Raw genomic sequence first — 57,671 nt, forward strand, 5'->3', positions numbered from 1 at the left:
CGGCTCTCGAACGCAAAGTGCGTGGCGCTGGCCGCCAGCTTGCCCCGCGCGAACACCGCCGGGTTCTCCCAGTCCGGACGCGACGCATCCACCTGCACCGGCTGGACGCGGGGCGTTTCCTCCGCCCGGGCGGCGAAGCCGATCGCCAGCCCCGCCATGCTCGCCAGCACCATGCTTCGCTTCATTCCAGTCTCTCCCTGACCCGCGACGTTGCTGGGTTCGATCTGTTTTTCTCACGCCAGCGCCAGCAGGGGCGGGCGCATATGCCGCTGGGACAGGGGTTCGGTCCAGTGGTCTTCTCGAACCCCGTCGTCGGCGCGCTCAACGCCTGGCTGAAGCGCTCTTCACCATCGGTTGTAGCGTTTCATTTTGGCCTGACCAGTGTGGGGATATGAAAAAAAAATTCTAGATATCGAACAAAAAATAATATATAAACCAAATCAGCTAAATGAAATAGATAAGCGATATCAACGTCATTATAGCTGACTGCAGGGTGCGACACGGGGGTGGGCGTTCCGAAAATATTGTCCTGACCAGTCAATAATTTCGGTGTCAATCGATGTCGCGAAAAGGTCGGGCCAATAAGCCGCCAAAGGCGATGGCCACAACGAGGAGGGAAACGAGTTGCAAGTGAAAATCAGCCCGAGGCGCGTCCTGAAGGTCGCGCTCCTGTCGGCCACCATCATCGGCGGATTGCCCGCCATCGCCGCGGCGCAGGAAGCCGCCGCGCCCCAGGCTGCGTCCCAAGGCGATACGCTCGACGCGGTCGTCGTGACCGGCTTCAAGCAGAGCTACGCCAACGCCGTTCGCGCCAAGAAGAACGCCATCGAAATCACCGACGGCATCTCGTCGGATGGCCTGGGCCGCTTCCCGGACCTGAACGTCGGTGAAGCCCTGCAGCGCATCCCGGGCGTCCAGATCAACCGCGAGGCCGAGGGCCGCGACGCCACCATCAACCTGCGCGGCATGCCGGGCGAATACGCCCGCACCACGCTGAACGGCCAGTCGTTCGCCTATCCGCCGCTGCTGCGCGACAACCAGGGCACGCCGCTGGGCGCGTTCAACTCCGACATCTTCTCGGCCTTCGTGATTCAGAAGTCGCCGATGGCCAACACGGTGTCCGGCGGCCTTTCGGGCAATGTCGACATGCAGATCGCGCCGGCCCTGTCGCGCAAGGACGGCGGCGTCGCCAAGCTGTCCTACGAACACAACACCCTGGGCGACCTGAACGCCCCGGCCGCGACCCTGGGCTACAACAAGCACCTGACGGACGACCTCGCGGTGTTCGGGACGATCGCCTACAAGAAGGAAAACTTCCGCCGCGATACGGTTCGTCTCAATAGCTACGACTATCTGACCTCGGCGATGACGGGCCTCTCGCCCACCCAGTTCAACGCCACCTATGGCCAGTACTTCTCCCCGACCGCCTGCCCCACCAGCGCGACCTCGTACTGCCGCTCGCTGGGCCAGGCCCTGGGTCTGTCGCAAGCGGCGGCCACGCCCTTCGTCACCAGCAACACCGGCTCCAAGGCCACGAACGGCGTCTGGGCCAACAGCCAGATCCGTCAGTACACCCGCATGAACGTCGGCAAGGTCTGGTCGGGTTCGGGCGGCATCGAGTGGAAGCCGAACGACAACACCAAGATCGGCCTGATCGGTTTCAAGACCGATCGCAACCTGCCCGACACCACCCAGTACTTCCTGATCAACACCGTCCTGCCGTCCTCCACGGCTGGCGCGGGCACCGTGATCACCCCGACCGGCACGCCGATCCAGACCAACGACGGCCGCTATCTGTACGAGAGCTACTCGTTCGCCAACATGAACGCGCTGTCGTCGACGCGCCTGTACTCACAGCGCCAGAAGTCGGACGGCCTCATCGGCAATATCGACTGGAGCAACGACGACTGGCGCCTCGCCGGCGTTCTGACCGCGTCGTCCGGCTACAACGCCTCGGTCGAGACCGAGGTCGACGTGGCCAACTACACCCGCGCGGGCGGCAACGGCATCACGGGCTCGCTGACCACGGGCCTCGATGACATCGGCGCCTTCAAGTACGCGACCGCACCGACGCCGCAGAACTCGCTCACGACCGGCCAGACCTGGACCTGGGGCGGACCCAGCGACCCGACCGCCTTCTACAACAATGGCACGAAGGCCAACTCGACCAACCAGCTCCAGATCCAGGGCACCGAGAGCTTCGCCAAAAGCGACGTGAAGACGGCCGCCTTCGACGTTGAGCGCTTCGTCAAGTTCGGGCCGATCAAGAGCCTCCAGGCCGGCGTGCGTCTCGAGCGCGAAAAGTTCGTGTCGACCGGCTACCGAGTCTATGCCTACGGCGCCCAGACGCAGAACATCACGTCCAGCATGATGGTCACGGCGCCGTTCGTCGACGACTTCATGGGCGGCTCGGCGGGCGACTACAATCGCAACTGGCAAGTCCTGAACGTCCACGACTTCCTGAACGCCGTCCGTCCGGTCACGCCCTATCAGAGCGGCGGCCTGTCGAGCCAGGGCTTCAACATCCAGTACGCCGACAGCAGCTATTACGACAAGAACTTCACCAACGAGAACGACGTCAATCAGTTCTACGTCCAGGCCAAGTACGACACCGAGATCTTCGGTCACGGCGTGCGCGGCAACTTCGGTGGCCGTTATGAAGACACCGACAACACCATCACGACGCTGGACCGGGTCACTCCGCCGACCGACTCGATCGGCTCGTCCACGGCGTTCAAGACCGACGAATACAAGAACAAGTATCACTACTTCCTGCCGTCGGCGATCTTCGTGGCCGACGTCACCGACGACCTGATCCTGCGCGGCGCCTATTACAAGACCTATGTGCGTCCGCACCCGCGCCAGTACTCGCCGTCGACCAAGGTCAGCCCGGCCCAGATCCTCAACAGCAGCCTGACCTCAGGGTCGGTCAACGTCTATGACGTCTCGGTGGCGATCGGCAACAACAAGCTTCGGCCCTATCTGGCCGAGTCCTTCGACCTGTCTCTGGAGTGGTACAACCGCCCCAACGGCCTGATCTCGCTGGCCTATTTCCACAAGAACATCACCAACCGCATCGCCACGACCACCGACCCGTCTATCCTCTGTCCGGCGGACGGCTCGACCTGGGGCTTCGGCGCCCTGTCGTGGGACGGCACCTATTGCAACGCCACCAGCCTCTCCAGCGCCAACAAGCAGGTGCACGTCAACGCCACTGGCGCCTACAACCTCGACAAGCCAACCACCGTCGAGGGCGTCGAGTTCAACATCCAGCAGAACCTCGACTTCCTGCCGGGCTTCCTGGCGAACTTCGGCGGCAGCTTCAACTACGCCTACACCACCTCCAAGAGCCCGGCGATCGCGCCGTTCCCGGGCATCTCCAAGCACAACGTCAACATGATCGGCTATTACGAGACGCCGAAGTACGGCGTGCGCGTGGTCTACAACTATCGCTCGGACTACCCGCTGAACGCCAACGGCACCTATACCGGCGCCGCCCGCTCGGTGAGGGCGCGCGGCCAGCTGGACCTGTCGGCCTCCTACAATGTGACCGACAACTTCACGCTGTCGCTGGACGCCTACAACCTGACCGACTCCAAGCGGTTCGAGTACGAGAACGACACCAAGGTCTCGCGCTGGGTCGACTATGACGGCCGCACCTACACCCTGACGGCGCGAGCCACCTTCTAATCTTCACTCTCCCCGTGTGAAGGCACTTGATAGCCGGTCCATTCGTGGACCGGCTATATTTTCGATTTCAGGAAGGCCGCCGACCGGACACGTGTTCGGCGGCCTTTCGTTCCGTAGCCGGAGGATCTGATGCCCGGACTTCGCGCGAGCCTGTCGCCCCTGTTCGTCCTTGCCCTCCTGACAGCGTCCTCGACGGCCTGGGCGCAGGCCGACCGGCCGCTCTACAAGCTCCCCGTGCTGACTGTCGGCCTCGGAAACGACAACCAAGGCGACACCATCCCCGGTCCGACGCGACCGAACGGCTCCATCCATCCATCGCCCGAAACCCCGAACCCCAGCAACGCCGGCTACAACGCGGCTGAACCGATCAGCGGCTTCGCGCAGCTGCATTCGCAAGGGTCGGGCGGCGTCACCACCTATGGCACGTTCCTGTTGTCGCCTCAGGTCGGGCCGGCCCAGTTCGACGAGGCCGCCCATCTGTCGCCCAAGGCCGACGAGGTCCTGGCCGCCGACGCCTATTCCGTCCGCCTCTCGCGCTACGACACCCGCGTCGAGGTCACGCCGGCCCACTATGCGGCGATCTACCGCCTGACCTACCCGAGCACGGACCAGGCCCAGGTGGTCTTCGACGTGACGCGCAAGGTGGGCGGACTGGTCGCCTCGGACCAGGCCGACGTGAAGCTGTTTCCCGCCGAGGGGAAGATCGTCGGCCACGTCAAGGCCAAGGGCTATTGGAACCCGGCCCTGATCGACATCTGGTTCGTCGCCAAGTTCGACCAGAAGCCCACCGCCTGGGGGGTGTTCGACAAGCAGGATCGCAAGGCCGGCGCCACGGAAGGCAAGACAGGCCCGGACGAGCGCCTGGGGGCCTGGCAGACCTTCAAGACCGCTCCCGACAAGCCGCTGCTGGTCAAGGTCGCGGTGTCGTTCACCAGCGCCGAGACCGCCGAGGCCCTGCTGGACCGCGAAATCCCGGACTGGAACTTCGACCGCCTACGCCAGGAGACCCAGGCCGCGTGGAACGATCGTCTGGGCGAGATCGAGGTCTCGGGGCTTTCCGAGGCCCAGGCCCGGCGGTTCTACACGGCGTTCTACCACGCCTCGACCCACCCGCGGGACCGGTCACTGGACCAACCCGCCAAGGAGTTGAGCCGCCCGAATTGGGACGATCACTACACCCTGTGGGACACCTACCGGACCCTGTTCCCGCTGATGTCGGTGCTGCGGCCCAGCGAGTATGCAGCGAACCTCAATTCGCTGATCCACACCTTCGACAAGTTCGGCGCCGCCGACACCGCCATCATCGGGGGGCAGAACTACCATGTCGGGCAGGGCGGGGACGAGGTCGACAACGTGCTGGGCGAGGCGGCGCTGCGCGGCGCCCAGGGCGTCAACTGGAACGACGCCTGGCGCGTGACCCATTTCAACGCCTTCGAGCGTCGTCGCCCGCGCTATCTGGAGAGCGGCTATTTCGGCGTCGGGGATCTCAGCCCCGAACCGAACAACCAGCGCGCCAAGTCGGGTTCGTCGACCCTGGGTTTCGCGCTGAACGACTATTTCGCAGCCCAGGTCGCGGCCAAGGCCGGCCATGCCGACGAGGCTGGGGCGCTGACCAAGCGCTCGCAGAATTGGCGCAAGATCTGGAATCCGGAGACGGAGAGCGACGGCTTCAGGGGCTTCCTGATGCCGCGCTATCCCGACGGCAAGTTCCAGGACATCGACCCGAAGCTCGGCTGGGACGGCAAGGTTCACGACAATGTCGGCTACTACGAAGGCACGGCCTGGATCTATTCCTACGGCGTGCTGCACGATCTTGACGGCCTGGTCGAGGCGATGGGCGGGCGGGTGCGCTTCAACGAGCGTCTCAACTACGCGCTGGACGCCGGCCTGATCGACATCACCAACGAGCCCTCGTTCGCCACGCCCTGGTTGTTCCATAACCTGGGTCGCGCCGACCTGTCGTCCTACTGGGCGGGGCAGGTGTTCAAGCACTTCACCGACACCGCCTATCCGGGCGACGAGGACGCCGGGGCGATGAGCTCCAACTACGTGTTCAACCGCCTGGGCCTGTTCCCAAAGCTGGGAAGCGACCTGTTCTATCTGCACGGGCCGCGCCACCCTCGCAGCCTGATCCACCTGGAAGGCGGCAAGACTCTTGAAATCGTCGCCGAAAACGCCGGCGCGGACCGTCCATACATCGCCGTCGCCCGCCTGAACGGAAAGCCGCTGCCGGGCCCCTTCGTCTCCCAGGCCCAACTGCTGGCCGGCGGCGTCCTCAGCTTCACGATGAGCGGTCAGCCTGGCCAATGGGCCTATGATGGCGCGGTGCTGGCGACGACAACCGATGTTCCCGCCCTGAGCGACGGCAAGACCTCGACGGTCTGGACCGCCTCGACCGGCCAGGCGGCGGTGTTCACCCGCCCGGCCGCAAGCTGCCTGAAGGCCTATACGGTCAGCGTGGGTCCGAATGAGGTCGATCCGACCGCCTGGCGGTTCAGCGGCTTCGACGGCAAGCGGTGGGTGAAGCTGGACGAGCGTCGCGGTGAGCGTTTCGATCATCGCCACGCCACCAGGACCTTCGCCCTGAAGGCCAAGGCCTTTGCGCGCTATCGGCTGGCGTTGACCGCCGGTAAGGACGTTCAGGTCGCCGAGGTCGAGCTGATCGCGGGAACTGGCTGCCACTGAGATCTGGAACCGCGCGATGACCCCGTTGCTTCGAGCCGCCCTAGCCGCCTTCGTTCTCCTGTCGGCGGGCTCCGCCCGGGCCGCCGCGCCGGGCGAGCGGCTCGAGAAGGTGGTGATCCTCAGCCGGCACGGGGTGCGGGCGGCGATGTCGAGTCCCGAGCGGCTGGAGGAGGCCTCGGCTCGGCCGTGGCCTCGGTTCTCGGTCCCGCCTGGCCACCTGACGGCCAGGGGCGAAGCCCTGGCGTCGCTGATGGGCGGCTATTTCCACGACCATTATGTCGCCGAAGGTCTGTTGGAACGGCGGGGCGACTGCGGCGCGGCCTCCTACTGGGCCAACGTCACCCAAAGGACGATCGCCACGGCCCAGGCGGTTGGGCGAACCCTGTCCCCGGGCTGCGCCGTCGCAGTCGGCACGGTGGGCGAGGGCCGCGTCGATCCGATGTTCGAACCGGTGAAGGCCGGCGTCGTCGTCGCCGACCCGGCTCTGGCGCGGGCCGCCGTCGCTGGCCGCGCCGGCGGCGACCTTGCCGCCTGGAGCGCCAGCCATCGTGACGCGATCGAGCGGCTCGACGCGCTCCTGATGCAGTGCCCGGCCGGTCCGTGCCCGCCGTCGCCTGGAAAACGGCGGATCTTCGACGCCAAGCCGGGCTTCGCCGAGGGTGAGGAGCTTGTGTCGCTGTCGGGGCCGGAGGCCTTCGCGTCGGGCGTCACCGAGAGCCTGCTGATGGCGTGGGCCGACGGTCAGGATTTTGCGGGACAGGGTTGGCGGGGTTTTGACGAGGACGCCCTGACCCGTGTTTTCGCCCTGCACCAGGCGGAGTTCGACCTGCGGCTTCGCACGCCCTACGTCGCCAAGACCCTCGGCGGTCCGCTGGCGCGACGGATCCTGGCCACGCTGGAGCCGGAGGGCTCCGATGGCATGATCGGTCCGGCGGGCGCCCGGATCGTCTTCGTGGCCGGCCATGACGGCACCCTGGCGGTGCTGGGCGGACTGCTGCGCCTAGAATGGGCCTTGCCGGGCTACCAGCCCAACCAGATCGGTCCCGGCGGCGCGCTGGTGTTCGAGCGCTGGCGTCGGGCCGACGGCGTGCGCGTGATCCGCGCCCGCTTCACCGGCCAGAGCCTTCGTCAACTGCGCGAAGCGGCGCCCTTGACCCAGGCGACGCCGCCGCTGTCGGCGCCTGTGTTCATCCCGGGCTGCAGCACGGCCACGCCGGCGTTCGATTGTCCGCTGGACCGGTTCGAGGCCGTCGTATCGCAAGCCTTGGCGTCGTGATCGCGCCTCGTCCAAACTAGAAGAATTGTCACGCGTAGGGAGGCCCGGGCCAATGAACAGATCGACGTCTATCTGGCGGGGCGCCCTGGCGCTGGTTCTTTGTCTCGCCGCCGCTCAGGCCGTGCAGGCGCAGGGCCGTCGCGAAACCGGGGCCCTCTTCACCGACAGCCTGGCGCGGGGCGGCTTCGTGCTGGTCGAGGCGGGGCGTGCGCCGACCATCATTGTCGATCCCGCCGACGCCGCGGTCGTCCGTCACGCCGCTGACGACCTGGCGGACGACATCAAGACCGTCACCGGTCAACAGGCGACGGTGGCGGCCGCGCCTGCCGGCAAGACGGCGATCCTGGTCGGCACGCTGGGTCACAGCCAGCTGATCGACCGGATCGTCGCCACGAGGAAGGTCGACGTCTCCCGCCTGTCCGGCGCCTGGGAGAGCTTCGTCATCGCCTCGGTCGACCGACCGCTGCCCGGCGTCGACAAGGCCCTGGTGGTGATCGGCAGCGACCGGCGAGGAACCGCCTTCGGTGTCTATGAGGTGGCGCAGGGAATGGGGGTGTCGCCTTGGGCCTGGTGGGCTGACGTGACGCCCAAGCATCGAGACACGCTGTTCGTCGCCCCGGGCGTCCACCGTTTCGGTCCGCCCTCGGTCCGCTACCGCGGCGTCTTCGTCAATGACGAGGACTGGGGTCTCTATCCCTGGGCGGTCAAGACCTTCGATCCCGAGCGAGGCGACATCGGACCCAAGACCTACCGCCGGATCTTCACCCTGCTGCTGCGCCTGAAGGCCAACACCTTGTGGCCGGCCATGCACCACACGACCGCGCCGTTCAATTCCGACCCGGCCAACGCCAAACTGGCCGAGGAATACAGCATCGTCATGGGCTCGTCCCACGCCGAAGCCATGCTGCGCAACAATGTCGGCGAGTGGAAGGCTGCGCCCGAGACGTTCAACTACGCGACCAATCCCGAAGGCGTGAAGGCCTATTGGGAAGAGCGCGCCAAGCTGAACGGGCAATACGAGAGCCTGTGGACCCTCGGCATGCGGGGCATCCACGACACCGGCATGGTCGGTCCCAAGACGATTCAGGACAAGGTCGCCCTGCTCGACAAGATCATCGCCGACCAGCGCGAGCTCCTGGCCAGGAACGTCTCGCCGGACGTCACCAAGGTCCCGCAGATCTTCGTGCCCTACAAGGAAGTGCTCGAGATCTACCGGGCGGGAGTGAAGGTCCCGGACGACGTCACCATTGTCTGGCCCGACGACAATTTCGGCTATATCCGCCAGTTCCCCAGCGCCGAGGAGGCGGGGCGCAAGGGCGGGGCAGGGGTCTACTATCATCTGTCCTACCTTGGATATCCGCTGGCCTACCTATGGCTCGGCACGACGCCGCCGGCCCTGGTGCAGGAGGAGATGATCCACGCCTGGGACAAGGGCGCGCGCAATGTCTGGATCGCCAATGTCGGCGACATCAAGCCGGCCGAGATCGGCGCCAGCCACTTCCTGGAGATGGCCTGGGACATCGACCGCTGGCGCGGCAAGACCCAGCACCAGTTCCTTGAGGACTGGAGCGGGCGCGCCTTTGGACCCGCCTTGGCCGGCAAGACCGCCGACCTGATGGACGCCTATTATCGCCTCAACTTCGAGCGGCGACCCGAGCACCTGGAGTGGCAGCCCCAAGCCGAGAACCGGCACCTGTCCAGCTATACGCCCGACGAGGTCAACGACCGGCTTCGGGCCTTCCGCAAGCTGGTGGCCGAAACCAAGGCGACCGCCGCCTCCGTGCCGCCGGAACAGGCCGACGCCTGGTTCGAGCTGGTCGAGTTCCCGATCCGCATCTCGGCCGCCGCCAACATGCGGTTCTTTGCGGCCGAGCGGTACAACGAACTGGTCGACAGCGACCAGACGATGGCGCGCTCGGCCGGCGGGGCGGCCGTGGAGGCCCAAGCCGAGATCACCGCCCTGACCGATCGCTTCAACAACCAGGTCGCCGGCGGCAAGTGGCGGTGGCTGATGCCGGAGGAGCCTGCCGACAGCCAATGGCGGATCTATCGCGCCCGTCCGATCCCGATGCCGGGGGCTGGTCTCACCGCTGATCCGGCAAGGTTCCTGGCCGTGGTCGACGGCAACGCGCCCGCCGCCTCGCCGGTGTTCGAGGCCGAGGCTTTCGCCGCCAATACCGGCTGGCGCCTGGTCGAAGGCGTCGGTCGTGGTCGCGGCGTGATGATGGCCGACGAGCCGGGCGCCGCCCTGACCCTGGCCGTCGATGTCGCCGGTTCCGACGGTCGCCGCGCGCAACTGGGCGTGCTGCCGATCTTCCCCGACGGCCAGGCCCAGGACATCGAGCTCGATGTCAGCATCGACGGCGGCGCCGTCGAGCACGTGCGTCTGCCGCGCAAGGTCGGCTCCCCGGCCTGGGCCGAGGGCGTGCTGGACAACCTGCTGAAGATCACGGTCGGCCCGTCGCTGTCGCCGGGGCGCCATAAGATCACGGTGACGTCGGGCGCCGGCCGCGTCGGCCTCGACCGCGTGAGGCTGGTCCTACCCGAGCAGGTGGCGGTGCACGAGAACCATTAAGTGGCTCGGTGCGTCCTTCGAGGCCCGCTGCGCGGGCACCTCAGGATGAGGAATTCAGAAGCGACCCACAGTCCTCATCCTGAGGTGTGAGCCGCAGGCGAGCCTCGAAGGACGTACGGCGGTTCAAAACCGCAGCGGCCGGTCGAACCTCGAAGCGAAAGCGTTACCGCCCGTCAGGCGGCGAAACGAAGGTCGTCGCCCAACCCGCCGGCGCCGGGCCCATGGTCAGGTCCAGCACGCCGCCCTGGGCCAGCTCGGCGTGGGTGATCCAGGCGCGGTCCAGCGGCTTGCCGTTCAGCTTGGCGGCCGTGACGTAGCAGTTGGTCTCCGAGGCCGCCAAGGCCTGGATCGTGAAGGTCTTGCCGCCCTCTAGCGCCAGCGTGCTGCGCGTGAACACCGGCGAGGCGATGTAATAGTAGGGCTGGCCGGCGTTGGGATAGAGGCCGATGGCGTTCCAGACGTACCAACTGGACATCGCGCCGGCGTCGTCGTTGCCCGGCAGGCCGGTACGGGCGAGACGATAGTGCTTGGCCATCAGCTGGCGCGCGATCTCGGCCGTCCGGTCGGGGCGGCCGGCATGGATATAGAGGTACGGCGCCAGGATGTCGGGCTCATTGCCCTGCGAGTAGTGGCCGTCGAACAAGCGGTCCAGCCAGGTCACGAAGCCCCCGCGCCCGCCGGTCTTGGCCATCAGTCCGGCGACATCCTGGGGCACGTAGGTCGAGTACTGCAGCGAGTTGCCCTCGTAGAACGGGGCGTCCCACCACGGGCCCGAACGGTCGGGATACTCGTAGGTGCAGCTGTAGTTCTCGACCCACTCGCCGTTGGGGTAGCGGGGGCGGATGCAGCCCAGCGCGTCGTCCCAGAGATGCTTCCAGTTCGCCGATCGCGCCAGGTAGCGCCTGGCGTCGTCGGATTTCCCCAACGCCTTGGCCACCACGCCGATCGCATAGTCGTCATAGGCGTATTCCAGCGTACGTGAAGCCGAGCGGGTCTCCGTGAACGGTACATAGCCCAGCTTCAGATAGTCCTTCAGGACGCGGCCCTGCAGGAAGGGCTGGTCGCTGTCGACCTCGCCGTTCTTGCGGATCGCCTCATAGGCCAGCGCCTGGTCGAAGCCGCCCAGCCGCTTGACCACCGCGTCGGCCACCAGGATGTCGCCGTTGGAGCCGCCCTGGGTCATGCCGTTGGCGCCGGCGATGCGCGAATCCGGCATCCAGCCGGTGTGCTTGTAGGTGTCGACCAGCGAGCGGAGCATGTCGCGCTGCCGCTGCGGCTGGATCACGGTCAGCAGCGGGTGCAGCGTCCGGAACGTGTCCCAGAGGGTGTAGAAGTCCTCGTAGTGAGGCTCGTCCGATTTCCACCAGACGTTCTCGCCGGACAGGTCGTGCGGCATGGTGTGGGCGCGGTACAGGGCGGAATAGAAGATCCGCTGCTGCTCGTCCGAGCCGCCCTCGACCCGGATCTTGGCCAGGGCGCCGTTCCATTGCGCCCGCGCGGCCTGGCGATAGCCGTCGAAGTCCCAGCCGGGCATCTCTTCGGCCAGGTTGGCGCGGGCCTTGTCGGCGCTGATGAACGACACGGCCAGCTTCATTCGCACCTGGCGGTCGGTGGTGGTGTCGAAGGTGAGGTAGGCGCCCAGGCGGTTGGAGAATTCGCGCTCGGTGTCATACTCGATCATCAGGCCCTCGCGGTTGGCCGGGCTCTTGACCTGCGCGCCGCCTTCCGTACGGCCGGGGCCGGGCGTGGTCTCGAACCAGCCCTGGCCCGCCTTCCAGGCCCCGAAGGCCTTGGCTGGCCGATCGACGACGGCGTGGAAGTAGAGCGTGTAGGGCGCGGGATTCCAGCCGCCCTCGACCGTGACCTCGCCAGTCAGGGTGTGATCGTCGACCAGCTCGACCTTGGCCAGCCTCACCCGCTGGCCGCGCCCGCGCATGGCCACCACCGAGCCGACGTCGAAGATCAGCTGGCTCTCGGCGACGGCGGGATAGGTCAGGCGCTGGAAGCCGACGCGGCGCGTGGCCGTCAGCTCGACCTTGATCCGCTCGGCGTCGCTGTTGCCCAGGCCGACGCTGTAATAGCCTGGCGAAGCCTGTTCATCGCTCTTGCCGAAGTGCAGGTGGTTGACCCGCAGAGGGCCGACCGCCGGCGTGACCCGGAAGTTGCCGTACTTGCCCGAGCCGCCGGTGCCGCTGACGTGGGTGTAGCTGAAGCCCATGATCGGGCTTTTGGAGTCGTAGCCATTGGTGTCGGCGTTGGTGGTGTCGGGGCTCAGCGACACGAAGCCGAACGGCACGCCCGCGCCGGGCACGGTGTTGCCGCCGGCGACCCCGCCGCCGTCGACGCCGACGAACGGATCGGCCTTTTGCGCCAGGTCGGGGGCGGTCTGATTTGGCGCAGGGGTCTGGGCCAGCGCCGCGAGCGGCAGCGCCGCCAGGGCGACGCCGAGGAAAAGGCCGCTCAGGGCGCGCATCGCGATCAGGCCTTGTGGGTGCGGGCGTAGTGATCGAACGCCACGGCCGCGACAATGATCAGGCCGATCACCACCTGCTGAAAGTAGGAGCTGACGTGCATGATCACCAGGCCGTTCGACAGCACGCCGATCAGCAGCGCGCCAAGGAGGGTGCCGCCCACGCCGCCGGACCCGCCGGTCAGGCTGGCCCCGCCGATCACCACCGAGGCGATGACCCGCAGTTCATAGCCCGTCCCGGCCACGGCCTCGGCCGAGCCCAGGCGGGCCGACAGCAGGAAGCCCGACAGGCCGGCCAAGGCGCCGATCACGGCGTAGACGCTGGTGACGATGAAGTCGACATTGACGCCCGACAGCCGGGCGGCCTCGGCGTTGCCGCCGACCGCATAGACCTGGCGGCCGTAGCGCGTGTAGCGCAGCACGACGTGGCCCAGGGCGGCGACCAGCACGAAGACGGCGATCGGGACCGGCACGAACAGGATGTCGCCGGTGCCCCACCAGCGGTAGGCGGCGTCGAAGCCGGAGATCGGGCCGCCGTCATTGAGGATCAGCGTCGCGCCGCGCCATACGGTCATGCCGCCCAGGGTGACGATGAAGGCCGGCACGTGCAGCCAGGTCACCGCCTTGCCATGGACGTAGCCGCCGGCCAGGCCGACCAGGGTGGAAATGCCCAGGGCGATCAGCCAGCTGACGGGGGAGGGGCCGACGAGCGTCGTCACCACATAGGCCGCGGCGAGCGAGGCGAAGGCCAGCAGCGAGCCCACCGCCACGTCGATGCCGCCGATCAGGATCACATAGGTCATGCCGACGGCGATGATCCCGTAGATCGACACCTCGCTGAGGATGTTCAGTGCGTTGCGGATCGTCAGGAAGCGCTCGTTGACCGCGCCGAACACCGCGACCAGCAGCAGCAGGAACAGGATCGTCCGGTGCTTGCGCGCGAAGGCCAGCGGATCGAACCGGCGGGGTGCGGACGTCGCCTGGTCGGCCGTCGGATCGGGGGAAAGCGTCGGGGTGGAGGTCATTGGGGACGGTGTTCCATTCCTGGCGGCGGAGCCCGGCCGACGCCGGTCGCCATGTAGGCCATCAGGCCCTCTTCGGTGGCGGTCTCGCCGTCGAGGTCGGCGACGACCACGCCCTCGCGGAACACGACGATGCGGTCGCTGACGGCCATGACCTCGGCCAGTTCCGAGGAGATGACGAGGATCGCGACGCCCTGGGCGGCCAGGTCGGACAGCACCTGGTGAACCTCGGCCTTGGCGCCGATGTCGATGCCGCGCGTGGGCTCATCGACGATCAGCACGCGCGGAGCCAGGGCCATCGAGCGGCCCAGAAGCACCTTCTGCTGGTTGCCGCCAGACAGCTTGCCGATCGGGGTCTCTTGGCTGGCCATCTTGACCCGCAGCTTTTGGCGATAGGTCTCGACCAGGTCGCGCTCGGCGCGCTCGTCGATCCACTGGCCCAGCCGGCTCAACGGCTTGAGGCTGGGCAGGCTCAGATTGCGGCGAATGGAATGGTCGAGGAAGCAGCCCTGCTGCTTGCGATCCTCGGGCACCATCATGACGCCGGCCCGGATCGCATCGCGGGGCGATTTCAACTTCAGCGGCTTGTCGTCCAGCCGGATCGATCCGGTGGCGATCGCGTCGGCGCCGAAGATGAGTCGGGCCAGGTCCGTGCGGCCGGCCCCGACCAGGCCCGCCAGGCCGACGATCTCGCCGGCGCGCACCTCCAGGCAGACATCCTTCAGATAGCCCGGCGCCGCCAGGCGCGGATGCTTGGGCGTCACGGTCTCGACCTTCAGGACGACGGGCCCAGGCGGACCCGAGCGCACCCGGCGGACGAACTCGACGGAGCGTCCCACCATCTGGCGGACCATGTCGTCGATCTCGACATCGGCGACGTCGCCGCTGGCGACATAGCGGCCGTCGCGCATCACCGTATAGCGGTCGCACATGGCCTTCACCTCGGCCAGGCGGTGCGAGACGTAGATGACGCTGACGCCGCGCGCCTTGAGGTCGGCGATGATCGCGTGCAGGCGCGCGACCTCGCGGCTGCTGAGGGCCGCGGTCGGCTCGTCCATGATGATCAGCCGGGCGTTCAGCGTCATCGCCTTGGCGATCTCGACCATCTGCTGTTCGGCCACGGTCAGGCGGCTGACCGTGGCGTCGGGATCCAGCGGCAGGCCCAGTTCGCCCAGCAGGACGGCCGCATCGGCGCGCAGGCTTCGCCAGTCGATCAGGCCCAGGCGCTTCGGCTCGCGGCCCAAATACATGTTCTCGGCGACGCTGAGCTCGGGGAACAGATTGAATTCCTGGTAGATCGTCGCGATGCCCAGTTGCTGGCGACGCAAAGGCGTGTCGCGCGGATCAAGGGGCTGGCCGTCGAACGTCACGACGCCTTCGTCGGCCGCATGGGCCGCCGACAGGATCTTGATCAGGGTCGACTTGCCCGCGCCGTTCTCGCCCAGCAGGGCGTGAACCTCGCCGCGCCCGACCTCGAGCCGAACCCGGTCGAGGGCGCGCACGCCGGGAAAGCTCTTGCTGACCTGGCTGACGTCCAGAAGCGTCATCACACCATCCGCCGCAGGGCTATTTCACTTCCGAGATGCGCGAGGCCTCGGCAAGGTTGGCGCTGGTGATCAGCACCGGAGTCAGGCTGACGCTCTTGGGCGCCGCGCCGGTCTTGATCTTGGCCACGGCTTCGCGAAGCGCCGTGCGGATCTGCTTGCCCGGGTTCTGCTCGACCGAGGCGACCATCTCGCCGGCCTTGATCCGGGCCAGGGCTTCGGGAATGGCGTCGAAGCCCAGGACCTTGATCTTGTCCGGGCTGAACCCGGCCGCGCGCACCGCCTCCAGGGCGCCCATGGCCATGTCGTCGTTCAGGCACAGGATTACGTCAGGCGGCGTATCGTGCATCGAGGTCAGCACGTTCTGGGTGACCGTCAGGGCCTGGTCGCGCTTGGAGTTGGCGGTCTGCTCGGCGACGATCTTGAAGTTCGCGCCACCGGCCGCGAGGCCTTCGTGCACGCCCTTGACGCGCTCGATCGAGCTGGAACTGCCGGGGTCGTTGGTGATCACCACCACGCGCGCGCCCGCCGGATAGGTCTTGACCACCCAGTCGGCCATGGCGCGGCCGCCGGCGACGTTGTCGGCCCCGACATGGGGCACGGGCGACTTGGCGCCGACGATGTTGCGGTCGACCGAGATCACCGCCACGCCTTGTTCGGCCAGTTCGTCGGCCGCCGTCGCCAGCGCCTTGGAGTCCGTCGGGGCGACGATCACCACCTTGGCCCCCTGCACGGCGGCGGCCTCCAGGTCGGCGATCTGCTTGGAGGAGTTGTTCTGGGCGTCCAGCACCTGGACCTTGACGCCCAGCTTGCCGGCCTCGTCCTCGAGTTCGCGGCGCATGGCCACGAAGAAAGGCTGGGAAAGATCGTTGAAGCTGACCACGACTTCGGAAGCGTCCTGGCCGCCGCGCGCGCAGCCGCCGAGCACTCCGCCGGCCGCCGCCGTCAGCCCCAGTCCGGACACCAGGCCAAGGAAGCGCCGGCGCGATGTCGGGGTGCGGTTCATGGCGTTTCTCGACTCTCTAATGGCATGTTTATCGAGCGTGGAGCATCGCCCGGTTTTTCTTTGACACAAGAATGGAATATAAATTCCATGTCAAGAATGTCTGGGAAGTTGTGTTTCATTTCGCTCTGAGGAGGCCGTCGCGCCATGCGTTCGGCCTCCCCGTCACGCCGCCCTAAGGCGCTTCTTCCCCCTGCCGAGGCTACAGCCTTACGACCTGGCCTGTCCTGGCCGACTGGCCGGCCGCCTCGGCCAGGGCCAGGGCTTCGACGCCGTCGACATAGCCCACCGACGGCAGGGCCTCGCCGCGGATGATCTGCGCGAAGTGAGCCATTTCGCGGCGGTAGGCCTCGGCGTAGCGATCGAGGAAGAAGTTCTGGAACGCGTCGGTGGCCGCGCCGGCCTCGCCCCAGACCGAAACGGTGCTCTCCATGACGTTGTCGGCCCGGACCAGGCCCTTGGAGCCGAACGCCTCGATGCGCTGGTCGTAGCCGTAGCCGCTGCGGCGGCTGTTGCTGATCACGCAGATCTTGCCCGAGGCGGTGCGCAGGATGATCTTGGCGGTGTCGACGTCACCAGCTTCCCCGATCGCCGGGTCGACCAGGCAACTGGCGGCGGCGTAGACCTCGGTCACCGGCTCGTCGAGCAGCCAGCGCGCCATGTCGAAGTCGTGGATGGCCATGTCCTTGAACAGGCCGCCCGACACCTTGACATAGGCGACCGGAGGCGGGGCCGGGTCGTGGCTGGTGATATGCACGGTTTCCAGGGCGCCGACGACGCCGGCCGACAGCCGCGCCTTCAGGCCCTGGAAGTTCGGGTCGAAGCGGCGATTGAAGCCCAGGAACAGCTTTACGCCCTGGCCGCCCAGCGCGCCGGCCGCCGAACGGGCGCGGGCCAGGTCCTGGTCGATCGGCTTCTCGCAGAACACCGCCTTGCCCGCCGCGATGGCCTTGAGGGCGTAGTCGAGGTGGGTGTCGGTCGAACTGGCGACGATCACGCCGGTCACCGACGCGTCGTTGAGGGCGGTGTCGAGGTCGGCGACGCTGGCGCCTGTTTCGGCGGCGAGGCTTTCGGCGGCCGCAGCGACCGGATCCACCACATATTTCAGCCGCAGGCCAGGCTGGCCGGCGACGTTCTTGGCGTGGATGCGGCCGATGCGGCCCGCCCCCAGGATCGCGATATCGTGCATGGGAACCTTCATGGTCTCAGGAAAGCAGGGCGGGAAGGGAACGTGGCGGCGGCGCCTCGTGGCCAGGCTGGCGCAAGCGCGGACGGAACGATCCGCTTCGGACTACCGTTCAAAAGCGCCTGGATCATACTGCTCCCTCATCCGGCTCTGACGTGGCCGGAATTTCGACCCCGTGTAACTTGGAATGGAAATTCCCTCTACAGCAAAAGTGGAATTTGCTCGGCGCGAGCAAGGCTCTGGCGTTTGTGTGCGGAACGGATATTCTAAAGTTGGACGAATTGTATCGGGGGTCGGATGACCGAAGAGATCATGGCCGCCAATGCGCCGGCCAGCGCCGATGAACTGAGGGCGGCGATCCTCGAACGCTACGACTCGCTCAGCAAGCGACTGCAGCAGATCGCGCGCTACGTTCTGGACGAGCCCAACGAGATGGCGCTGGAAACCCTGGCGGTGATCTCCGAGCGCTGCGGCGTGCAGCCCTCGGCGATCGTCCGGTTCGCCAAGAGCTTCGGCTATCCCGGCGCCAGCCAGATGCAGCGGCTGTTCCGCGACGGCCTGCTGTCGGGTCACGCGGGTCTTGGCTATGGCGAGCGCGTGCGCCACTTCAACGAGGCGGTCGCCAAGAAGCCCGAGGGCGGGGCCGACGTGCTGTCCGAGTTCGTCGAGGGCAACACCCTGGCCCTGCAGAACCTCAACCAGACGGTCAGCGAAGCGGACATGGCCCGGGCCGTGTCCCTGATCGACAAGGCCGAGACGGTCTATGTGGTCGGTTTCCGCCGTTCCTTTCCCGTGGCCTCGTACCTGGCCTATTCGCTGCAGCAGTTGAACAAGCGTACGCTCTTCATCGACGGCGTCGCCGGCCTGACCAAGCAGCAGGTTCAGACCATCGGTCCCAAGGACCTGCTGATCGCGGTCAGCTACCACCCTTATGCGGAAGAAACCGTGCACGCCGTCGAGATGGCCGGGCAGCGCGGGGCCAGGATCCTGTCGATCAGCGACAGCCTGGTCAGCCCGATCGCCAAGCCGGCCAGCCTGGTCCTGCACGTGCGCGAGTCGGAGGTGAGGACCTTCCGCTCGCTCGCCGCTTCGATTTGCCTGGCCCAGGCCCTGGTGATCGGTTTCGCCTTCACGGCCAGCAAGAAGAAGGCCAGGGCCGGCGCCGGTTGAACCGTCCGTTCCATTCCCAGTAAGAATGAAATGGATATTGCGAGTATTCTGATGTTGGAATATGCGTTTCATATCGCCGGTAGGGAGCCGGCCCGTGAGTGACGTGGAACCGCATGGCCCAGGACGGAAAGACCCTTGACCTGATCGCCGTGGGCCGATCCAGCGTCGACCTCTACGGACAGCAGGTGGGCGGGCGGTTGGAGGACATGGCGTCCTTCTCCAAGTATCTGGGCGGCAGCCCGACCAATACCGCCGCCGGCGGGGCGCGCCTGGGGTTGAAGACGGGCCTGCTGACCCGAGTCGGCGCCGACCACATGGGCCGTTTCATCCGCGAGCAGCTGCAGCGCGAGGGGGTCGACGTCGCCGGCGTGCTGTCCGACCCGGACCGCCTGACGGCCCTGGTGATCCTGGGCATCCGCGACCGGGTGAACTTTCCGCTGATCTTCTACCGCGAGAACTGCGCCGACATGGCGCTGCAGCCGTCGGACGTCGACGAGGCCTGGTTCGCCAGCGCCGGGGCGGTGCTGATCAACGGCACGCACCTGTCGCAGCCGAACGTCTACGAGGCCAGCCTGAAGGCCGTGCGCGCCGTCAAGGCCGCCGGCGGCCGGGTGGCTTTCGACATCGACTACCGCCCGGTGTTGTGGGGCCTGACCGGCAAGGACGCCGGCGAGAACCGGTTCGTCGAGAACCAGCAGGTCACCGCCAAGCTGCAGGAGGTCGTGGCGCTGTGCGACCTGATCGTCGGCACGGAAGAAGAGATCCACATCCTGGGCGGCTCGACCGACACCGTCGCGGCCCTGCGCGCGATCCGGAAAGGCGCTCCTGGCGCCTTGCTGGTCTGCAAGCGCGGTCCTGACGGCTGCGTGGCTTTCCCTGGCGCGATCCCCGAAAGTCTGGACGAGGGCGTCAGCGCCCGGGGCTTCAAGGTGGAGGTGTTCAACGTGCTGGGGGCGGGCGACGCCTTCATGGCCGGCTTCCTGCGCGGCTGGCTGCGTCGTGAGAGCGTCGAGACCTGCTGTGAGTGGGGCAACGCCTGCGGGGCCATCGTCGTCTCGCGACACGGCTGCACTCCGGCCATGCCGACCTGGGTCGAGCTACAGGCCTTCCTGAGCGATCGGCAGCGGCCGTTCCGGCTGCGCGAGGACATCGAGCTGGAGCATATCCACTGGGCCACGACCCGCGAGCGGGTTTACGACGAACTGACCGTCCTGGCCGTTGACCACCGCAGCCAGTTCCTGGACCTGATCGCCGAGACCGGCGGCGATCCGGGGCGTATTCCGCACTTCAAGACCCTGGCCCTGCGGGCGGTGCAGCAGGTGGCGGGCCGCGATGAGGCGCGATTCGGCATGCTGCTGGACGGCCGTTTCGGCTTCGACGCCCTGGCCAAGGCCGCCGACCACGACTACTGGATCGCCCGTCCCATCGAGCTGCCCAAGTCACGGCCGCTGGAGTTCGAGAGCTCGGCCGACGTTGCGACCGAACTGGTCGAATGGCCCGCGGGCCAGGTCGTCAAGTGCCTGGTCTTCTACCATCCCGACGATGAGATCGAACTGCGCGAACGCCAGGAGCGCCAGTTGCTTCGCCTGTTCGACGCGTGCCGCAAGACGCGCCACGAGTTGTTGGTCGAGCTGATCCTTCCCGGCGGCATGCCTAGCGACAGCCATACGGTGGCGCGCGGCGTCCGTCGGCTCTACGGCCTGGGCATCCGGCCTGACTGGTGGAAGCTGGAGCCGCTGACCGATCCCGCCGCCTGGCGCGAGATCGAGACCGCCATCGCCGAGAACGATCCCCTGTGCCGCGGTGTGGTGCTGCTGGGCCTGTCGGCGCCCGAGAACGAGCTTCTGGCGTCTTTCGAAGTCGTCGCCCCGATTCCGATCGTCAAAGGCTTCGCCGTCGGCCGGACCATCTTCTACGATATCGCCCGCGAGTGGTTGGCCAACCGGATCGACGACGAGGCGGCCGTGACGGCGCTGGTCGGCAAGTTCAAGGTGCTGGTCGACGCGTGGAGGCGCCTGCGCGGCGCCGCGGAGAAGGCGGCCTGAACATGGCTACAGTTCGTCTCACCGCCGCTCAGGCGACCGTTCGCTGGCTCTGCGCGCAGCATGTCGAGACCGGGCAGGGCGAGGTTCCTTATTTCGCGGGCGTCTGGGCGATCTTCGGCCACGGCAACGTCGCCGGCCTGGGCGAGGCGCTGCACGGCGTCCGCGACGTGCTGCCGACCTGGCGCGCCCACAACGAGCAGGGCATGGCCCATGCGGCCATCGCCTTCGCCAAGCAGTCCCGGCGCGAGCGGGCCATGGTCTGCACCACCTCGATCGGTCCCGGCGCGACCAACATGGTCACCGCCGCCGCGCTGGCGCACGTCAATCGCCTGCCGGTGCTGTTCCTGCCCGGCGACGTCTACGCCAGCCGCCGGCCCGATCCTGTGCTCCAGCAGATCGAGGACTTCGGCGACGGCACGGTCAGCGCCAACGACTGTTTCAAGCCGGTGTCGCGCTACTTCGACCGCATCACCCGGCCCGAACAGATCCTCGACGCCCTGCCGCGCGCCCTGGCCGTCATGCTGGACCCGGCGACCTGCGGCCCCGCGACCCTGGCCTTCTGCCAGGACGTTCAGGCCGAGGCGTTCGACTATCCGGAAGCCTTCTTCGCCAAGCGGGTCTGGCGCATCCGCGCGCCGCGACCCGATCCGCGCGAGTTGGCCGAGCTCGTATCGCTGATCAAGGCGGCCAAGCGGCCTCTGGTCGTGGCCGGGGGCGGGGTGCTCTACGCCCGGGCCGAGGCGGCCCTGGCCGATCTCGTTTCCCGCGCCGGACTGCCGGTCGCCGAGACGCAGGGCGGGAAAGGGAGCCTGGCCTGGGACCATCCGCTGAACCTGGGCGCCATCGGCGTCACCGGCACGACCGCGGCGGTGGCGGCGGCGGAGGAAGCGGACCTCGTCATCGGCGTCGGCACGCGCCTGCAGGACTTCACCACCGGCTCGCGCGCCCTGTTCGGCGCGGAGGGGCGCAAGTTGGTCCAGGTCAATGTGGCGCCGCACGACGTCCACAAGCACGGCGCGGCCGCCGTGGTCGGCGACGCCCTGGCGGTGGTCGAGGCCCTGTCCGAGGCGCTGGTGGGCTGGCGCGCGCCGGCCGCCTGGACCGAAAAGGCGACCGGCGGCGTGGGTGGCTGGAACGCCGTCTTCGACGACGCGACCAAGGCCGACGACCGGCCGCTGCCGACCGACGCCCAGGTGCTGGGCGCGGTGTGGCGGGCCTCGTCCGAAAACAGCGTTGTGGTCTGCGCCGCTGGCGGCCTTCCGGGCGAGCTGCACAAGCTGTGGCGGACCCGCGCGCCAGGCGGCTACCATGTCGAATACGGCTTCTCGTGCATGGGCTACGAGATCGCCGGCGCCGTCGGCGTGAAGATGGCCGCGCCGGACCGCGAGGTCCACGTGATGGTCGGCGACGGCAGCTATCTGATGCTCAATTCCGAACTGGCCACCTCGGTGATGCTGGGGACCAAGCTGATCGTCACCGTGCTCGACAATCGCGGCTTCGGCTGCATCAACCGCCTGCAGGCGGCGACCGGCGGCGCGCCGTTCAACAACCTGCTGGCCGATACGGTTCACCAGAGCCTGCCCGACATCGACTTCGCGGCCCATGCCAGGAGCCTGGGCGCGCGGTCGGAGAAGGTGGCCAGCCTGGCCGAACTCGAGGCCGCCCTGCAGCGGGCCAAGGCCAGCGACCGGACCTATGTCGTGGTCATCGACACCGACCCGATGCCGACCACGCAGGGCGGCGCCTGGTGGGACGTCGCGGTGCCCGAAGTCTCGGTGCGCCCGACCGTCAACGCCGCCCGGGTCGACTACGAAGACAAGATCAAGCAGCAGCGTACGGGAGACTAGACGCCCATGACCATCCGTTTCGGCGTGAGCCCCATCGCCTGGATCAACGACGACATGCCCGAGCTGGGCGGCGACACCCCGCTGGAGAGCGTGCTGGCCGACTGCCAGGCGATCGGCTTTACGGGCGTGGAGCTGGGCGGCGTCTTCCCGCGCGACCCGGCGGTGCTGAAGCCGCTGCTGGACCGCTATGGCCTGGAGCTGGTCGGCGGCTGGTATAGCGGTAACCTGCTGGTGCAGTCGGCCGAGGCCGAGATCGCGGCGCTGCAGCCGCACCTCGATCTGCTGAAGGCCATGGGCTGCACCGTCTTCGTCCATGCCGAGACCAGCAACGCCATCCATGGCGACAAGTCCAAGGCGCTGTCGGCGACCCCGCGCCTGGACGCCGAGGGCTGGAAGGAATTCGGGGCGCGCCTGACCCAGGTGGCCGACTACATCCAGGATCAGGGCCTGAAGTTCGCCTATCACCACCACCTGGGCACGGTTGTCGAACGGCCCGAGGACCTGGAAGCCTTCCTGGCCAACACCGGTCCGTCGGTCGGCCTGACCGTCGACACCGGCCACGCAGCCCTCGGCGGCCTGGATCCGGTGTCGGTGATCCGCGCGCACCCCGAGCGGGTCGCCCATGTGCATTGCAAGGACATCCGCGGCGAGGTCTTCCGCAAGGTCGTCGCGGACGGCGGCGGCAGCTTCCTGGAGGGCGTTCTGGCCGGCATGTTCACCGTGCCCGGCGACGGCTCGCTGGACTATGCCGCCGTGATGAAAGCCCTGGCCGAGATCGGCTATTCCGGCTGGATCATCGTCGAGGCCGAGCAGGATCCCGCGGTCGCCAATCCGCGCCAATACGGCGAGATTGGCTTGGCGACGCTGAAGAAGGAAGCGGCGGCGGCGGGACTGAGGGCGGCGTGATGAGCAAGCTTCTCGTCCGTCCCCACGCCCCCGACCCGTCGGGCTCCGTCCTTGAAATCACGCCGCAGAGCGCCGGCTGGACCCATGTCGGCTTCCGGGTGATCAAGCTGGCGGCCGGCGAGACCTTTGACGGCGCCGAGCCCGGGCGGGAAACCTGCGTCGTCGTGATGAGCGGGACCGCCGAGGTGACCGCCGGGGACTTGTCGTTCGGAGCCATCGGCGGCCGGACCAGCGTGTTCGAGGACAGGGCTCCGGGCGCCGTCTACGTGCCGGCCGCTACGACCTACGCCGTGACCGCCGCGAGCGCTGTCGAGCTGGCGCTCTGCACCGCGCCTGGCAAGCCGGGCGGGCGGGCGCGGCTGATCGCCGAGGTCGACATGCCGCGTGAAACACGAGGCAAGGGAACCAACACGCGCCTGGTCCGCAACATCCTGCCTGAAACCGCGCCGGCCGAGGGCCTGTTGGTCGTGGAGGTGATCACCCCCGGCGGCCACTGGTCCAGCTATCCGCCGCACAAGCACGACACCGCCGCCGAGGGCGAGGAGACGGCGCTGGAGGAGACCTACTACCACCGGCTGAACCCGCCGCAGGGCTTCGCCTTCCAGCGCGTCTACACCGACGACCGCAGCCTGGACGAGACGGTCTGCGTGCAGGACGGCGACGTGGTGATGGTGCCGCGCGGCTACCATCCCGTCGGCGCCCCGCACGGCTACGACCTCTACTATCTCAACGTCATGGCGGGCCCGCACCGGAAGTGGATCTTCCGCAACGACCCGGCCCACGACTGGATCATGCGGCAAGCGTGATCCCCGACCCATTCGAGAAGGAGCGCGGCATGCGCAGCATCCCCCACTTCGTCGGCGGCCGCGCCGTCGAGGGCACGTCCGGCCGCTTCGGCGACGTCTTCGATCCCAACACCGGCAAGGTGCAGGCCAGGGTCGCCCTGGCTTCGGCGTCGGAGCTGGACGCCGCCATCGCCAACGCCAAGGCCGCCCAGCCGGCCTGGGCCGCGACCAACCCGCAGCGCCGGGCGCGGGTGATGTTCGAGTTCAAGCGCCTGCTGGACGTTCATATGGACGAGCTGGCCGAGCTGCTGTCATCCGAGCACGGCAAGGTCATCGCCGACTCCAAAGGCGACATTCAACGAGGCCTGGAAGTCGTTGAGTTCGCTTGTGGAATTCCTCACCTCCTAAAGGGCGAATACACGCAAGGCGCCGGGCCCGGCATCGACGTCTACTCGATGCGTCAAGCCCTGGGCGTGGTGGCGGGGATCACGCCTTTCAACTTCCCGGCCATGATCCCGATGTGGATGTTCGGCCCAGCCATCGCCTGCGGCAACGCCTTCATCCTCAAGCCCTCCGAGCGCGATCCCTCCGTGCCGGTGCGCCTGGCCGAGCTGATGATGGAAGCCGGCCTCCCACCGGGGATCCTCAACGTGGTCCACGGCGACAAGGACTGCGTGGAAGCCATCCTCGACCATCCAGACATCAAGGCCGTCAGCTTCGTCGGCAGCTCGGACATCGCCCAGTCGGTGTTCCAGCGGGCCGGCGCCAACGGCAAGCGCGTCCAGGCCATGGGCGGGGCCAAGAACCACGGGATCGTCCTGCCCGACGCCGACCTCGACCAGGCGACCGCCGACATCATCGGCGCCGCCTACGGCTCGGCCGGCGAACGCTGCATGGCCCTGCCGGTGGTCGTGCCGGTGGGCGAGAAGACCGCCGTGGCCCTGCGCGAGAAGCTGGTCGCCGCGATCGGCGGCCTCCGAGTCGGCGTCAGCACCGACCAGGACGCCCACTACGGCCCTGTCGTCAGCGCCGCCCACAAGGCGCGGATCGAAAGCTACATCCAGATGGGCGTCGACGAGGGCGCGGAACTGGTGGTCGACGGCCGAGGGTTCGCCCTGCAGGGCCACGAGGACGGCTTCTTCGTCGGCCCGACCCTGTTCGACCACGTCAAGCCGACCAGCCGTTCGTACCAGGACGAGATCTTCGGCCCGGTGCTGCAGATGGTGCGGGCCGAGAGCCTGGCGGAAGGCATCGGCCTGGCCTCGCGTCATCAGTACGGCAACGGCGTGGCGATCTTCACCCGCAACGGCGACGCCGCCCGCGAGTTCGCCGACCAGGTCGAGGTGGGTATGGTCGGGATCAACGTGCCGATCCCGGTGCCGGTCGCCTATCACAGCTTCGGCGGCTGGAAACGTTCGGGCTTTGGCGATCTCAACCAGTATGGCATGGACGGCGTGCGCTTTTATACGCGGACCAAGACCGTGACCCAACGCTGGCCCAAGGGCGGGGTGGTGCTGGACCAGAGCTTTGTCATTCCCACCATGCGGTGACGGGGCGACGGGCGACCGTCGGATTTTCGTTCACTTGACGTCCTCACGAGCAGGTTCCGATGTCGCCCAGGCCTTCGCGTCGCCAAACTCTCAAGCAGGCCCTGGCCGCCGTGGCCCTGACGGCCGCGCCGTCCTTCGTCTCCGCGACCACGGGCGAGGTCGGCGGAACCGCCGCGGCGCGCGCCAGCCTCGATCGCCTGTTCGGCAGGCGCCTGGGCGGTGCGGCCCTTGATCTGGCGCCTCGTGGCGTTCACCCCTGGTACGCGGTGAGCGGCAAGGCCGGAAAGGTCTCGATCACCGGCGACAGCCCGGTCGCCCTGGTTCGCGGCGCCTATGCCTATCTTCGCCAGGCCGGCCTGGCTCATGTCAGCTGGGAGGGCGACCGCGTCGACCTGCCGGCGCGGCTGCCGGACGCCGACACCGGCCGGGTCACCAGCCCCTTCGGTCATCGCGCCTATCTCAACACCTGCACCTACGGCTACACGACCCCGTGGTGGGGCTGGGCGCGCTGGACGCGCGAGATCGACTGGATGGCGGCGCACGGCGTCGACATGCCGCTGGCCATGGAAGGCCAGGAGCATGTCTGGCGGGCGCTGTGGCGCGAGTTCGGCCTGACCGAAGCCGAGCTCGCCGCCTACTTCTCCGGCCCGGCCTTCACGCCCTGGCAGCGCATGGGCAATATCGAGGGCTATAGCGCACCGCTGCCGAGCCGCTGGATCGACAAGAAGAAGGACCTGCAGGTCCGCATCCTGGGCCGGATGCGGTCGTTGGGCATGACGCCGATCCTGCCGGCCTTCGGCGGCTACGTGCCCAAGGCCTTCGCCCAGAAGCATCCGAAGGCCCGCATCTATCGGATGCGGCCCTGGGAGGGCTTCCATGAGACCTATTGGCTTGATCCCGCCGACCCGTTGTTCGCCCGGATCGCCGGCCGCTTCCTGGCGCTCTACACCCAAACCTACGGGGCGGGGACCTACTACCTGGCCGACTCGTTCAACGAGATGCTGCCGCCGATCAACGCCGACGGCGCGGACGCGCGGGACGCGGCCTACGGCGACGGCGTCGCCAACGCCGCCGCGACCAAGGCCAAGGTCGAGATCGATCCGGCCCTGAAAGCCAAGCGCCTGGCCGCCTACGGCAAGGCGATCTACGACTCGATCCGCCAGGCTCGCCCCGACGCGGTGTGGGTGATGCAGGGCTGGCTGTTCGGCGCGGACAGCCACTTCTGGGACCCGTCGGCGATCTCGGCCTATCTGAGCCTCGTGCCCGACGACAAGCTGATGGTCCTGGACATCGGCAACGACCGCTATCCGGATGTCTGGAAGAACGCCAAGGCCTTCGGCGGCAAGCCCTGGATCTATGGCTACGTGCATAATTACGGCGGCAGCAACCCGGTCTATGGCGACCTCGGCTACTACCGCCGCGACATGACGGCGATCGCGAGCGATCCCGACACGGGCAAGCTGGCGGGGTTCGGCATGTTCCCCGAGGGGCTGCACAACAATTCGATCGTCTATGAAGCCGCCTATGACCTGGCCTGGAGCGCCGGCCAGGAGACGCAGGCGGCCTGGCTGTCGACCTACGCCCGTTCGCGCTACGGCCGCACCACGCCGGCGCTCGACGCGGCCATGGACCAGCTGGTCCAGGCCGCCTATTCGAGCCGCTACTGGTCGCCGCGCTGGTGGAAGAGCAAGGCCGGCGCCTATCTGTTCTTCAAGCGGCCGACGGCGACGATCGGCGAGTTCCCGGGCCATCCCGGCGATCGCGCCCAACTGGACGCCGCGGTCCGCGCCCTGGCCGCCCAGGCGCGCGCCGTCGCCGGTCAGCCCTTGTTCGTGCTGGATCTGGTCGACGCCGTCCGGCACCTGGCCAGCCTGGAGATCGACGATCAGCTGCAAGCCGCCGTGGCCGCCTACCGCCGGGGCGACGCCGCCGCGGGCGACCGGGCGCGCCGCGCCGTTGAAGCCCTGGCGCTCTCGATCGACGCCTTGCTGGGCGTCCAGCCCGAGACCCTGGCCACCTGGATCGACGACGCCCGCGCCTATGGCGACACGCCCGCCGACGCCGCGGCCTATGTCGCCAACGCCAAGGCCCAGGTCACGATCTGGGGCGGTGAAGGCAACCTCAACGACTATGCGTCCAAGGCCTGGCAGGGTCTCTATCGCGACTTCTACCTGCCGCGATGGTCGCGGTTCCTGGACGTCTTGAAAGCGGCGGGAACGGGCGCCTTCGACGAGGCCGTCGTCACCCGTGACGCCATCGCCTGGGAGCGGGCCTGGGTCGCCGCCGACACCGTCTACCGCCGTGAGCGGCCGGCTGATCCGGTCGGCGGCGTGCAGGCCCTGATCGCCCGCCTCGACGAAGCCAGAAAGAACCGGAACGGATGACCAAGCCCGCACGCTTCCTGTCCCTCGACGTCTTCCGGGGGCTGACGGTCTGCCTGATGATCGTCGTCAACACCGCGGGTCCTGGCGCCGATGCCTACACCCAGCTGGTCCATGCGCCCTGGTTCGGATTCACGGCGGCGGACGCGGTGTTCCCCTCGTTCCTGTTCGCGGTCGGCTGCTCGATGGCCTTCGCTTTTTCGCGGCCAATCCCCACGGCGGAGTTCATGGCCAAGGTGCTGCGGCGCGGAGCCCTGATCTTCCTGCTCGGTTTCCTGATGTACTGGTTCCCGTTCTTCCGGAACGTGGACGGGCATTGGACGCTGATCCCGTTTTCGGAAACGCGGGTGATGGGCGTCCTGCAGCGGATCGGGCTCTGCTACGTGCTGGCCGCCTTCGCCGTGCGCTGGCTGTCGCCGCGCCTGATCGTCGCGCTGTCGGTCGTGCTGCTGCTGGGGTACTGGGCGATCCTATTGACCCTCGGGGACCCGGCCGACCCGCTGTCGAAACTGGGCAACGCCGGCACCCACCTGGATCTCTGGCTCATTGGCCAGAACCACCTCTATCGCAAGGACGGCGGCTTCGATCCCGAAGGCCTGCTGGGAACCTTGCCGTCGACGGTCAATGTGCTGGCCGGCTATCTGGCGGCGCGGTTCCTGAAGGCGGCGACCGACGCTCGCCCCGCCGTGATCCGCATGGCCTTGGCCGGCGCGCTCCTGATCGCCGGCGGCCTGGCCTGGGGACTGGCCTTCCCGATCGCCAAGAAACTGTGGACCAGCAGCTTCGTCCTGCTGACTGTCGGCATCGACCTTGTGCTGCTGGCGGCCCTGACCGCCTTGCTGGAGGGGCGCAAGCCCAACGCCGCAACGCGGTTCTTCCAGGTGTTCGGTCTCAATCCGCTGGTGATCTACCTGTTCTCGGAACTGTTCATCGTCTCGCTGAACATGATCGAGGTCGCGCCGGGCGTGGGGCCATACGAGTGGGTCGGGATTCACGTGTTCCAGGCCGCGACGCCGGGCGCGCTGGGTTCGCTGCTGTGCGCGATCGCCTACATGCTGGTCTGCTGGCTGCTGGGCTACGTCATGGACCGCCGCGGGATCGTCGTGAAGCTTTAGGTCAGCGCCCCGCAGGCGGCGCAGAACGTCTCGAGATCCCGCTCGTCGTGATAGATCGAAAGGCCAATCCGCAGCACGTCGTCGCGCACGTCCACCACGACGCCCCGGGTCGCCAGCGCCTGCTTCCACGCCTGGGCTTCAGGATGGCGCAGGGCCAGGAAGCGGGCTTGCGGACCCTGGCCCGGCGGGTTCAGCACCACGGCCTGCTTCAGCGGCCCCGCAGCGCCGACGGCGATCCGGTCGACCAGGGTCCGTTGCAGGCCGCGCACGTGAGCGGCGATCGCCGAGGTGGTGAGACCTTCAGCGTCCAACATCCGGCCGGCCGCCACGAAACGGTAGAGGCCCGACGGGTCGAAGGTCGCCCCCATGAACCGCCCGGCGTCGCGGGCGTAGCCCACCCCGCCCGGCGGGCCTTCCAGGTCGCCGAACTCGGCGTACCAGCCGGTCAGGGCGGGCCGCGGGCCAAAGCCCGGCGGCGCGTGCAGGAACGCCGCGCCTTCGCCCGCCATGGCGTACTTGTAGCCGCCGGCCAGGTAGAAGATCCGATCAGCCACGGCCGAGAGATCGGTCGGAACGGCCCGGAAGCCGTGATAGCCGTCGACCACCACCCAGGGGCCTTCCGGCCGGGCCAGATCGGCCAGCTCCCAGATGCCGTCGAAGACGAGACCCGTCTTGAAGAAGACGTGACTGACGAAGATCAGGTCGAAATGACCCTCCCGCGCCGTCGCCAGGAACCGCTTGGCGAAATCGGGCGCGTCGCTCTCGACCAGGGTCAGCGCGATCTCGCCGGCTTCGGTCCAGCGCTGGGCTTGACGACGGAAAGTGTGGAACTCGCCGTCGGTCGACAGCACCCGGACGGGCCGGCCGTCGATCGCCGACTTCAGCACCGCCAGCAGGGTGTGGGTGTTGGGCGCGAAGACCACGCTGTCGGGCGAGGGCAGGGCCAGTTCGCGGGCGACCAGCGCCTGGGCGGCGGGATAGACTTGGCCCAGGGCCTTGTCCCATTTGTGGTCGGCCAGGACGGCGGCGTCCTCCCAGGCCTCGACCTGGGCCGCCAGGGTGGCGTCGGGCCACAGATGGTGGCTGTGGGCGGCCATATGCAGTCGCCCTGGCGCAGCCGCAAGGGCCCGCGAGAACAGGTCCTTGCGTGCAGCGCTCACAGCTTGGTCCTGAGCGACCACAGTTCGGGAAAGGCCCGCCGGCGCAGGGTCGAGGCCAGGTAGCCGACCCCGTCGGTGCCTCCGGTGCCCGGCCGGCCGCCGATGATCCGCTCGACGGTCAGCACGTGCTTGTGGCGCCAGGTGACCAGGGCGTCGTCCAGGTCGACCAGTTTCTCGGCCAGCTGGTACAGCTCCCAATAGCGCTGGGTGTCGCGATAGACCTCCAGCCAGGCGGCCTCCACCTCGGGCGAGGGCGTGTAGGTCTGGGCGAAGTCGCGGTTCAGCACAGCGTCCGGCACGGTCAGGCCCGCCTTGGGCAGTTGGGCGATGGCCACGTCGTAGAGGCTGGGGGCCTCCAGGGCCGCCTGCAGCTGCGCCAGGGCGTCCGAACCCTCGGCGTGGAACTTCAGGAAGCTCTGGTCCTTCAGGCCCAGCAAGTATTCCAGGGTGCGGAACTGGTGCGACTGGAAGCCCGAGCTGGAGCCCAGTTCGCCCCGGAAGCTGAGATAGTCGGCCGGCGTCATCGTCGCCAGAACGTCCCAGGACAGGGTCATCACCGTCTGGATCCGCGACACCCGGGCCAGGGCCTTGTAGGCCGGCTCGACATCGCCGTCCGCGATGAGCCGTTTGGCCAGGAGCACCTCGTGGATGATCTCCTTGAGCCACAGCTCCTTGGTCTGATGGATGACGATGAACAGGAGCTCGTCGTGGCGGTCGCTCAGCGGCTGCTGGGCCGCGAGCAACTGATCCAGGGCGAGGTACCGCGCGTAGGTCATGTCTTGCGTCATGAACCGACCCTAGGCGGTTCGCGGCGGCAGGTTTGTTCTCGTTTGTGCGGCGATCCTGTTCAGGCGCGGAACGATGTTTCGCCGCATCGACCTGGCGCGGAACGAACGCCCGTCCTGGAGGGGCGGAGACCGGCGACCTTACGAGGCCTGGCGGTACGACTCCCGGCCGGTATTCCAGCCCAGATCGCCGGTGCAGGTCATGACGCGATAGCGAACGCCTTCTTCCAGGAAGCGAACCCCCGCCTCGATTTCGCTCCGCCAGACGACGGCCGCGCGGTGACTGAGGCCCGTCCGTGGATCGACCAGTATGACATGGGGGGCAAGGTCCGCGCCTCGGCCGACGAAGATCCGCGCGCCGCCGCTGGATACGTCGACAAGCCGGCATCGTCGTGCAAGCGCCCCGTCACCGACATAGACCGGGCTGCGGTCGCTGTAGCGAGGGTGGCTGCGACGGTCGGCGCCGTCCGAACCGGAATCGTTGATCGACATCATGATCCAAACGCTAGGCGCGGATGGTTAATCGGAATTAGCGTCCTGGTTGCGGCGTGTTGTCCCACTCGCTCGTCGGGCCGGAGCGCAACGCTAGCCAGGTTTTCCTGGCGAAAGCTTAGAGTCCGTGTCGCCGGGGAGGGCGGTTCGAGATCACTCGGCGCGACCGAATACCGCGCCTGGGGGCTTGACCGCGAGGCTTGCGCACATCTGCTATGGGGGATGGAGCGCCGCCAGTCTGCGCGCCTGGGTGTGCGTTGAAGCTTCTCGTAGGGCTCATGGGGCGAGGGTGCCGTTGACCACTGACGCCAAAAAGGTCTCGCCGATCGGACTTGTGCTGGAGACCGCCCTCGACGCCACGGTCATCATGGGCGTCGACGGACGGGTGCGGGATTGGAACCGGCAGGCCGAGGCGACTTTCGGCTGGTCTCGGCAGGAAGCGCTCGGACGGCCGATGGCCGAGCTGATCATTCCCGAGCCGGACCGGCCATCTCACATTGAAGGTTTGCGCAGGCATCTCGAAACCGGCGCGCCGGGCATCCTCAATCGCCGCATCGAGGTCGTGGCGACGGATCGTCGGGGACGCCTCTTCCCGGTCGAGCTTTCCGTCGCCCGGATCGACGACGGCGACGATCTCAGTTTCGTCGGCTTCATCCGCGACATCAGCGATCGCCTGACCGCGCAGCAGGCGCTGCAGGTCGAGCGGGATCGCAGCCAGAGCGTGCTGGACAACATGCTCGACGCCCTGGTGCTGATGGATCGGGACCTGCGGGTGCTGCAGGTCAACCAGGCGGCGCTCCGCATGGAGGGGCGATCTGCGGAGTCCATGCTGGGCAGGACGCACGAGGAGATCTGGCCGGGTCCCGAGGCCGAGCGGCTGCGGCAAAGGTACAGGGAGGTTCTGGGCGCCCAGGTCGCCCTGGCTTTCGAGGAGCCGTGGAATGATGGGCGCGGGACGATGTGGCTGGAGATCCGCGCCCAGCCGACGCCCGAGGGGGTCGCGGTGTTCTATCGCGACGTCACCAAGCGCAAGACCGCCGAAGCGGTGTTGCGGGACAGCGAGGCGCGGCTGCTCACCCTGGCCAATGTGGCGCCCGCCATGGTGTGGATGTCCTCCGATCGTGGCGAGGTCGAGTTTCTCAATGATCGGTGGTTCGCGTTCACTGGCGTCTCGCCGGGCGCCGAAGTCGACCCGGCGTCCCTGTTGCACCCCGACGACGCCGTCCGGGCCGCCAAGATCTGGGAGGGCGCCCTGAAGACGGGCAAGGGCTTCGAGGCCGAGCTGCGCGTACGCCGCGGCGACGGGCAGTTCCGCTGGTTCCTCTCGCGCTCCGAGCCCGTCCTGGATCGGGAGGGCGGCGTCGCCGGGTGGATCGGCGCCAGTATCGACATCGATGATCGTCGCCGGGCGCAGGAACGCCTGGAGCTGATGGTCAATGAGCTGAACCATCGCGTGAAGAACAACCTCGCCGCCGTTCAGTCCCTGGCCGCCCAGACGTTCCGCGGGACCCTGTCGTTGCCCGAGGCCCGCGAGGCGTTCACCGCCCGTCTGATGGCCTTGAGCCGGGCGCACGACATCCTCACGCGTCAGCAGTGGGAGGGCGCGCAACTGGCCAAGATCGCCACGGACGTGCTGGCGCCGAACCTGGCGAACCTCGCGGCGGTGACGCTGGAAGGCCCGCCGGTCTCGCTGGGACCCAACGCCGCCCTGACGCTGTCGATGGCCTTTCACGAGCTCTGCACCAACGCCCTGAAATATGGCGCGCTTTCGAGGCCCGAGGGGCGCGTGGCGCTGACCTGGGCCGTGGAGCCCTCGGGCATGCTGCACCTGACCTGGACCGAGACCGGCGGGCCGAAGGTCTCGCCGCCAGCCGCGACCGGGTTTGGATCGCGGCTGCTCACCCGCAGCCTCGCCGCCGAACTGCGCGGCGTCGTAAGCCTGGCGTTCGACGAGGCCGGCGTCGTCTGCACCATCGACGCGCCGCTGGACCATGGTCGCCTGGCCCCGGCGTCCGCCCTGCCGCAGATCACCTGGCCTCCTGAAGGCGCGTTCTAGATCCTTGCTCTAGCGCATTGTCCGACGACGGACCGGTGTCCCGCGGAAAAGGTTCTAGGAGGACGCCCCGCTTCGGGTCCGGTCCAGTCGGGCCATGGCGTAGAAGATCAGGATGCTGGTCACCACCAGCACGCCGGCCAGGGCCAGCATGGGCGCCAGATCGCTGCCCGTCGCGTCGCGCACCAGCGGCACCAGGTTCTGGGCGATGAAGCCGCCCAGATTACCGATCGCGTTGATCGCCGCGATGCCCGCCGCCGCGCGGGGACCGCTGAGGAAGCTCGGCGGCAGGCTCCAGAACACGGGCTGGGCCGAGAAGATGGCTGGAGCGGCGACGCAGAGCATGGCGAACTTCAGCGCCGCGCCCGGCAGGATCACGCTCAGGGTCAGGGCGACCGCCGCCACCAGGGTCGGTCCGGCGATGTGCCAGGCGCTGGCGCCATGGCGCGCGGCGTGACGCGGGACGAGCCACAGGGCGACGGCGACCAGCAGCCAAGGGATCACATTGACCAGGCCGTTGACGGTGTTGGACACCCCGAACGACTTGACGATGGTGGGCAGCCAGTAGCTGAGGCCATAGGCTCCGAGCGGCATGCCGATATAGAGTCCCGCCAGCAGCAGGACGCGCGGATCGAACATCGCCTTCCAGGCGCCGCGATGGTCATCGACCGCGCCGCCGCGCTCATGGTCCAGCACGCCGGCCAACCACGCCTTTCCAGCCTCAGGCAACCACTTGGCCTGGGTCGGTCCGTCGGGGAGTTTCCACAGGACGTAGGGCGTCAGCAGGACGGCCGGGACGCCGGTGGCCAGGAACACCCACTGCCAGCCCGCCAGGCCCAACACCTGGTCCAGGTCTAGCAGCAGCCCGCCGACGGCCGATCCCACGGCGTTGGCGACCGCGCTGGCGATCATGAACAGGCCCACCATCCGCGCGCGGTGCGCCTGGGGATACCAGAGGGTCAGCACGTAGAGCACGCCAGGGAAGAACCCGGCCTCGGTGACGCCCAGCAGGAAACGCAGGCCGTAGAACATCGCCGCGTTCTGGGTGAAGCCCAGGGCCAGGGTCACCAGCCCCCAGGTGAACATGATCCGGGCGAACCAGACCCGCGCGCCTACCCGGGCCAGGATCAGGTTCGACGGCGCCTCGAACAGGAAGTAGCCGATGAAGAACAGCGACGCGCCCAGCCCGTAGGCGGCCTCGCTGAGCCCCAGGGCCTTCACCATCTCCAGCTTGGCGTAGGAGACGTTCTGCCGGTCGATGTAGGCGATCAGGTACATCAGGCAGAACAGCGGCATCAGCCGCGCGGTGATCCGGCTGACCGTCGCCTTCTCCATTTGGGCCTCGGCGGGTTCAGACATGAGGACGGGCTCCGTGGGTTCCGGCGTCGGGCGGGGTGTCGATGGGGCGCGGCGGCGCGGTGGATTCCCGCTGGATCAGCGCGTGGTCCAGCACATGGTCCGCCGCCGCCCCCCCGGCTGGCGCGGATGAGCGCAGGGCGCGGATCAGTCGGTCCAGCGCCACCGCCGCCATCTGCCGCACCGGCTGGCGCACGGTGGTTAGCGGCGGCCAGAGCGTGGTGGCTACGGTCGCGTCGTCGAAACCCACCACCGTCAGGTCGCGCGGCACGTCGAGGTGTCGACGGTGCGCCACCGACACCGCTGCGGCGGCCATGTCGTCGTTGCTGGCGAAGATCGCCGTGGGCGCCGGGGCGCGATCCAGCAGCCGCTCGGCGGCCCGCAGGCCCGAGTCGTAGGTGAAGGCGCCTTGGGCCAGGAGGAGTTCGGCGCCCGGAACGGCGGCGATAGCGGCGCGCGCCCCCTCCAGGCGCTCGGCGCTGGCGGTCTGGTCGGGATTGCCGGCGATGAAGCCGATCCGCCGGTGGCCCAGGTCCAGAAGGTGCCGGGTCATCGTCCAGCTGGCTTGCCGGTCGTCGATGCGGACATTGATCGCGTCGGCCGCCGGACGTCCGGCGGCGACCACCGCGACGGGCAAGCCGGCGGTCCGGAGGACGCCCAGGACGGCGGCGGATTCACCCAGGGGCGGGGCCAGCACCACGCCCTGGACGCCGGCCGCCAGCAACCTCTCCAGTTCCGCTTCCGCCGGGGGATGGCCGTTTTCGCCGCGGGCCAGGATCAGACGCGCCCCGGCGTTGGTGGCCTCTTCGAACACCCCCACCAGGAAGTCGCTCATGAAGGCCGCGCTGGGATTGGAATAGACCACCCCGATCCGCAACTCGCCGGCCATGACCAGGTTTCGGGCCGCCAGGTTGGGCGCATAGCTGAGTTCCCGGATCGCGGCCTGCACGGCCTCGCGCGTCGTCTCCCGGACACTGGCCCCGTCGTTGATGACGCGAGACACGGTCATGCGAGAGACGCCGGCCCGTTGCGCGACGTCGACGATGGTGGCCCCCCGCGGGCGGTTTGGCTTGCTCAATGGATACCCTTCCCGACGTCCGCCGACGACGCCACCCGCTGCCCGGACCGTTGCACGCGCGTTTCCGGCGCGAGGCCATAGGGGCGGGGCGAACTCGGCATGGCAAGCTGTGGGCGATCCGGGGCGAAAATTCCGCCCGAACGGGAGGAGGGGGTCACCACGGTCGCCGCCCGCGCGCATCTCGACGGACGGATATGCGCTATTGAGCTTCCGCCCGCGTCCCAAAGCTCATCATGCGCGCCGCGATCGCCGCCTGGGTGCGGTTGTGCACGTTGAGTTTCCGCATCACGGCCGTCATGTGCGCCTTGACCGTGGCCTCGGCGATTCCGAGGTCGAAGGCGATCTGCTTGTTGAGCCGCCCGGAATTGACCCCTTCCAGGACCTTCAGCTGGGTCGGTGTGAGTTCGCAAAAGCCGACGTTCAGATCCCCGTCGGCGTCCCGTCGTTTCATCTCGGTCATGGTCATCCCCTGCGTTTTCCTCCTCCGACCAGCCGTCTTGTCACGGTCGGGCTTCCGCCTTGGTCGGTGCGCCGGTCTTTGCCGGCAGGCGGTTCGTGTTCGGCGAACCTAGCGATATTAGTTGGACAGATTCAAGCGTGCTGGTCAATGTTAGCGTGCACAAATCTGATTTTTGGGTCGAGACAAAAAATCTGTCATACAGATTTGTCTCGGAGCGACGGCCCCGGGGCGGAGGGAAAGCGCAGAAAAATGAGCAATTTGCGTGCGTCGGGGACGGCCGCCGGGGCTTCGCGCTCCTGCCGTCGGCAGGTGACCCAGGTGGGTCGTCTCGATCCTCGGCGCGGCGCCGGTGCTGGCCGGCGGGCGTTTTTTATGAAACTTGAAAGCGTGACCGCACCACGGCGGCCGCGTGGGAGACCCATGGGATGAGCCAAGGCCGCCTAGCCGACCGGGCCTATACCGCCATCGTCGAGATGATCAACACCGACGGCCTGGCGGTCGGCGATCGCCTGCCGTCCGAGGCGCGCCTGGCTGAGACGCTGGGCATGTCGCGCACCATCGTGCGTGAAGCCCTGGTGCGGCTGGCCGCCGACAGCATTACCGAGGCCCGGCGCGGGGCCGGATCCTTCGTCAAGAACCGGCCGTCCGACAAGCTGGGCGCCTACATGCCGCTTTCCGAGCTGCCCTCCACGCTGGGCAGCTACGAGGTGCGGTTCGTGCTCGAGGCCGAGGCGGCGCGGCTGGCGGCGGCGCGGCGCTCGGCCGAGGAGATGGTCGGGATCGAGGAGGCGCTGTCGAAGCTACGGGAGGCCCTGCTGTCGAATGCGCCGGCCCACGCCGAAGACATGGAACTGCATCGCCGCATCGTGCAGGCCACCGCCAACCCGGCCTTCCTGGTCACGTTCGAGGCGCTGCAGCCCGATGTCGACCGGATCATGCGGGCAGGGGTCGACATCTCCCGCTCGCGGCCGCCGGAAGCGATCGCCGAGATGATGCGCGAGCACGAGATGATCGTCGAGGCGATCCGCGCCCAGGATGGAGACAGCGCCGCCCTGGCGATGCGCTGGCACCTCTCGCGCGGGCGAAAGCGGCTAATGCCCTGAGGCGCGGATCGCGTCGCCGGCCAGATGGGCGTCGCTGTCCAGCCAGGCCTGGGCTTGATCGCACAGCCGCCCGGGCGGCGCGGCGGCGTCCAGCATGAAGATCGCCTCGTCGGGTCCTGGGCGTTCGAGGGCCGCCAGCTGGCTGTCCAGCAGGCTGGCGGGCATGTAGTGGCCGGAGCGCTGGGTAAGCCGTCGCAGGAGTTCGTCCTGGCCGGCGTCCAGCAGCACGAAGCGGGTGGGAGCTCCGATGGCGGCGCGCAGGCGTTCGCGATAGCCGCGCTTGAGCGCCGAGCAGGCCGCCACGACCCGTCCGCCGGACGCGACCACTTCACCGGCGGCCAAGCCCAGGCGATCGAGCCAGGGCCATCGGTCGGCGTCGTCGAGGGGCTGGCCCGCGCTCATCTTGGCCACGGCCTGGGCGTCGTGGAAGTCGTCGCCTTCCAGGAACGGGCAGTCCAGCCTGCGGGCCAGCAAGGCGCCCAGCGTCGACTTACCACTCCCGCTCACGCCCATGGCGATGACGGCGAAGGGGGCGAGGCGGGGTGGCGGCTGCAAGCGGATCCCTTGATGTCCGGCCAACGGCGATTGATCGACGGGCCGATCCCAGGTTGAGATCGGTTTCTACCGGGCGGGCGACGGGACGTAACTACGACCATGGTCGAGGATGGCCGGCCTGGGCGGTTTCCTTATCCATAAGGGATTGCGACGAGGAGAGCGGCATGAGAGCGGTCCTTTTGGCGGCGTTTCTGGCCATTTCGACGCCGGCCGTGGCCTCGACCGGCTCGGTTCTGCTCACCGCGCCGGTCGATCCGCGCGCGATCACCGTCAAGGCCGTGGGCGACGGTCGCGCGGACGACACCCAAGCCGTCCAGCAAGCCATCGACGCTGCGCGCGACAAGACCGGCCACGGCCTGGTCTTCCTGCCGTCGGGCCGCTATCGCCTGACCCGCAGCATCCTGATCCCGCCGGGGGTACGGATCTTCGGGGTCGGCGCGACCCGGCCGGTGTTCGTGCTGGCGCCCAACACGCCGGGCTTCCAGAAGGGCGTGGGAACGATGATCGTTTTCACGGGCGGCGACCAGTACCAGGTCGGCGACATCCCCGTGCCCGTCCCGACGGTGGTCCCCGCGACCGCCAAGGTGCGCGACGCCAATTCCGGCACCTTCTATTCGGCCATCGCCAACGTTGACGTCGAGATCGGCGAGGGCAATCCCGCCGCCGCGGCGGTCCGGTTCCGCATGGCCCAGCACGCCTTCCTCAGCCACATGGACTTCCGCCTGGGCTCGGCGTTCGCCGGGGTCTACCAGGCCGGCAACATCATGGAGGACGTTCACTTCCATGGCGGCCGCTACGGCATCGTCACCGAGAAGACCTCGCCGGCCTGGCAGTTCACCCTGATCGACTCCACCTTCGACGGCCAGCGCGACGCGGCGATCCGCGAGCACGAGGTCGACCTGACCCTCGTGAATGTGGCCATCAAGAACACGCCGGTCGGCATCGAGATCGACCGCGGCTATAGCGACAGCCTGTGGGGCAAGAACGTCCGTTTCGAGAATGTTTCCAAGGCCGGGATCGTCATCTCCGCCGAAGATAATGTCTTCACCCAGGTTGGCTTCGAGAACGCCGTGGCCGCCAACACCCCGGTGTTCGCCCGCTTCCGCGACAGCGGCAAGACCGTGACCGGCAAGGGCCGCGCCTACAAGGTGGCCTCGTTCACCTACGGCCTGACGCTGCCGGGCCTGGGCCAGATGGGCGAGTACAGGACCAACGTCGACATGACCGCGCTGGCGGCCCTGCCAGCGGCTGCCAAGCCGGCCTTGCGCGCCCTGCCGCCCGTCGCCGACTGGACCAATGTCAGGACGCTGGGCGTGAAGGGCGACGGCCAGGCCGACGACACCGCCGCCCTGCAGAAGGCGATCGACACCCACCCCGTGCTCTACCTGCCGACAGGCTTCTACAAGGTCACCGACACCCTGAGGCTTCGGCCCGACACCGTGCTGATCGGCCTGCATCCGGCCGTGACCCAGCTGGTGATCCCCGACGACAATCCGCGCCACGCGGGCGTCGGACCGGTCGCGCCCGTGCTGGAGACGCCGAAGGGCGGAGACAACGTCCTGTTCGGGCTGGGGATCTTCACCGGGCGCGTCAACCCGAGGGCCTCGGCGCTGCTGTGGCGGTCGGGCGCGGACTCCCAGGTGACCGACGTCAAGATCATGGGCGGCGGCGGCACGCCCACCATGGACGGCAAGTCGCTCGGCGCGGCCCAGGCGCGCAGCGGCGACCCGGTGGCCGACGGCCGCTGGGACGCCCAGTATCCCAGCATCTGGGTGACCGACGGTGGCGGCGGCACGTTCGCCAACGTCTGGAGCCCCAACACCTTCGCCTCGGCGGGGTTCTACATCTCCGACACCAGCACGCCCGGCCATATCTACGAGGTGTCGGTCGAGCACCACGTCCGCAACGAGTTCGTGCTCGACAACGTCCAGAACTGGGAGTTCCTGGCGCCGCAAACCGAGCAGGAGGTCGGCGACGGGCCCGACGCCGTCTCGCTGGAGGTGCGCAACTCGCGCAACATCCTGTTCGCCAACTATCACGGCTACCGGGTGACGCGGTCGTACCACCCCGCCGAGACGGCGGTGAAGCTGTTCAATTCGTCGGACATCCGGTTCCGCAACGTTCACATCAACGCCGAGAGCGGGGTGGCGCTTTGCGACAAGATCGGCTGCGGCACCTATCTGCGGGCCAGCAAGTTCCCGTTCGAGAACGCGATCCAGGATAAGACCCGCAAGCTGGAAGTGCGCGAGCGCGAGTTCGCGGTGCTCGACATCACCGGCAAGGCCTCGCCGGCTCCCGCCGGCGAAGGGAAGGTCCAGAAGCTGGAGAGCGGGTTCTGGTCGATTTCCGGTGCGGCCGTCGGGGCGGACGGGGCGCTCTATTTCGTCGAGAAGCGTTTCCAGCGGATCTATCGCTGGACCCCGGCCAAGGGTCTGGAGGTGGTGCGCGACCATTCGCTGGACCCGACCAACCTGGCCGTGGACCGCTCGGGAAACCTCTTGGTGGTGTCGTCGTACGGACCTCAGGCTTCGGTCTATTCGATCGATCCCGACGGTCCCAAGGACCAGATGACGCTCATCGCGCCCACGCCGTCGGTCTCGCGGCCCGACGCCAAGACCCTGCTGCCAGTCAACTGGTGGAACAACGGCGAGTTCAGGGACCAGTATGATCCGGCCACCGGCCAGTTCACCACCCTGGCCGAGATGTTCGCCCGCGACGTCGGCGCGGCCAAGACCCAGCACTACGTGTCGCCCGACGGCAGCCTGTTGCTGCCCGCCTTCCGGGTGTGGCAGCAGGGACCGTCCGATCATGTCGGCTGGCGCTGGGCCGACAGCCTGCAGGCTCACGGCCTGATCAGCGGGGCGGTCGGCGAGCGGGTCTTCGTCACCAACGAATCCGAGGGCAAGACCTATAGCGGCCGGGTCGGGCCCGGCGGGACGCTGACCGACCTGAAGGTCTTCGCCAATCGCGGCGGCGAGAGCGTCGCGGTCGACGGCCGGGGACGGGTGTTCGTGGCCAACGGTCAGATCTTCCAGTACGAACCGGACGGCCGGCTGGCGGGCCGGATCGACGTGCCGGAGCGGCCGCTGCAACTGATCTTCGGCGGCGAGGGCGGCAAGACCCTGTTTGTCCTCACCCATCATTCGCTCTACGCCGTGACGCCCTGACAGAGACCCCGAGTACGAAAGACGGCTCATGAAAAGCTGGCTCACCGCGCCCTGCGCGGCCCTGATCGCCCTGTTCGTGGCGGCGAGCGGACCGGCGGCGGCTTCGGCCTCGATCTTCGCGACGGCGCCCGATGATCCGGCCGCCGTCGTGGTCCGGGCCAAGGGCGACGGCCGCGCCGACGACAGCGCCGCTCTCCAGGACGCGATCGACGCGGCCGCGGCCAAGCCGGGCGGCGGTCTCGTCTTCCTGCCTTCGGGCCGTTACCGCATCAGCAGGACGCTCTTCCTCTGGCCGGGGGTGAGGATGTTCGGGGTCGGCGCCGCCCGTCCGCGGATCCTGCTGGGCGACGGGACGCCCGGCTTCCAGAAGGGCGTGGCCAACATGGTGATCTTCGCCGGAGCCAAGCCCGATCCGGCGCGTCGCGTGCCGTTCCCGCCGCCGGGCAGCGTGCCGTTCAACAAGGACGTCGCCGACGCCAATTCCGGCACCTTCTATTCGGCGATGAGCAACATCGACTTCGAGATCGGCAAGGGCAATCCGGCGGCGACCGCGATCCGCTTCCACGCTGCCCAGCACGCCTATCTCAGCCATATGGACTTCGACATCGGCTCGGGCCTGGCGGGCCTGTACCAGGTCGGCAACATGGCGCAGGACCTGCACTTCAGGGGCGGGCGCTACGGCGTCCTGGCCGAGAAGACCTCACCGGCCTGGGGGTTCGTGCTGCTGGACTCGACCTTCGAGGGCCAGCGTGACGCGGCGATCCGCGAGCACGAGGCGGGCCTGACCCTGGTCAATGTGGCCATGCGGAACACCCCGATCGGGATCGACATCGATCGCGGCTATGGCGACTGGCTATGGGGCAAGGACGTCCGCTTCGAGGACGTCTCGAAGGCCGCCGTCGTCATTTCCAACGAGAACAACGTCTACACCCAGGTCGGTTTCGAGAACGCGGTCGCCGCCAACACCCCGGTGTTCGCCCGCTTCCGCGACAGCGGCAGGACCGAGCCGGGCAGGGGGCGCGCCTATCGCGTCGCGGCGTTCAACTACGGCCTGACTCTGCCGGGCCTCGGGCGGATGGGCGAGTACAGGACTACCATGCAGGCCGAGGCCATTCCGGCCCTGCCGGCGCGGCGCGCCCCGGCGATCCGGGCTTTGCCGGTCATGTCCGATTGGGTGAATGTGCGGTCCTTGGGGGCCAAGGGCGACAACGCCGCCGACGACACGGCCATCGTCCAGAAGGCGATCGACACCCACCGGGTGGTCTATTTCCCGACCGGCTTCTACCGCGTCACCGACACGCTGAAGCTCCGGCCGGACACCGTGCTGATCGGCCTGCATCCCAGCCTCACCCAGATCGTGCTGCCCGATGGAACGCCCGGCTATCAGGGCGTCGGCGCGCCCAAGGCGCTGGTCGCCTCGGCCGCCGGGGGCGACAACATCGTCTCGGGCCTGGGCCTCAACACCGGCGGGATCAATCCCCGGGCCACGGCCCTGCTATGGACGGCGGGCGCCAACTCGCTGGTCGAGGACGTCAAGTTCCAGGGCGGCCACGGCACGAACCTGTATGATGGCGCGCGGTTCAATCCCTACAACGCCAACGCCACGGCCGACGCCGATCCGGCCAAGCGCTGGGCGGGGCAGTATCCCAGCCTGTGGATCACCAACGGCGGCGGCGGGACCTTCTCCAACCTCTGGAGCCCCAGCACCTACGCCTATTCGGGGATCTACGTGTCTGACACCGACACGCCCGGCCACGTCTACCAGGCCTCGGTCGAGCACCACATGCGCACGGAGATCAGCCTCAATCGGGTCGCCAACTGGGAATTCCTGGCGCCGCAGACCGAGGAGGAGGCCGGGGAGGGCGAGGACACCGTGTCGCTGGAGATCCGCGACTCCCACGACATCCTGCTGGCCAACTATCATGCCTATCGCGTCACCCGGACGCGCAAGCCGGCGGCGGCTGCGGTCAAGGTCTATAACTCGCGGGACATCCGCTTCCGCAACGTGGCGGTGAACGGCGAAAGCGGCTTTTCGACCTGCGACGAGAACGGCTGCGCGACCTTCCTGCGACTGACCAAGTATCCGTACGAGAACGCGATCAAGGACGTCACCAGCGGGCTGGAGGCGCGCGAGCGCCAGTTCGCCGTCCTCGACCTGGTCGCCGCCCCAACGCCCGTCGCGCCCTCGACCTTCCCCGCCGGCGCCCGGGTCGAAAGGCTTGCGGACGGCTTCTATTCCCTGGGCGGCGGCGCCGTGGACGCGGCCGGGACGCTGTACTTCACCGATCGCCGCCACCAGCGCATCTACAGCTGGTCCGACGCGCGCAAGCTGTCGATCGTGCGCGACAACACGCTGGACCCGGTCAACCTGGCCGTCGACGGCTCAGGGAACCTGCTGGTGCTGTCGTCGGACGGCCGCGACGGCACGGTCTACAGCTTCAAGCCGGGCGATCCCGACACCAAGGTCACGGTGATCGCGGCGACGGCGGCCGCCGACCATCCGGCCGCGATCACGGTGCTGCCGGTCAACTGGTGGAACAATGGCGAGTTCAAGGACCAGCTCGACCCGCGGACCTACCAGTTCACCACCCTGGCCGAGATGTTCGCCCGCGACATGGCGCTGCCCAAGCCCAAGGCGTACGTGTCGCCGGACGGCAGCCTGGCCTTGCCCGCCTATCGCGTGTTCCAGCAGGGACCGCCCGATTTCCGGGGATTGCGCTTCTCGGATGCGCTGGACACCTACGGCTTCACCACGGCCAAACCGGGCCAGCGGGTGTTCGTCACCAACAGCTCGGAGAACAAGACCTACAGCGGGCTGGTCGGCGCGCAGGGGACAGTCACGGACCTGAAGGCCTTCGCGGATCGCGGCGGCGAAAGCGTCGCGACAGATGGGGAAGGGCGCGTCTATGTCGCCAACGGACAGGTGTTCGTCTACGCCCCGGACGGGCGCGAACTGGGGCGCGTGGACATTCCCGAGCGACCGCTACAACTGGTTTTCGGCGGCCCCGACCAGCGGACTCTGTTCGTCCTCACCCATCACGCGCTGTACGCGGTTCGGCGCGACTAGGCTCGACGACGGGGCCCCGACGCACCCCTCGCCCGGCGGCCGATCACCCGACGTACGACCATGGTCGTAATGGTTCACGCCTCTTTTGTCTGACAGTTTTCCCGCAGGCCATCGTCGATGGACTCAACGAAAAACGGGAGGCAGCAGGATGCGTGGTGTCGGACCATCCTTTTTGAACGCTTTGTTCGCGACCAGCGCAGTCGCGGTGTTACTGTCGGCGGGGGCCGCCAGCGCGCAGACCGAGCCGGCCCCCGCGCCGGCCGACCCGGCCTCCGCCACCGCCCTGTCCGAGATCGTGGTCACCGGTACGCGCATCCGGTCTACCGGCTTCACCGCGCCGACGCCGACCCAGGTCCTGGGCCAGGCGGACCTGGAACGTGCAGCCCAGCCGAACATTTTCACGGCCATCACCCAACTGCCGTCGCTGCAGGGTTCGACCGGCGCGACCACGGGCACGTTCAGCACCTCCAGCGGCCAGCAGGGGCTTTCCTCGTTTTCGCTGCGCGGCCTGGGCACCATCCGCACCCTGACCCTGCTGGACGGCCAACGGGTCGTGCCGGCCAACGTCACGGGCGTGCCGGACATCAGCCTGTTCCCGCAGTTGCTGGTCGAGCGGGTGGACGTGGTGACCGGCGGCGCCTCGGCCTCCTACGGCTCCGACGCGGTCGGCGGCGTGGTCAACTTCATCACCAACAAGAAGTTCGAGGGCTTCAAGGCCAACGTCCTGACCGGCGTCACGACCTATGGCGACAACCACCAGTGGCTGGCCCAGGTCGCCGCCGGCAAGAACTTCATGGATGACCGTCTGCACGTGCAGGTCAGCGGCGAATACGACTGGGAAGAGGGCGTCCCGGCGGGCGGCTTCGGCGAGGACGCGCCCGGCAGCCGCGACTGGTACACCACCGCCACCCTGGTCAACCGCGGGGTCACCAACGACGGCTCGCCGCAGTACCTCTATCGCGAGCATGCTCAAGCCTATCAGTACACCAAGTACGGCCTGATCAGTAACGGCCCGCTACAGGGCACGGCCTTCGACCTCAGCGGCAATCCGTTCCAGTTCCAGTACGGTGGTGGCGGCGTGCCCGCCAAGAACGCCGCCGGCACGGTCAGCGGCTGCTACTCGAACGGCGGCTTCTGCGTCGGCGGCGATCTGTCGGGCAATGTCGGCGTCGGCACGTCGCTGCAATCGCGGCTGAAGCGCATGAACGCCTACACCCGCGTGGGCTTCGATCTCGACGCCAACAACGAGATCTACGCCACGTTCAACGCCGCCCGGGTGGAGAGCAGCAACCAGCCCAATCCGGGTGCGGCCACGACCAATCTGACGATGTCGTGCTCGAATCCGTATCTGCCGGCGTCGGTCGTCGCGGCCTGCGCGGCCAACGGCATTACGACCTTCAACTTCGGCACCAGCAACGCCCAGCTGCCGCGCAACATCTCGGTTCACCCGACCCGAACCCAGTATCGCGGCGTGATCGGCGCCGACGGCAAGTTCAACGCCCTGGGCAAGGAATGGCGCTACGACGCCTATTACGAGCACGGCGAGAACACGACGAACATCCACGTTCGCGACATCCTGCTGATGCCGCGTTATCGGGCGGCCATCCAGGCGACGACCGTGAACGGCCAGATCGTCTGCGCCGATCCCGTGGCGCGCGCCAACGGCTGCGTACCGATCAACATCTTCGGCGGCCAGCGCCCCAGCGACGCCGCCCTGGCCTACATCACGCCCGCGAACGGCCCGTACCAGCACTCTGTCCAGAAGCAGGACGTCGCCAGCATCAACTTCAGCGGCGAGCCCTTCTCGCTGTGGGCCGGCCCCGTGTCCCTGGCGTTCGGCGGCGAGTGGCGCAAGGAGCAGTACCACGTCCAAGGCGACCCCTACGGCGACGGCAATACGGACTCCCCGAACACCGCCGACTATCCGGCCGACCCGGTTCTCACGCCGTCCGGCGCCAACTGGTTCGCGGGCAACTATCACTCCGGCGCCGGCGAGTACTCGGTGAAGGAAGCCTATGCGGAAGTGAACATTCCGCTCGTCAACTCCGAAGTCGCCGGCAAGGCCAACCTCAACATGGCCGGCCGCTGGACCGACTACAGCACCTCGGGCACCGTCTACACCTGGAAGGTCGGCGGCACTTGGGACACCCCGGTCGACGGCGTCCGTCTCCGGGCGGTGACCTCGCGTGACGTGCGGGCGCCGAACCTGTCGGAACTGTTCGCCGCACCGGTCACGACCACTCTGCCGAACTTCACCAATCCGTTCACCGGCGGCGCGCTGACGCTTCTCCAGAACGTGGTGGGCAACCCGGACCTGAAGCCCGAAATCGCCAAGAACACCACCGTCGGCGTCGTACTCTCGAACCCGCGTTGGCTGCCGGGCTTCAGTGTGTCGGTCGACTGGTACAACATCGTCCTGAACGGCGGAATCTCCAGCCTGGGCGCCCAGCAGATCGTCAATTTCTGCTTCTCGGGCCTGCAGCAGTTCTGCGGCGCCTTCAACTTCGCGCCGGCGCAGGGCTCGCCCTATGTGAACGCCCAGACCTTCAACCTGGCCTCGATCAAGACCAGCGGCTTCGACATCGAGAGCAGCTACCGTTTCGAGGTGCCCAGCGTGCCCGGTCGCTTCACCGTCCGGGGCCTGGCGACGAACACGCACAAGTTCGTCACCAACCCCGGCATCCCTGGGGCCGTCGCCGTCGACTCGGCCGGCCAGAATTCCGGCGCCACGCCAGACTGGAAGTTCCTGGCCATCCAGTCCTGGGACACCGACCGCTTCGCCCTCAGCGTACAGGAGCGCTGGTTCAGCGACGGCACCTTCGGCGGCACCACGACCCAGTACGTCGAATGCCAGGCCGGCAGCTGCCCGGTCTCGACCGCCAGCCGACCGACCATCGACTACAACCACATGAAGGGCGCGACCTATGTCGACGTCAGCGGTTCGTACAAGTTCGGCAAGGGGCTGCAGGCCTATTTCAAGGTGGACAACCTGCTGAACCGCGACCCGACGCCGTCGCCGCAGACCAACACCGGCCTGGACGCCAATCCGGCGCTCTACGACCTGCTCGGCCGCTTCTATCACGTCGGCCTGCGCTACAGCTTCTAACTCAGTCGCCCACCACCTCCCCCTGGGCGGCCGCCCGGGTCGGCACGGCTCCCCCGCCGGTCCGACCCGGGCGTTTTCTCGTGAGGGGTATCGGGCCTGAACGCCCCGGCGCCGCGGCCGATCAGTCGGCGCGCGACCGGGGAACCACGCTGATCTTGCCGCCGGCTTCCAGCGTGGCCAGTTTGACGGTCTCGATCTGGTCGACCTGTTCCATCCGTAGCCCCTCTGCCAGATCGGTCCGGCCAATGCTGTGGCGGCGCATGGCGGCCTCGTCCGCCACGCCGTCGCGCACCAGGGTCACCGGCGCCCCTTTCATCAGTCGCGCCAGCAGACTCCAACGCAGCGTCGCCATGGCCAGCAGGCGATGCAGGACGACGACGACCAGGGTCGCGGCCAGGCCAGGAAAGAACGGCGCCTTGCCGGTCATGGCGCGGCTGATGTTCGAGCCGATGATCAGCGCCACGATGATGTCCAGCGGCGTGATGCTGGAAAAGGTCCGGCGACCGGCGATGCGGATGCAGATCACGCCGAACAGGAACAGGATCACCGCCCGCACGCACAGCTGGGCGACCGTGGCGTCGCCGTTGTCCGGACCGATCAGGAGGCGGAAGGTTTCCATCCACTCCGAACGCCCGCGGGCCGGTTGTGGTTCGGCCCTGGCGCGCCTCGGTACCAGCACGCTGAACGCCTTGATGAAACCTTCCGGTCGCAAGGCGGACTGAAGGCGAGGGCGAACCTTTCGAACGGCGCCGGAGTTAGGAGGTCTGGAAACGCGACCGAAGAGGACTCCTCATGAAACGCTATGCCTATGCTTGGCTGACCGGGCTTTTCTTCCTGGTTTCGATCATGGGACACTGGATCTTCGGCTGGTTCGCCTTCGTCGACGAACAGCAGGCCCTGCACCAGGCGCCCAGCCTGACGCCCTATCTGGTCGAGATGGGCCGCGACACCTTCGAGAACTGGCAGTCGGAGTTCCTGCAACTCATCTGGCAGGTCGTGGGCCTGGCCTATTTCCTCTATGTCGGCTCGCCCGCCTCCAAGGAGAACGACGACCGCAGCGAGGCCAAGCTGGACGTCCTGATCCGCCTGCAGGCCGGCGAGAAGGCCGAGGACATCATCGCCGACATCGACCGTCGCTACCTTCGCGCCGGCGGACATTCCAAGCCCCACGGACACACCGACGCCAACCTCGCCTCCGGGCGCGAGTAACATAGGACATCCCGGCGCCGTCCGGAGGGGCGGGGCGGGAACGCCGGCTTGCGTCGCTGGTTGATCGGGGACTCTGGAGGATCGCCATGCCCGATCATGTCATCGCTCTCGAATTCAGCTTGCGGAAGGCGGCCGCGCGATGATCGAAGACCTGCGCCCGCTCGCCGTGGTCACCGGCGCCTCGTCCGGCATTGGCTACGAACTGGCCAGGCTGGCGGCCGAGGACGGCTACGACCTGGTGATCGCCGCCGATGCGCCCTCGATCGTCGAGGCCCAGGCCAGCCTTGAGCACTACGGAACGCGTGTGGATGCGCTGCAGGTAGATCTGGCGACCACCCAAGGTGTCGACCAGTTGCTGGGCCTGATCGGCGCTCGCCCCGTGGACGCCCTGATGGCCAATGCCGGCCGCGGGCTGGGCCACGGCTTTCTCGATCAGGACTGGGACGACGCCCGGCGCGTGCTCGACACGAACGTCACCGGCACGATCTACCTGATCCATAGGGTCGGCCGGCGCATGCGGGACCGCGAGCGCGGCAGGATCCTGATCACCGGCTCGATCGCCGGCCTCATACCGGGCTCGTTCCAGGCGCTCTACAACGCCTCCAAGGCTTTCCTGGACAGCTTCTCCTGGGCGCTGCGCAACGAGCTGAAGGACACCGGCGTGACGGTCACCTGCCTGATGCCGGGTCTTACAGACACTGAATTCTTCGAACGCGCCGGCATGCTCGACACCGGGTTCGGGGCGGATCCGAAGAAGGCCGATCCGGCCGACGTCGCCAAGATCGGCTACGGAGCCATGCTGAAGGGCGAGGGCGACGTGGTGACCGGCTTCGCCAACAAGCTGCAGGCGGCCATGGCCGCGGTGGCGCCGCAGAGCGTTCTGGCCGAGCAGCATCGCAAGATGGCCGAACCCGGATCTGGAGAGCGCTGATGTCGGAAGAGAAGTCGCAAACGCCCACCGCAACCGACGAGCCTGCGGACCCGCCCGGCGGCCTTGAGGCGCCGCTCCATCCCAGCGCGGATCCCACCAGGAAGACCACCCACACTTCGGATCCTACAGCGGACGATCCGGGCAACGGCGCCGACTAGTCGGATCGGCGTCCCCGCCAAACTGAGGAACAGCTCCGGGCGTCCGCCATCGGCGAACGCCCGGAAGCTCATGCGTCGCCTCAGTTCAGGTCCAGCCGATCGGCGTTCATGACCTTGTTCCAGGCGGCCACGAAATCCTTCACGAACTTGGCCTGGGAGTCGGCGCAGGCATAGACCTCGGCGAAGGCCCGCAACTCGGCGTGCGACCCGAAGATCAGGTCGACGCGGGTGGCGGTCCATTGGGGCTGACTGCTCTGGCGATCATGGCCGGCGAAGGCGTTGACGGCCGTAGGGCTCCAGGCCGTGCCCATGCTGAGCAGGTTCACGAAGAAGTCGTTCGTCAGGACGCCCACGCGGTTGGTGAACACGCCCGCCTGGGAGCCGCCGGCGTTGGCTCCCAGGACCCGAAGGCCGCCGACCAGCACCGTCAGCTCCGGTCCGGACAGGCGCAGCAGCTGCGCCCGATCGACCAGGGCCTCCTCGGGCGCCATGAACTGCGGGCCCTCGCGGCGATAGTTGCGGAAGCCATCCGACAGGGGCTCCAGCGGCGCGAACGAGTCGGCGTCGGTCTGCTCGGCCGAGGCGTCCATGCGCCCCGGCGTAAAGGGAACCTCCACCTCCGTGCCGGCGTCCTTGGCCGCCTTCTCGATGGCCGCGGCCCCGCCAAGGACGATCAGGTCCGCCAGCGAGATCTTCTTTCCGCCGCCGGCCGAGGCGTTGAATTCGGCCTGGATCGCTTCCAGCGTCGCCAGCACCTCGGCCAGGGTCGGCGGATCGTTCACCTCCCAGTCCTTCTGCGGCGCGAGGCGAATGCGCGCGCCATTGGCGCCGCCGCGCTTGTCGGAGCTGCGATAGGTCGAGGCCGACGCCCAGGCGGTCGAGACCAACTGCGCGACGGTGAGCCCCGAAGCCAGGATCTTGGCCTTCAGCGCCGCGATGTCCTGGGCGTCGACCAACGGGTGGTCCACGGCCGGGATCGGGTCCTGCCAGATCAAGGTCTCCTGCGGGACCAGCGGACCCAGATAGCGCCCGATCGGGCCCATGTCGCGGTGGGTCAGCTTGAACCAGGCGCGGGCGAAAGCGTCGGCGAACTGATCGGGGTTCTCGTGGAACCGGCGCGAGATCTTCTCGTATTCGGGGTCGAAGCGCAGGGCCAGGTCCGAGGTCAGCATCCTGGGCGGATGCCGCTTGGCGCCGTCATGGGCGTCCGGGATGTCGGCCTCGGCGTTCTTGGCCTGCCATTGCTGCGCCCCGGCCGGGCTCCTGGTCAGCTCCCACTCGTGCTTGAAGAGGTTGTCGAAGAAGTGGTTGCTCCACTTCGTCGGCGTCTGGCTCCAGATCACCTCGGGGCCGCCGGTGATGGCGTCGGCGCCGAAACCCGTCCCGTGCTTGCTCTTCCAGCCCAGGCCCTGCGCCTCGATGCTTTCGCCCTCCGGCTCGGGGCCGACGAACGAGGGATCCCCGGCGCCGTGGGTCTTGCCGAAGGTGTGGCCGCCGGCGATCAGGGCGACGGTCTCCTCGTCGTCCATGGCCATGCGGGCGAAGGTGTCGCGGATGTCGCGCGCCGAGGCCACGGGGTCGGGATTGCCGTTCGGACCCTCGGGGTTGACGTAGATCAGGCCCATCTGCACCGCGCCCAGCGCCGAATGCAGCTGGCGTTCGCCGCTGTAGCGCTCGTCGCCCAGCCAGGAGCCCTCGGGACCCCAGAACAGTTCCTCGGGCTCCCAGGTGTCGGCCCGGCCGCCGCCGAAGCCGAAGGTCTTGAAGCCCATGGACTCCAGGGCGACGTTGCCGACCAGGACGTAGAGGTCGGCCCACGAGATCTTGCGGCCGTACTTCTGCTTGATCGGCCACAGCAGCCGGCGCGCCTTGTCCAGGTTGGCGTTGTCGGGCCAGCTGTTGAGCGGGGCGAAGCGCTGCTGCCCGCCGCCCGCGCCGCCGCGGCCGTCGGCGATGCGATAGGTGCCGGCGCTGTGCCAGGCCAGGCGGATGAACAGACCGCCATAGTGCCCGAAGTCGGCCGGCCACCAGTCCTGGGTGTCGGTCATCAAGGCGTGCAGGTCGGCGATGACCGCATTCAGGTCCAGGCTCTTGAATTCCTCGGCGTAGTCGAACGTCTCGCCCATCGGGTTGGAGCGCGGCGAATGCTGGTTGAGGCTCTCGAGGCGCAGGTTCTGCGGCCACCAGTCGCGGTTGCCCCTGGGCCGGCCGTGGCCCACCGGGCACTGGCCGCCGGCGCTGTCTTCGACCTTGGCGTCCATCGTCTTTCTCCGCGTTGGCTTGTGTCTGCTCGCCGACATCGGCGCCTGCCTAGACAACGCTCTTCTCGTCATAGGTAAAATTGATTGTTCCTATCAGACCGATAGGCGAAACCTTGAGGGGGAAAGGGAGGCGGAGACTCCGCTGGATTGGGACGACGCATTTTGGCGGTCCTCCTCACGGAGAACCGCCGGGCTGGCTTCACCTGGTTCCGGATCTTAGGCGATCAGTTCGTACGCCGGCAGGGTCAGGAACTCCTCCAGCGTGTCGGACAACACCATCTGCGAGAACAGCAGGGCCGCGTCTTCCAGGCGCGGCGAGGGGAAGTCGCGGCGCAGGTCGGCCATCTCCTCGGTCAGCAGGCTGACGAACAGCTGCGAACTCATCTGTCGGCCGTCGGCCAGGTCGGCGCTCAGGCGGATCCACTGCCACAGCTGGGTGCGGCAGATCTCGGCCGTGGCGGCGTCCTCCATCAGGTTGTAGAGCGGCACGGCGCCGCGGCCTTCGATCCAGGCCTGGGTGTAGCGCACGCCGACGCGGATGTTCTCGCGCACGCCGGCCTCGGTTCGCTGGCCGTCGTGCAACTCCAGCATCTGGGCCTGGGTGATCGTCAGGTCCGTCAGGCGCTTGTCCAACTGGTTCGGCGTCGGCATCAGGCGGTCGAAGACTTCCATGGCCACGGGCACCAAGTCGGGGTGGGCGACCCAGGTGCCGTCGTGGCCGGCCCCGGCCTCGCGCTCCTTGTCGGCCCGGACCTTGGCGAACGCGGCCTGGTTGGCGGCCTCGTCGCCCTTGACCGGAATCTGGGCCGCCATGCCGCCCATGGCGAAGGCCCCGCGCCGGTGGCAGGTCTGGATCAGCTTCAGCGAATAGGCGCCCAGAAAGGCTTTGCCCATCACCATGGCCGAACGATCCGGGGTCAGGAATTCCGGCCGGCGGCCCAGGCGCTTGATGAACGAGAAGATGTAGTCCCAGCGGCCGCAGTTCAGGCCCGCCATGTGGTCGCGCAGCTCATGGATGATCTCGTCCATCTCGAAGGCGGCGGGGATGGTCTCGATCAGCACCGTGGCCTTGATCGTGCCGACCGGCAGGCCCAGGGCCGCCTGGGCGTGGACGAACACCTCGTTCCAGAGACGCGCCTCCAGGTGGCTCTCCAGCTTGGGCAGGTAGAAGTAGGGACCCGAGCCCTGGGCCAGCGTGGCCCGGGCGTTGTGGAACAGGTAGAGGCCGAAGTCGAACAAGGCCCCACTGACGGGCTGGCCATCCACTTCCATGTGCTGTTCAGGCAGATGCCAGCCACGGGGGCGGATTTTCAGGACGGCTGGGTTGGCTCCCAGCGCATAGCGCTTGCCGGACTTGGGATCGACGTGGGTCAGGTCTCCCGCCCAGCGATCCTTCAGGTTGACCTGGCCCTCCAGGACGTTGGTCCAGGTGGGCGAGGTGGCGTCCTCGAAGTCGGCCATGAACACCTTGGCCCCGCAGTTGAGGGCGTTGATGATCATCTTGCGGTCGACCGGGCCGGTGATTTCGACCCGGCGGTCCCGCAGGTCGGCCGGGATCGGCGCGACCGTCCAGTCGGCGGCCCGCACCTCGGCGGTTTCCGGGAGGAAGTCCGGCAGCTCGCCGGTGTCGAAGCGGGCTTGGCGGGCGACGCGGGCCGCCAGAAGCTCGCGCCGGCGGACGTCGAACCGCCGATGCAGGTCGGCCACGAAGGCCAGGGCCTCGGGCGTCAGGATCTCCACCGCGCGGCCCTCGACAGGACCGTTGATCTGGATGTTGGCGGCGATGTCGAGGGGCATGGCGTCTTCCGTGGGTGTGGGATGCGGCGGGTACTGGTGAGAACCGAAACCTCGTCCTTCGACAAGCTCAGGATGAGGTTTCGAGTTCGGCCTCGGCAATGGTCCTCATCCTGAGCCTGTCGAAGGACGAGGACCACGCAAGGCCTATCAGGCGCTCTTGGCGGCGCCATTGGGACGGACGGTCGGGACGATCTGGTCGCCCCAGTTGCCCGCGCCGTCGTGGTGGCGCGAGGTGCGCACCAGTTCGACCGAGTAGCCCGCGGCGATCGCGCGCTGCACGGCCTCGTTCAGCCGGTGAGCCGCCTCGGCCACCCGATCGACCGCCCGTTGCTGGTCGGTGGGGTTCGGCATGGCGGCGGGAGCAAATTGCGTGGCGGTCATGATGGACTCCTTGATCGGGTAGAGAGGGAAGGGAGGTTTCGCCGGCTATTCGGCGGCGAACTGGTTCATGGTGTTGGCGTGGCCGCCAGCCTTCAGGGCGCGCTCGCCGGCGACCATTTCCTTGAAGCTGTCGCCCAGGTCCGAGCCGACCTCGTGCTGGTGCTTGACCGCCGAGACGCCGCGGCGGATCTCTTCGCGCTGCACCGAATTGACATAGGCCTTCATCCGGTCGTCGCCGAAATAGCCGCGCGACAGCTCGTCCATGCTCTTGGCCGTCAGGTGGAAGGTCGGCAGGGTGATCAGGTTGTGGAACACCCCGGCGCGGGCCGAGATGTCGACCTGGAAGCGGGCCAGGCGCTCGTCGGTCTCGCGGCCCAGGTCGCTGGCGTCGAACTCGGCCGACATCAGGGCCGCGCCGTCGGGATAGCTGTCCTTGTGGATCTTGCCTTCGGCGATCCACTGTTCGCGCACCTGGCGGCGCAGGTTCAGGGTCCAGTTGAACGACGGCGAGTTGTTGTAGGTCAGCTTGGCGTTCGGCACGACCTTGCGGATCTCGGCGACCATGGAGGCGATCTCGTCGACATTGGGCGTGTCGGTCTCGATCCACAGCAGGTCGGCGCCGCCCTGCGTCAGCGAGGCGATGCAGTCCTCGATCACCCGGGCCCGGCCGGTGCCCTCCTGGAAGGCGAACAGGCCGTTGGGCATGCGCACGGGCTTTTCGAACCGGCCGTCGCGATACAGCGCCAGCTCGCCCGGCAGGATCGGGTTGCCTTCGGTAATGGCCTCGGTCTTCAGCCACTTGATGTAGTCGCTGGCCAGGTCGCCCGGCTCCTGGCTGACCGGCACCTTCTGGGTCAGGCCCGCGCCCAGGCTGTCGGTGCGGGCGACGATGACGCCCTCGTCGACGCCCAGTTCCTCGAAGGCCAGGCGGCAGGCGCGCAGCTTCTCGATGAAGTCCTCGCGCGGCACGGTGACCTTGCCGTCCTGGTGGCCGCACTGCTTGGCGTCCGAGACCTGATTCTCGATCTGCAGGCAGCAGGCGCCCGCCTTGATCATCTCCTTGGCCAGCAGGTAGGTGGCGTTCTCGTTGCCGAAGCCGGCGTCGATGTCGGCGATGATCGGCACGACGTGGGTCTCGAAGCCGTCGATGGCCGCGATCGCCGCCGTCTCGGCCGCCTTGTCGCCAGCCTCGCGCGCGGTCTTCAGGGTCTTGAACAGGTCGTTGATCGCCACCTCGTCGGCCTGGCGCAGCGAGACGTAGATCTCTTCGATCAGGTCGACCACCGAGGTCTTCTCGTGCATCGACTGGTCGGGCAGGTGGCCGAAGCGGTTGCGCAGGCCCGCCACCATCCAGCCGGACAGATAGACGTAGGCGCCCTTGGTCGTGCCGCGCAGGCGCTTGACCGACTTGATCATCTGCTGGGCGTGGAAGCCCGACCAACAGCCCAGCGACTGGGTGAACTTGCCGGCGTCGGCGTCGTAGGCGGCCATGTCGGCGCGCATGACGCCGGCCATTTCGCGGGCGATGTCCAGGTGGGTGGAGAAGGTGTTCTGCAGCTTCAACTGGATGATGTCATCCACCGCGACGCCGCCTGGCGTGACGCCCTGGGGATAGCGGGCCAGCAGCTCTTGGCGGAGTTGGGCGTAGGTCTTGCGCAGCGTCATGGCTCTTTTTCGTCCCATCGTCGGCTCGGCCAGTGACGGCCGGGCGGAAAAGTTCGTGGGGAGAGCTTGGGTCGCGACGCGGTCGGCGTCGAACCTATTGAAGGCAATTTGTCACAAACCGACTTTGTAATCTTTGTAAATCCATGACAACATGACTACATGGCGACCCACGACAAGAAGCTGTTTCTCGGCGGCCGGCTCAAGCGGCTGCGGCGCGACCTGGGGGTCACCCAGAGCCGCATGGCCGAGAACCTGGGCGTCTCGGCCAGCTACCTGAACCTGCTGGAGCGCAACCAGCGGCCGGTCACCGCCCAGATCCTGCTGCGCCTGGCCGACGCCTACGACCTGGACCTGCGCAGCCTCTCGGCGGACGATCCGGGCGGCGGGGCGGGACTGGATGAGGTGCTGGCCGACAAGATGTTCGCCGACCTGGGCGTCAGTCGTCACGAGGCCGCCGAGGTGGCCGAGCTGTCGCCGGGCATCGCCGAGGCCATGGCGCGCCTCTATCGCGCCTATCTGGATCGTGGCCGGCTGATCGACCTGGGCGCCTTCGAGCGGCCGGACGGGGCCACGCCGGTCTCGTCCAGTTCGCCGACCGACTGGGTCCGCGACCTGGTGGGCTCGCAGCGCAACCACTTCGCCGAACTGGAGACCGCGGCCGAGCCGATCGTCGCGGCGATGAAGGCCGACCCTCAGGACCTGGGACCCGCCGTCCGCGCCCGGCTGCTGGAGCGCTTCGGAATCCAGGTTCGGGTCATGCCGGTCGAGACCATGACCGGCTCGCTGCGGCGCTACGACCATCACCGCAAGCGGCTGATGCTGTCGGAGACCCTGGCGCCGGCCAGCCGGATCTTCGCCATGTGCTACCAGCTGGGCCTGATGGAGGCGGGCGAGACCTTGTCGGTCCTGACCGATCGCTTCCAGGCCCCAGACCGCGCCACCCGCCAGCTGCTCAAGGTGTTCCTCGACAACTACCTGGCCGCGGCGATCATGACCCCGTACGAGCCGTTCCTGGCGGCCATGGAGGCCAGCGGCTACGACATCGAGCGGGTGCGCTCGCGGTTCGGCATCAGCTACGAGCAGGCCGCCCAGCGCCTGACCACCCTCAGCCGGCCCGGGTCGCGTGGCGTGCCCTTCTTCATGATGCGGCTCGATGCGGCCGGCAACATCTCCAAGCGGTTCGCGGCCGGGCCGTTCCCGTTCTCGCGGTTCGGCGGCGCCTGTCCGCGCTGGAACGTCCACGACAGCTTCAAGACGCCGGGGCGGATCGTCACCCAGGTGATCGAGACCCCCGACCGCGAACGCTACTTCACCCTGTCGCGCACCGTGCGGCGGGTGTCGGGCCTGCAGGCGGGGCTGGAGGACGAACTGGTCGTGGGGCTGGGCTGCGAGCTCAAGCACGCCGGCAAGCTGGTCTACGCCCGGGGGCTGGACATCGCCGCGCCGGCGGCCGTGGAGATCGGCCCCTCGTGTCGGATCTGCGAGCGCCCGGCCTGCCCGCAACGGGCCGCCGCGCCGATCAACCGGACCTTGCTGGTCGAGGAGTCCAGCAAGGCCCTGTCGCCGTTCCCGTTCGTGGCCTGAGGCGTCTCAGGGCTGCTCGGCCAGGCTGAAGATCTGTTCGGCCGGCGTCCATT

The 57,671-nt window shown here is 67.9% G+C and carries 39 protein-coding genes and 1 pseudogene (1 of these 40 running past the window's edge); 20 read left to right on the plus strand and 20 right to left on the minus strand.

The annotated features are described in order from the left end of the window. On the minus strand, nucleotides 1-185 hold a 185-nt coding region (locus ASD47_RS03795), incomplete at its 3' end, for a hypothetical protein (RefSeq protein WP_056751910.1). 439 nt (nucleotides 186-624) lie between these two features. Between ASD47_RS03795 and ASD47_RS03800 the strand changes: the two genes are divergently transcribed. From ASD47_RS03800 to ASD47_RS03815, 4 genes are all read left to right on the plus strand, one after another. Beyond that, a complete protein-coding gene (locus ASD47_RS03800; RefSeq protein WP_056751913.1) occupies nucleotides 625-3,690 on the plus strand; it encodes a TonB-dependent receptor in 3,066 nt (1,021 codons plus the stop codon). Between the two features lie 129 nt (nucleotides 3,691-3,819). Beyond that, nucleotides 3,820-6,375 (plus strand): GH92 family glycosyl hydrolase, encoded by a 2,556-nt coding sequence (locus tag ASD47_RS03805; protein ID WP_056751916.1) that lies wholly within the window; start codon nucleotides 3,820-3,822, stop codon nucleotides 6,373-6,375. A gap of 16 nt (nucleotides 6,376-6,391) precedes the next feature. Beyond that, nucleotides 6,392-7,651, plus strand: a complete 1,260-nt coding sequence (locus ASD47_RS03810) for a histidine-type phosphatase (protein WP_056751917.1) — start codon at nucleotides 6,392-6,394, stop codon at nucleotides 7,649-7,651. 52 nt (nucleotides 7,652-7,703) lie between these two features. Then, the gene (locus ASD47_RS03815) at nucleotides 7,704-10,226 is read left to right on the plus strand and encodes a glycosyl hydrolase 115 family protein (protein WP_082564445.1); all 2,523 of its coding nucleotides are present in this window, start codon (nucleotides 7,704-7,706) and stop codon (nucleotides 10,224-10,226) included. Here the strand turns inward: ASD47_RS03815 and ASD47_RS28085 are convergent. From ASD47_RS28085 to iolG, 6 genes and pseudogenes are all read right to left on the minus strand, one after another. Beyond that, nucleotides 10,191-10,353, minus strand: a pseudogene (locus tag ASD47_RS28085) (hypothetical protein). The gene ASD47_RS03815 and the pseudogene ASD47_RS28085 overlap by 36 nt on opposite strands. Nucleotides 10,354-10,389: 36 nt before the next feature. Continuing rightward, nucleotides 10,390-12,699 carry a GH92 family glycosyl hydrolase gene (locus ASD47_RS03820; protein WP_056751919.1) on the minus strand — a complete coding sequence of 770 codons (2,310 nt, stop codon included), beginning with the start codon at nucleotides 12,697-12,699 and terminating at the stop codon, nucleotides 10,390-10,392. A 5-nt stretch (nucleotides 12,700-12,704) separates the two neighbouring features. Beyond that, the gene (locus ASD47_RS03825; RefSeq protein WP_082564446.1) at nucleotides 12,705-13,721 is read right to left on the minus strand and encodes an ABC transporter permease; all 1,017 of its coding nucleotides are present in this window, start codon (nucleotides 13,719-13,721) and stop codon (nucleotides 12,705-12,707) included. After that, nucleotides 13,718-15,265: a sugar ABC transporter ATP-binding protein gene (locus tag ASD47_RS03830; protein ID WP_056751922.1), complete on the minus strand. Its 1,548-nt coding sequence runs from the start codon at nucleotides 15,263-15,265 to the stop codon at nucleotides 13,718-13,720. Before ASD47_RS03830 ends, ASD47_RS03825 begins: the two co-directional genes overlap by 4 nt. Nucleotides 15,266-15,284: 19 nt before the next feature. Beyond that, nucleotides 15,285-16,268, minus strand: coding sequence for a sugar ABC transporter substrate-binding protein (locus tag ASD47_RS03835; RefSeq protein WP_056751925.1), 984 nt, complete (start codon nucleotides 16,266-16,268; stop codon nucleotides 15,285-15,287). Between the two features lie 199 nt (nucleotides 16,269-16,467). Further along, entirely contained in the window at nucleotides 16,468-17,454 is a 987-nt protein-coding gene (gene iolG, locus ASD47_RS03840; protein ID WP_056751927.1) for an inositol 2-dehydrogenase, read from the minus strand. A 294-nt stretch (nucleotides 17,455-17,748) separates the two neighbouring features. Between iolG and ASD47_RS03845 the strand changes: the two genes are divergently transcribed. From ASD47_RS03845 to ASD47_RS03880, 8 genes are all read left to right on the plus strand, one after another. After that, the gene (locus ASD47_RS03845) at nucleotides 17,749-18,621 is read left to right on the plus strand and encodes a MurR/RpiR family transcriptional regulator (protein WP_056751930.1); all 873 of its coding nucleotides are present in this window, start codon (nucleotides 17,749-17,751) and stop codon (nucleotides 18,619-18,621) included. A gap of 113 nt (nucleotides 18,622-18,734) precedes the next feature. Then, nucleotides 18,735-20,666, plus strand: a complete 1,932-nt coding sequence (gene iolC / locus ASD47_RS03850; RefSeq protein WP_056751933.1) for a 5-dehydro-2-deoxygluconokinase — start codon at nucleotides 18,735-18,737, stop codon at nucleotides 20,664-20,666. Nucleotides 20,667-20,668: 2 nt separating this feature from the next. Continuing rightward, nucleotides 20,669-22,513, plus strand: a complete 1,845-nt coding sequence (gene iolD / locus ASD47_RS03855) for a 3D-(3,5/4)-trihydroxycyclohexane-1,2-dione acylhydrolase (decyclizing) (protein ID WP_056752190.1) — start codon at nucleotides 20,669-20,671, stop codon at nucleotides 22,511-22,513. 6 nt (nucleotides 22,514-22,519) lie between these two features. Beyond that, entirely contained in the window at nucleotides 22,520-23,419 is a 900-nt protein-coding gene (gene iolE, locus ASD47_RS03860) for a myo-inosose-2 dehydratase (protein WP_056751935.1), read from the plus strand. After that, nucleotides 23,416-24,225 carry a 5-deoxy-glucuronate isomerase gene (gene iolB, locus ASD47_RS03865; protein ID WP_162251617.1) on the plus strand — a complete coding sequence of 270 codons (810 nt, stop codon included), beginning with the start codon at nucleotides 23,416-23,418 and terminating at the stop codon, nucleotides 24,223-24,225. Before iolE ends, iolB begins: the two co-directional genes overlap by 4 nt. Before the next feature lie 29 nt (nucleotides 24,226-24,254). After that, the gene (locus ASD47_RS03870; protein ID WP_056751941.1) at nucleotides 24,255-25,754 is read left to right on the plus strand and encodes a CoA-acylating methylmalonate-semialdehyde dehydrogenase; all 1,500 of its coding nucleotides are present in this window, start codon (nucleotides 24,255-24,257) and stop codon (nucleotides 25,752-25,754) included. Nucleotides 25,755-25,813: 59 nt separating this feature from the next. Beyond that, on the plus strand, nucleotides 25,814-28,138 hold the full coding sequence (locus ASD47_RS03875) for an alpha-N-acetylglucosaminidase (protein ID WP_056751943.1): 2,325 nt from the start codon (nucleotides 25,814-25,816) through the stop codon (nucleotides 28,136-28,138). Next, nucleotides 28,135-29,250, plus strand: a complete 1,116-nt coding sequence (locus ASD47_RS03880; RefSeq protein ID WP_056751947.1) for an acyltransferase family protein — start codon at nucleotides 28,135-28,137, stop codon at nucleotides 29,248-29,250. Before ASD47_RS03875 ends, ASD47_RS03880 begins: the two co-directional genes overlap by 4 nt. On the opposite strand, the gene ASD47_RS03885 is transcribed toward ASD47_RS03880, so the two are convergent. The 3 genes from ASD47_RS03885 to ASD47_RS03895 form a co-directional block, all read right to left on the minus strand. Beyond that, complete coding sequence (locus tag ASD47_RS03885; protein WP_056751950.1) at nucleotides 29,247-30,431, minus strand: class V aminotransferase; 1,185 nt, start codon at nucleotides 30,429-30,431, stop codon at nucleotides 29,247-29,249. The two genes, ASD47_RS03880 and ASD47_RS03885, sit on opposite strands and share 4 nt — an antisense overlap. After that, nucleotides 30,407-31,198 (minus strand): tryptophan 2,3-dioxygenase, encoded by a 792-nt coding sequence (locus ASD47_RS03890; RefSeq protein WP_056751953.1) that lies wholly within the window; start codon nucleotides 31,196-31,198, stop codon nucleotides 30,407-30,409. Before ASD47_RS03890 ends, ASD47_RS03885 begins: the two co-directional genes overlap by 25 nt. 138 nt (nucleotides 31,199-31,336) lie before the next feature. Further along, nucleotides 31,337-31,690 (minus strand): PilZ domain-containing protein, encoded by a 354-nt coding sequence (locus ASD47_RS03895; RefSeq protein WP_082564447.1) that lies wholly within the window; start codon nucleotides 31,688-31,690, stop codon nucleotides 31,337-31,339. Between the two features lie 292 nt (nucleotides 31,691-31,982). Between ASD47_RS03895 and ASD47_RS03900 the strand changes: the two genes are divergently transcribed. Then, entirely contained in the window at nucleotides 31,983-33,743 is a 1,761-nt protein-coding gene (locus tag ASD47_RS03900; protein ID WP_056751960.1) for a PAS domain S-box protein, read from the plus strand. Nucleotides 33,744-33,797: 54 nt separating this feature from the next. Here ASD47_RS03900 and ASD47_RS03905 read toward each other — a convergent pair whose 3' ends face one another. The 3 genes from ASD47_RS03905 to ASD47_RS03915 form a co-directional block, all read right to left on the minus strand. Beyond that, nucleotides 33,798-35,099 carry an MFS transporter gene (locus ASD47_RS03905; protein WP_056751962.1) on the minus strand — a complete coding sequence of 434 codons (1,302 nt, stop codon included), beginning with the start codon at nucleotides 35,097-35,099 and terminating at the stop codon, nucleotides 33,798-33,800. Next, complete coding sequence (locus ASD47_RS03910) at nucleotides 35,092-36,174, minus strand: LacI family DNA-binding transcriptional regulator (protein WP_056751966.1); 1,083 nt, start codon at nucleotides 36,172-36,174, stop codon at nucleotides 35,092-35,094. The genes ASD47_RS03905 and ASD47_RS03910 overlap by 8 nt, the downstream gene beginning before the upstream one ends. Before the next feature lie 199 nt (nucleotides 36,175-36,373). After that, on the minus strand, nucleotides 36,374-36,634 hold the full coding sequence (locus tag ASD47_RS03915) for a helix-turn-helix transcriptional regulator (protein ID WP_056752193.1): 261 nt from the start codon (nucleotides 36,632-36,634) through the stop codon (nucleotides 36,374-36,376). 425 nt (nucleotides 36,635-37,059) lie between these two features. On the opposite strand from ASD47_RS03915, the gene ASD47_RS03920 reads away from it, so the two are divergent. Next, nucleotides 37,060-37,737 (plus strand): FadR/GntR family transcriptional regulator, encoded by a 678-nt coding sequence (locus ASD47_RS03920; RefSeq protein ID WP_056751969.1) that lies wholly within the window; start codon nucleotides 37,060-37,062, stop codon nucleotides 37,735-37,737. On the opposite strand, the gene ASD47_RS03925 is transcribed toward ASD47_RS03920, so the two are convergent. Next, complete coding sequence (locus tag ASD47_RS03925; RefSeq protein WP_056751971.1) at nucleotides 37,726-38,292, minus strand: gluconokinase; 567 nt, start codon at nucleotides 38,290-38,292, stop codon at nucleotides 37,726-37,728. The two genes, ASD47_RS03920 and ASD47_RS03925, sit on opposite strands and share 12 nt — an antisense overlap. Before the next feature lie 164 nt (nucleotides 38,293-38,456). Between ASD47_RS03925 and ASD47_RS03930 the strand changes: the two genes are divergently transcribed. From ASD47_RS03930 to ASD47_RS03940, 3 genes are all read left to right on the plus strand, one after another. After that, on the plus strand, nucleotides 38,457-41,459 hold the full coding sequence (locus tag ASD47_RS03930; RefSeq protein WP_056751972.1) for a glycosyl hydrolase family 28-related protein: 3,003 nt from the start codon (nucleotides 38,457-38,459) through the stop codon (nucleotides 41,457-41,459). Between the two features lie 28 nt (nucleotides 41,460-41,487). Further along, nucleotides 41,488-44,526, plus strand: coding sequence for a glycosyl hydrolase family 28-related protein (locus ASD47_RS03935; RefSeq protein WP_056751975.1), 3,039 nt, complete (start codon nucleotides 41,488-41,490; stop codon nucleotides 44,524-44,526). A 148-nt stretch (nucleotides 44,527-44,674) separates the two neighbouring features. Further along, a complete protein-coding gene (locus tag ASD47_RS03940; protein WP_056751978.1) occupies nucleotides 44,675-47,632 on the plus strand; it encodes a TonB-dependent siderophore receptor in 2,958 nt (985 codons plus the stop codon). Nucleotides 47,633-47,753: 121 nt separating this feature from the next. Here the strand turns inward: ASD47_RS03940 and ASD47_RS03945 are convergent, their stop codons facing one another. Continuing rightward, nucleotides 47,754-48,251, minus strand: a complete 498-nt coding sequence (locus ASD47_RS03945; RefSeq protein ID WP_056751981.1) for a DUF421 domain-containing protein — start codon at nucleotides 48,249-48,251, stop codon at nucleotides 47,754-47,756. Nucleotides 48,252-48,424: 173 nt separating this feature from the next. On the opposite strand from ASD47_RS03945, the gene ASD47_RS03950 reads away from it, so the two are divergent. Together ASD47_RS03950 and ASD47_RS03955 are read left to right on the plus strand one after the other, a co-directional pair. Beyond that, nucleotides 48,425-48,841 (plus strand): DUF6766 family protein, encoded by a 417-nt coding sequence (locus ASD47_RS03950; protein ID WP_056751984.1) that lies wholly within the window; start codon nucleotides 48,425-48,427, stop codon nucleotides 48,839-48,841. A gap of 139 nt (nucleotides 48,842-48,980) precedes the next feature. Continuing rightward, nucleotides 48,981-49,772, plus strand: coding sequence for an SDR family oxidoreductase (locus tag ASD47_RS03955; protein WP_056751987.1), 792 nt, complete (start codon nucleotides 48,981-48,983; stop codon nucleotides 49,770-49,772). A 238-nt stretch (nucleotides 49,773-50,010) separates the two neighbouring features. Here the strand turns inward: ASD47_RS03955 and katG are convergent, their stop codons facing one another. From katG to ASD47_RS03975, 4 genes are all read right to left on the minus strand, one after another. Continuing rightward, nucleotides 50,011-52,230, minus strand: coding sequence for a catalase/peroxidase HPI (katG, locus tag ASD47_RS03960; RefSeq protein ID WP_156402101.1), 2,220 nt, complete (start codon nucleotides 52,228-52,230; stop codon nucleotides 50,011-50,013). A 177-nt stretch (nucleotides 52,231-52,407) separates the two neighbouring features. Beyond that, entirely contained in the window at nucleotides 52,408-53,988 is a 1,581-nt protein-coding gene (gene aceB / locus ASD47_RS03965) for a malate synthase A (protein ID WP_056751994.1), read from the minus strand. Nucleotides 53,989-54,135: 147 nt separating this feature from the next. Further along, complete coding sequence (locus ASD47_RS03970; protein WP_056751998.1) at nucleotides 54,136-54,369, minus strand: hypothetical protein; 234 nt, start codon at nucleotides 54,367-54,369, stop codon at nucleotides 54,136-54,138. 45 nt (nucleotides 54,370-54,414) lie between these two features. Further along, nucleotides 54,415-56,034, minus strand: a complete 1,620-nt coding sequence (locus ASD47_RS03975) for an isocitrate lyase (protein ID WP_056752000.1) — start codon at nucleotides 56,032-56,034, stop codon at nucleotides 54,415-54,417. Nucleotides 56,035-56,193: 159 nt separating this feature from the next. Here ASD47_RS03975 and ASD47_RS03980 point away from each other — a divergent pair, with 159 nt between their 5' ends. Next, nucleotides 56,194-57,618, plus strand: coding sequence for a short-chain fatty acyl-CoA regulator family protein (locus tag ASD47_RS03980; protein WP_056752003.1), 1,425 nt, complete (start codon nucleotides 56,194-56,196; stop codon nucleotides 57,616-57,618). Between the two features lie 6 nt (nucleotides 57,619-57,624). On the opposite strand, the gene ASD47_RS03985 is transcribed toward ASD47_RS03980, so the two are convergent. After that, on the minus strand, nucleotides 57,625-57,671 hold the final stretch of the coding sequence (locus ASD47_RS03985) for an L-rhamnose mutarotase (RefSeq protein ID WP_056752196.1). 304 nt of this gene lie beyond the right edge of the window; the window shows 47 of its 351 coding nt (coding positions 305-351); its start codon lies beyond the right edge, outside the window; the stop codon is at nucleotides 57,625-57,627.

This window comes from Caulobacter sp. Root1472, assembly GCF_001426985.1.
GTDB classification, from domain to species: Bacteria; Pseudomonadota; Alphaproteobacteria; order Caulobacterales; family Caulobacteraceae; genus Caulobacter; species Caulobacter rhizosphaerae.

Coding starts and splice junctions, on each gene's coding strand:
- aceB (WP_056751994.1), bottom strand. CDS start 53,988: ATGCCCCTCGACATCGCCGCCAACATCCAGATCAACGGTCCTGTCGAG.
- ASD47_RS03915 (WP_056752193.1), bottom strand. CDS start 36,634: ATGACCGAGATGAAACGACGGGACGCCGACGGGGATCTGAACGTCGGC.
- ASD47_RS03920 (WP_056751969.1), top strand. CDS start 37,060: ATGAGCCAAGGCCGCCTAGCCGACCGGGCCTATACCGCCATCGTCGAG.
- ASD47_RS03870 (WP_056751941.1), top strand. CDS start 24,255: ATGCGCAGCATCCCCCACTTCGTCGGCGGCCGCGCCGTCGAGGGCACG.
- ASD47_RS03830 (WP_056751922.1), bottom strand. CDS start 15,265: ATGACGCTTCTGGACGTCAGCCAGGTCAGCAAGAGCTTTCCCGGCGTG.
- ASD47_RS03935 (WP_056751975.1), top strand. CDS start 41,488: ATGAAAAGCTGGCTCACCGCGCCCTGCGCGGCCCTGATCGCCCTGTTC.
- ASD47_RS03805 (WP_056751916.1), top strand. CDS start 3,820: ATGCCCGGACTTCGCGCGAGCCTGTCGCCCCTGTTCGTCCTTGCCCTC.
- ASD47_RS03955 (WP_056751987.1), top strand. CDS start 48,981: ATGATCGAAGACCTGCGCCCGCTCGCCGTGGTCACCGGCGCCTCGTCC.
- ASD47_RS03875 (WP_056751943.1), top strand. CDS start 25,814: ATGTCGCCCAGGCCTTCGCGTCGCCAAACTCTCAAGCAGGCCCTGGCC.
- ASD47_RS03820 (WP_056751919.1), bottom strand. CDS start 12,699: ATGCGCGCCCTGAGCGGCCTTTTCCTCGGCGTCGCCCTGGCGGCGCTG.
- ASD47_RS03980 (WP_056752003.1), top strand. CDS start 56,194: ATGGCGACCCACGACAAGAAGCTGTTTCTCGGCGGCCGGCTCAAGCGG.
- iolC (WP_056751933.1), top strand. CDS start 18,735: ATGGCCCAGGACGGAAAGACCCTTGACCTGATCGCCGTGGGCCGATCC.
- ASD47_RS03940 (WP_056751978.1), top strand. CDS start 44,675: ATGCGTGGTGTCGGACCATCCTTTTTGAACGCTTTGTTCGCGACCAGC.
- ASD47_RS03945 (WP_056751981.1), bottom strand. CDS start 48,251: ATGGAAACCTTCCGCCTCCTGATCGGTCCGGACAACGGCGACGCCACG.
- iolD (WP_056752190.1), top strand. CDS start 20,669: ATGGCTACAGTTCGTCTCACCGCCGCTCAGGCGACCGTTCGCTGGCTC.
- ASD47_RS03825 (WP_082564446.1), bottom strand. CDS start 13,721: ATGACCTCCACCCCGACGCTTTCCCCCGATCCGACGGCCGACCAGGCG.
- iolE (WP_056751935.1), top strand. CDS start 22,520: ATGACCATCCGTTTCGGCGTGAGCCCCATCGCCTGGATCAACGACGAC.
- ASD47_RS03975 (WP_056752000.1), bottom strand. CDS start 56,034: ATGACGCTGCGCAAGACCTACGCCCAACTCCGCCAAGAGCTGCTGGCC.
- katG (WP_156402101.1), bottom strand. CDS start 52,230: ATGTCGGCGAGCAGACACAAGCCAACGCGGAGAAAGACGATGGACGCC.
- ASD47_RS03895 (WP_082564447.1), bottom strand. CDS start 31,690: ATGATGTCGATCAACGATTCCGGTTCGGACGGCGCCGACCGTCGCAGC.
- ASD47_RS03905 (WP_056751962.1), bottom strand. CDS start 35,099: ATGTCTGAACCCGCCGAGGCCCAAATGGAGAAGGCGACGGTCAGCCGG.
- ASD47_RS03930 (WP_056751972.1), top strand. CDS start 38,457: ATGAGAGCGGTCCTTTTGGCGGCGTTTCTGGCCATTTCGACGCCGGCC.
- ASD47_RS03890 (WP_056751953.1), bottom strand. CDS start 31,198: ATGACGCAAGACATGACCTACGCGCGGTACCTCGCCCTGGATCAGTTG.
- ASD47_RS03880 (WP_056751947.1), top strand. CDS start 28,135: ATGACCAAGCCCGCACGCTTCCTGTCCCTCGACGTCTTCCGGGGGCTG.
- ASD47_RS03835 (WP_056751925.1), bottom strand. CDS start 16,268: ATGAACCGCACCCCGACATCGCGCCGGCGCTTCCTTGGCCTGGTGTCC.
- ASD47_RS03810 (WP_056751917.1), top strand. CDS start 6,392: ATGACCCCGTTGCTTCGAGCCGCCCTAGCCGCCTTCGTTCTCCTGTCG.
- ASD47_RS03815 (WP_082564445.1), top strand. CDS start 7,704: ATGAACAGATCGACGTCTATCTGGCGGGGCGCCCTGGCGCTGGTTCTT.
- ASD47_RS03845 (WP_056751930.1), top strand. CDS start 17,749: ATGACCGAAGAGATCATGGCCGCCAATGCGCCGGCCAGCGCCGATGAA.
- ASD47_RS03950 (WP_056751984.1), top strand. CDS start 48,425: ATGAAACGCTATGCCTATGCTTGGCTGACCGGGCTTTTCTTCCTGGTT.
- iolG (WP_056751927.1), bottom strand. CDS start 17,454: ATGCACGATATCGCGATCCTGGGGGCGGGCCGCATCGGCCGCATCCAC.
- ASD47_RS03970 (WP_056751998.1), bottom strand. CDS start 54,369: ATGACCGCCACGCAATTTGCTCCCGCCGCCATGCCGAACCCCACCGAC.